At 42.6% G+C, this 57,671-nt stretch carries 54 protein-coding genes, 2 tRNA genes and 1 other RNA gene (1 of these 57 running past the window's edge); 21 read left to right on the top strand and 36 right to left on the bottom strand.

The window, feature by feature from the left end:
* Nucleotides 1-331: 331 nt before the first annotated feature.
* Together serA and DBT_RS03000 are read right to left on the bottom strand one after the other, a co-directional pair.
* Complete coding sequence (gene serA / locus DBT_RS02990) at nucleotides 332-1,912, bottom strand: phosphoglycerate dehydrogenase (RefSeq protein ID WP_067616327.1); 1,581 nt, start codon at nucleotides 1,910-1,912, stop codon at nucleotides 332-334.
* A gap of 293 nt (nucleotides 1,913-2,205) precedes the next feature.
* A complete protein-coding gene (locus DBT_RS03000; RefSeq protein WP_067616331.1) occupies nucleotides 2,206-3,777 on the bottom strand; it encodes a hydantoinase B/oxoprolinase family protein in 1,572 nt (523 codons plus the stop codon).
* Nucleotides 3,778-3,982: 205 nt separating this feature from the next.
* Between DBT_RS03000 and fusA the strand changes: the two genes are divergently transcribed.
* Genes fusA through DBT_RS03015 form a run of 3 tightly spaced genes read left to right on the top strand, consistent with a single transcriptional unit; the run spans nucleotide 3,983 to nucleotide 7,811 of the window.
* Nucleotides 3,983-6,067 (top strand): elongation factor G, encoded by a 2,085-nt coding sequence (gene fusA / locus DBT_RS03005; RefSeq protein ID WP_067616332.1) that lies wholly within the window; start codon nucleotides 3,983-3,985, stop codon nucleotides 6,065-6,067.
* 15 nt (nucleotides 6,068-6,082) lie between these two features.
* Nucleotides 6,083-6,829, top strand: coding sequence for a P-loop NTPase family protein (locus DBT_RS03010; RefSeq protein WP_141674197.1), 747 nt, complete (start codon nucleotides 6,083-6,085; stop codon nucleotides 6,827-6,829).
* A complete protein-coding gene (locus tag DBT_RS03015) occupies nucleotides 6,822-7,811 on the top strand; it encodes an ABC transporter ATP-binding protein (RefSeq protein ID WP_244155301.1) in 990 nt (329 codons plus the stop codon). The genes DBT_RS03010 and DBT_RS03015 overlap by 8 nt, the downstream gene beginning before the upstream one ends.
* A gap of 498 nt (nucleotides 7,812-8,309) precedes the next feature.
* Here the strand turns inward: DBT_RS03015 and DBT_RS03020 are convergent, their stop codons facing one another.
* From DBT_RS03020 to trxA, 3 genes are read right to left on the bottom strand one after another with little or no spacing between them, the layout of a single operon-like run.
* Complete coding sequence (locus tag DBT_RS03020; RefSeq protein WP_067616335.1) at nucleotides 8,310-9,074, bottom strand: outer membrane protein assembly factor BamD; 765 nt, start codon at nucleotides 9,072-9,074, stop codon at nucleotides 8,310-8,312.
* Nucleotides 9,075-9,087: 13 nt separating this feature from the next.
* Complete coding sequence (trxB, locus tag DBT_RS03025; protein ID WP_244155302.1) at nucleotides 9,088-10,017, bottom strand: thioredoxin-disulfide reductase; 930 nt, start codon at nucleotides 10,015-10,017, stop codon at nucleotides 9,088-9,090.
* Between the two features lie 23 nt (nucleotides 10,018-10,040).
* A complete protein-coding gene (gene trxA, locus DBT_RS03030; protein ID WP_067616337.1) occupies nucleotides 10,041-10,370 on the bottom strand; it encodes a thioredoxin in 330 nt (109 codons plus the stop codon).
* 380 nt (nucleotides 10,371-10,750) lie between these two features.
* On the opposite strand from trxA, the gene DBT_RS03035 reads away from it, so the two are divergent.
* From DBT_RS03035 to DBT_RS03045, 3 genes are all read left to right on the top strand, one after another.
* A complete protein-coding gene (locus tag DBT_RS03035; protein ID WP_067616339.1) occupies nucleotides 10,751-11,038 on the top strand; it encodes an integration host factor subunit alpha in 288 nt (95 codons plus the stop codon).
* A 239-nt stretch (nucleotides 11,039-11,277) separates the two neighbouring features.
* A complete protein-coding gene (gene crcB, locus DBT_RS03040) occupies nucleotides 11,278-11,661 on the top strand; it encodes a fluoride efflux transporter CrcB (RefSeq protein WP_067616341.1) in 384 nt (127 codons plus the stop codon).
* 10 nt (nucleotides 11,662-11,671) lie between these two features.
* Complete coding sequence (locus DBT_RS03045; RefSeq protein WP_067616699.1) at nucleotides 11,672-12,061, top strand: DUF190 domain-containing protein; 390 nt, start codon at nucleotides 11,672-11,674, stop codon at nucleotides 12,059-12,061.
* A gap of 64 nt (nucleotides 12,062-12,125) precedes the next feature.
* Here the strand turns inward: DBT_RS03045 and DBT_RS03050 are convergent.
* The 11 genes from DBT_RS03050 to pilM form a co-directional block, all read right to left on the bottom strand.
* Nucleotides 12,126-12,202, bottom strand: a tRNA-Met gene (locus tag DBT_RS03050).
* Between the two features lie 56 nt (nucleotides 12,203-12,258).
* Complete coding sequence (locus DBT_RS03055) at nucleotides 12,259-12,984, bottom strand: UPF0280 family protein (RefSeq protein ID WP_067616343.1); 726 nt, start codon at nucleotides 12,982-12,984, stop codon at nucleotides 12,259-12,261.
* Nucleotides 12,981-14,006, bottom strand: a complete 1,026-nt coding sequence (locus DBT_RS03060; RefSeq protein WP_083186583.1) for an NAD(P)H-dependent glycerol-3-phosphate dehydrogenase — start codon at nucleotides 14,004-14,006, stop codon at nucleotides 12,981-12,983. The genes DBT_RS03055 and DBT_RS03060 overlap by 4 nt, the downstream gene beginning before the upstream one ends.
* Before the next feature lie 338 nt (nucleotides 14,007-14,344).
* Nucleotides 14,345-16,789: a DNA gyrase subunit A gene (gene gyrA, locus DBT_RS03065; RefSeq protein WP_067616347.1), complete on the bottom strand. Its 2,445-nt coding sequence runs from the start codon at nucleotides 16,787-16,789 to the stop codon at nucleotides 14,345-14,347.
* Nucleotides 16,790-16,805: 16 nt separating this feature from the next.
* Complete coding sequence (gene nikR, locus DBT_RS03070; RefSeq protein WP_067616348.1) at nucleotides 16,806-17,240, bottom strand: nickel-responsive transcriptional regulator NikR; 435 nt, start codon at nucleotides 17,238-17,240, stop codon at nucleotides 16,806-16,808.
* Between the two features lie 206 nt (nucleotides 17,241-17,446).
* The gene (locus DBT_RS03075) at nucleotides 17,447-19,225 is read right to left on the bottom strand and encodes a type II and III secretion system protein (RefSeq protein WP_161939894.1); all 1,779 of its coding nucleotides are present in this window, start codon (nucleotides 19,223-19,225) and stop codon (nucleotides 17,447-17,449) included.
* 19 nt (nucleotides 19,226-19,244) lie between these two features.
* Entirely contained in the window at nucleotides 19,245-20,435 is a 1,191-nt protein-coding gene (locus DBT_RS03080; RefSeq protein ID WP_067616352.1) for a tetratricopeptide repeat protein, read from the bottom strand.
* Complete coding sequence (locus DBT_RS03085; protein WP_067616354.1) at nucleotides 20,435-20,989, bottom strand: pilus assembly protein PilP; 555 nt, start codon at nucleotides 20,987-20,989, stop codon at nucleotides 20,435-20,437. The genes DBT_RS03080 and DBT_RS03085 overlap by 1 nt, the downstream gene beginning before the upstream one ends.
* Nucleotides 20,990-21,009: 20 nt before the next feature.
* Nucleotides 21,010-21,789, bottom strand: a complete 780-nt coding sequence (locus DBT_RS03090) for a type IV pilus inner membrane component PilO (RefSeq protein ID WP_161939895.1) — start codon at nucleotides 21,787-21,789, stop codon at nucleotides 21,010-21,012.
* A 376-nt stretch (nucleotides 21,790-22,165) separates the two neighbouring features.
* Nucleotides 22,166-22,717 carry a PilN domain-containing protein gene (locus DBT_RS03100; protein ID WP_067616360.1) on the bottom strand — a complete coding sequence of 184 codons (552 nt, stop codon included), beginning with the start codon at nucleotides 22,715-22,717 and terminating at the stop codon, nucleotides 22,166-22,168.
* A gap of 46 nt (nucleotides 22,718-22,763) precedes the next feature.
* A complete protein-coding gene (gene pilM / locus DBT_RS03105; RefSeq protein WP_067616362.1) occupies nucleotides 22,764-23,819 on the bottom strand; it encodes a type IV pilus assembly protein PilM in 1,056 nt (351 codons plus the stop codon).
* 228 nt (nucleotides 23,820-24,047) lie between these two features.
* On the opposite strand from pilM, the gene lepA reads away from it, so the two are divergent.
* On the top strand, nucleotides 24,048-25,847 hold the full coding sequence (gene lepA / locus DBT_RS03110) for a translation elongation factor 4 (RefSeq protein WP_067616364.1): 1,800 nt from the start codon (nucleotides 24,048-24,050) through the stop codon (nucleotides 25,845-25,847).
* A 19-nt stretch (nucleotides 25,848-25,866) separates the two neighbouring features.
* On the opposite strand, the gene DBT_RS03115 is transcribed toward lepA, so the two are convergent.
* Nucleotides 25,867-26,136, bottom strand: a complete 270-nt coding sequence (locus DBT_RS03115; RefSeq protein ID WP_067616365.1) for a hypothetical protein — start codon at nucleotides 26,134-26,136, stop codon at nucleotides 25,867-25,869.
* 26 nt (nucleotides 26,137-26,162) lie between these two features.
* Here DBT_RS03115 and lepB point away from each other — a divergent pair, with 26 nt between their 5' ends.
* From lepB to DBT_RS03165, 10 genes are all read left to right on the top strand, one after another.
* On the top strand, nucleotides 26,163-26,810 hold the full coding sequence (gene lepB, locus DBT_RS03120) for a signal peptidase I (RefSeq protein WP_067616367.1): 648 nt from the start codon (nucleotides 26,163-26,165) through the stop codon (nucleotides 26,808-26,810).
* Between the two features lies 1 nt (nucleotide 26,811).
* Nucleotides 26,812-27,150 carry an FtsB family cell division protein gene (locus DBT_RS03125; RefSeq protein ID WP_067616369.1) on the top strand — a complete coding sequence of 113 codons (339 nt, stop codon included), beginning with the start codon at nucleotides 26,812-26,814 and terminating at the stop codon, nucleotides 27,148-27,150.
* A gap of 33 nt (nucleotides 27,151-27,183) precedes the next feature.
* Nucleotides 27,184-27,378: a hypothetical protein gene (locus DBT_RS03130; RefSeq protein ID WP_067616371.1), complete on the top strand. Its 195-nt coding sequence runs from the start codon at nucleotides 27,184-27,186 to the stop codon at nucleotides 27,376-27,378.
* Between the two features lie 25 nt (nucleotides 27,379-27,403).
* On the top strand, nucleotides 27,404-27,784 hold the full coding sequence (locus tag DBT_RS03135; RefSeq protein ID WP_067616372.1) for a hypothetical protein: 381 nt from the start codon (nucleotides 27,404-27,406) through the stop codon (nucleotides 27,782-27,784).
* 37 nt (nucleotides 27,785-27,821) lie between these two features.
* Nucleotides 27,822-28,244 (top strand): DUF1178 family protein, encoded by a 423-nt coding sequence (locus DBT_RS03140; RefSeq protein WP_067616374.1) that lies wholly within the window; start codon nucleotides 27,822-27,824, stop codon nucleotides 28,242-28,244.
* 2 nt (nucleotides 28,245-28,246) lie between these two features.
* Nucleotides 28,247-28,774, top strand: coding sequence for an FKBP-type peptidyl-prolyl cis-trans isomerase (locus DBT_RS03145; RefSeq protein WP_067616376.1), 528 nt, complete (start codon nucleotides 28,247-28,249; stop codon nucleotides 28,772-28,774).
* Nucleotides 28,774-29,865 (top strand): aminofutalosine synthase MqnE, encoded by a 1,092-nt coding sequence (mqnE, locus tag DBT_RS03150; protein WP_067616378.1) that lies wholly within the window; start codon nucleotides 28,774-28,776, stop codon nucleotides 29,863-29,865. Before DBT_RS03145 ends, mqnE begins: the two co-directional genes overlap by 1 nt.
* Before the next feature lie 61 nt (nucleotides 29,866-29,926).
* Nucleotides 29,927-30,994 (top strand): cyclic dehypoxanthinyl futalosine synthase, encoded by a 1,068-nt coding sequence (mqnC, locus tag DBT_RS03155; RefSeq protein WP_067616380.1) that lies wholly within the window; start codon nucleotides 29,927-29,929, stop codon nucleotides 30,992-30,994.
* On the top strand, nucleotides 30,991-32,253 hold the full coding sequence (locus DBT_RS03160) for an amidohydrolase family protein (protein ID WP_067616382.1): 1,263 nt from the start codon (nucleotides 30,991-30,993) through the stop codon (nucleotides 32,251-32,253). Before mqnC ends, DBT_RS03160 begins: the two co-directional genes overlap by 4 nt.
* On the top strand, nucleotides 32,253-33,164 hold the full coding sequence (locus DBT_RS03165; protein ID WP_067616383.1) for a menaquinone biosynthetic enzyme MqnA/MqnD family protein: 912 nt from the start codon (nucleotides 32,253-32,255) through the stop codon (nucleotides 33,162-33,164). Before DBT_RS03160 ends, DBT_RS03165 begins: the two co-directional genes overlap by 1 nt.
* A 93-nt stretch (nucleotides 33,165-33,257) precedes the next feature.
* Here the strand turns inward: DBT_RS03165 and gltX are convergent, their stop codons facing one another.
* From gltX to nrfD, 5 genes are all read right to left on the bottom strand, one after another.
* The gene (gltX, locus tag DBT_RS03170) at nucleotides 33,258-34,745 is read right to left on the bottom strand and encodes a glutamate--tRNA ligase (RefSeq protein ID WP_067616386.1); all 1,488 of its coding nucleotides are present in this window, start codon (nucleotides 34,743-34,745) and stop codon (nucleotides 33,258-33,260) included.
* A gap of 279 nt (nucleotides 34,746-35,024) precedes the next feature.
* On the bottom strand, nucleotides 35,025-36,713 hold the full coding sequence (locus DBT_RS03175) for a glutamine--tRNA ligase/YqeY domain fusion protein (RefSeq protein WP_067616388.1): 1,689 nt from the start codon (nucleotides 36,711-36,713) through the stop codon (nucleotides 35,025-35,027).
* A 300-nt stretch (nucleotides 36,714-37,013) separates the two neighbouring features.
* Entirely contained in the window at nucleotides 37,014-37,370 is a 357-nt protein-coding gene (locus DBT_RS03180; RefSeq protein WP_067616390.1) for a DUF6955 family protein, read from the bottom strand.
* Nucleotides 37,371-37,398: 28 nt separating this feature from the next.
* Nucleotides 37,399-38,757, bottom strand: coding sequence for a sulfate adenylyltransferase (sat, locus tag DBT_RS03185; RefSeq protein ID WP_067616392.1), 1,359 nt, complete (start codon nucleotides 38,755-38,757; stop codon nucleotides 37,399-37,401).
* A 188-nt stretch (nucleotides 38,758-38,945) separates the two neighbouring features.
* Complete coding sequence (gene nrfD / locus DBT_RS03190) at nucleotides 38,946-40,142, bottom strand: NrfD/PsrC family molybdoenzyme membrane anchor subunit (RefSeq protein WP_067616393.1); 1,197 nt, start codon at nucleotides 40,140-40,142, stop codon at nucleotides 38,946-38,948.
* Nucleotides 40,143-40,304: 162 nt separating this feature from the next.
* Here nrfD and uvrB point away from each other — a divergent pair, with 162 nt between their 5' ends.
* Complete coding sequence (gene uvrB, locus DBT_RS03195; RefSeq protein ID WP_067616394.1) at nucleotides 40,305-42,320, top strand: excinuclease ABC subunit UvrB; 2,016 nt, start codon at nucleotides 40,305-40,307, stop codon at nucleotides 42,318-42,320.
* A gap of 76 nt (nucleotides 42,321-42,396) precedes the next feature.
* Here the strand turns inward: uvrB and DBT_RS03200 are convergent, their stop codons facing one another.
* Together DBT_RS03200 and DBT_RS03205 are read right to left on the bottom strand one after the other, a co-directional pair.
* The gene (locus tag DBT_RS03200) at nucleotides 42,397-42,867 is read right to left on the bottom strand and encodes a PilZ domain-containing protein (protein ID WP_067616396.1); all 471 of its coding nucleotides are present in this window, start codon (nucleotides 42,865-42,867) and stop codon (nucleotides 42,397-42,399) included.
* A 756-nt stretch (nucleotides 42,868-43,623) separates the two neighbouring features.
* Nucleotides 43,624-43,721 (bottom strand) — tRNA-Sec (locus DBT_RS03205).
* Between the two features lie 65 nt (nucleotides 43,722-43,786).
* Between DBT_RS03205 and DBT_RS03210 the strand changes: the two genes are divergently transcribed.
* Complete coding sequence (locus DBT_RS03210) at nucleotides 43,787-46,159, top strand: AAA family ATPase (protein ID WP_067616397.1); 2,373 nt, start codon at nucleotides 43,787-43,789, stop codon at nucleotides 46,157-46,159.
* A gap of 49 nt (nucleotides 46,160-46,208) precedes the next feature.
* Here the strand turns inward: DBT_RS03210 and DBT_RS03215 are convergent, their stop codons facing one another.
* From DBT_RS03215 to DBT_RS12665, 4 genes are all read right to left on the bottom strand, one after another.
* Nucleotides 46,209-46,580: an AtpZ/AtpI family protein gene (locus DBT_RS03215; protein ID WP_067616400.1), complete on the bottom strand. Its 372-nt coding sequence runs from the start codon at nucleotides 46,578-46,580 to the stop codon at nucleotides 46,209-46,211.
* Between the two features lie 170 nt (nucleotides 46,581-46,750).
* Entirely contained in the window at nucleotides 46,751-47,098 is a 348-nt protein-coding gene (gene atpE / locus DBT_RS03220; protein ID WP_067616402.1) for an ATP synthase F0 subunit C, read from the bottom strand.
* A gap of 37 nt (nucleotides 47,099-47,135) precedes the next feature.
* A complete protein-coding gene (atpB, locus tag DBT_RS03225) occupies nucleotides 47,136-47,852 on the bottom strand; it encodes a F0F1 ATP synthase subunit A (protein ID WP_067616404.1) in 717 nt (238 codons plus the stop codon).
* A gap of 2 nt (nucleotides 47,853-47,854) precedes the next feature.
* Nucleotides 47,855-47,989 (bottom strand): hypothetical protein, encoded by a 135-nt coding sequence (locus DBT_RS12665; protein ID WP_279614756.1) that lies wholly within the window; start codon nucleotides 47,987-47,989, stop codon nucleotides 47,855-47,857.
* A 251-nt stretch (nucleotides 47,990-48,240) separates the two neighbouring features.
* Between DBT_RS12665 and DBT_RS12670 the strand changes: the two genes are divergently transcribed.
* Entirely contained in the window at nucleotides 48,241-48,369 is a 129-nt protein-coding gene (locus DBT_RS12670; protein ID WP_279614757.1) for a hypothetical protein, read from the top strand.
* A gap of 23 nt (nucleotides 48,370-48,392) precedes the next feature.
* On the opposite strand, the gene DBT_RS03230 is transcribed toward DBT_RS12670, so the two are convergent.
* From DBT_RS03230 to DBT_RS03250, 5 genes are all read right to left on the bottom strand, one after another.
* Entirely contained in the window at nucleotides 48,393-48,788 is a 396-nt protein-coding gene (locus DBT_RS03230) for an ATP synthase subunit I (protein WP_067616406.1), read from the bottom strand.
* A gap of 115 nt (nucleotides 48,789-48,903) precedes the next feature.
* On the bottom strand, nucleotides 48,904-49,164 hold the full coding sequence (locus tag DBT_RS03235) for an AtpZ/AtpI family protein (RefSeq protein WP_067616408.1): 261 nt from the start codon (nucleotides 49,162-49,164) through the stop codon (nucleotides 48,904-48,906).
* 126 nt (nucleotides 49,165-49,290) lie between these two features.
* Nucleotides 49,291-49,638: an ATP synthase F0 subunit C gene (gene atpE / locus DBT_RS03240; protein WP_067616410.1), complete on the bottom strand. Its 348-nt coding sequence runs from the start codon at nucleotides 49,636-49,638 to the stop codon at nucleotides 49,291-49,293.
* Nucleotides 49,639-49,891: 253 nt separating this feature from the next.
* A complete protein-coding gene (gene hemL / locus DBT_RS03245) occupies nucleotides 49,892-51,181 on the bottom strand; it encodes a glutamate-1-semialdehyde 2,1-aminomutase (protein WP_067616411.1) in 1,290 nt (429 codons plus the stop codon).
* A 459-nt stretch (nucleotides 51,182-51,640) separates the two neighbouring features.
* Nucleotides 51,641-52,642, bottom strand: coding sequence for a 4Fe-4S binding protein (locus tag DBT_RS03250; protein WP_067616413.1), 1,002 nt, complete (start codon nucleotides 52,640-52,642; stop codon nucleotides 51,641-51,643).
* 395 nt (nucleotides 52,643-53,037) lie between these two features.
* Between DBT_RS03250 and DBT_RS03255 the strand changes: the two genes are divergently transcribed.
* Nucleotides 53,038-54,447: an MBL fold metallo-hydrolase RNA specificity domain-containing protein gene (locus tag DBT_RS03255; protein WP_067616415.1), complete on the top strand. Its 1,410-nt coding sequence runs from the start codon at nucleotides 53,038-53,040 to the stop codon at nucleotides 54,445-54,447.
* Here the strand turns inward: DBT_RS03255 and tyrS are convergent.
* The 3 genes from tyrS to ssrS form a co-directional block, all read right to left on the bottom strand.
* Nucleotides 54,425-55,642: a tyrosine--tRNA ligase gene (gene tyrS, locus DBT_RS03260; RefSeq protein WP_067616417.1), complete on the bottom strand. Its 1,218-nt coding sequence runs from the start codon at nucleotides 55,640-55,642 to the stop codon at nucleotides 54,425-54,427. The two genes, DBT_RS03255 and tyrS, sit on opposite strands and share 23 nt — an antisense overlap.
* 78 nt (nucleotides 55,643-55,720) lie before the next feature.
* Nucleotides 55,721-57,283 (bottom strand): ribonuclease Y, encoded by a 1,563-nt coding sequence (gene rny, locus DBT_RS03265; RefSeq protein WP_067616419.1) that lies wholly within the window; start codon nucleotides 57,281-57,283, stop codon nucleotides 55,721-55,723.
* Between the two features lie 310 nt (nucleotides 57,284-57,593).
* Nucleotides 57,594-57,671: non-coding RNA, 6S RNA (gene ssrS, locus DBT_RS12845), on the bottom strand (it continues 105 nt past the right edge of the window).

A 57,671-nucleotide genomic window follows, 5' to 3' on the forward strand; every position in this document is an offset into this window, starting at 1 on the left:
TTTTTAAGGATTTCATAATTAGACCCACACGGGGGCCTGTTTTATTTAAAATTCAATATGTTTTAAAATGAATTCTTTTTAACCCCATCCCTCTCCCCATGAACTTTTAAAAAATGATGTTTTTCAATGTGATATTATTCACAGGAAAGTTTAAAAAATTTAATTTTTGTTGTCAATAGTATTAGAAAACACAAAAAAATTATTCAAAAGAGGAAAAAACGAGACTATGTTCTGTTTGGGGACGACCCCGCCCATGAAAAAGATAGGATCTTAATTAGGACCAATTAGGGCGCAGACGTACAAGTCATACGTCTGCGCCCAATAAAAGTCTTTACAGCTCAAGGAGTCTTGCCTGAGTAACCCCTTCTTGAGCAAGCAAGTTGTCGAGTACTTCTTTAGAGACTACTTCGTTCGTAGTAAGAAGAATTACGTTTCTCTTATGACTTGGGTCCTGACCAACTTGCATCCTGGCAATATTTATACCAGCGCTTCCCAAGGTCATACCAATTCTACCTATTACCCCTGGCCGATCTTCATTATAGATCAATAACATATGCCCCTCTGGTACTGCCTCAAGTCTGAAGTCATTGAGTCGCACCAGCCTTGGCTCCTTTTTCCCAAAAATAGTGCCAGAGATAATATTTTCCTCACTACCACCCTTTACTTTAACTGTAATAAGATTGGTAAAATCTTCTGCAGTACTGCTCTTGGATTCTGTGACCTTGATTCCCCTTTCTTCAGCAATTATAGGAGCATTAACAGAATTGACGTCTTCCCTAACAGCAGGGGCTAGAAGTTCCTTCAGCATTGCTATGGTGACTGGTTTCGTATCGAGTTCTGCCACATCTCCCTGGTATATCACCTCAACCTCTTCAATTGGCCCTTCAAGTATCTGGGCCTGGAATGCACCTATCTTCTCTCCCAATCCAATGTAGGGAGCGAGCTGGGCAAGAGCTTCACCTGTAACAGATGGTACATTCACGGCATTGCGAACTTCTCCATTCAGGAGATAATCACGAATCTGCCGTGCAACTGCAACTGCCACATTTTCCTGAGCCTCTTTTGTAGAAGCACCAAGGTGTGGTGTACATATGAAATTTTCTAGAGAAAGAAGCTTATTCTCAAGAGTGGTTGGCTCTTTTTCAAAGACATCCAGGGCAGCAGCCTTCAGTTTGCCGCTCTTTAGTGCCTCATAGAGGTCCTCTTCATTGATAATACCTCCACGGGCACAGTTAACAACAATTGCGCCGTCCTTCATTTTATCAAAAAGATCTTTATTAAGAAGCCACTTTGTCTCTGGAGTAAGTGGAGTATGGACACTGATATAGTCTGCGCGGGCAAGCACACCATCAAGGTCCATTAGTTCCACCCCCATCCGTTCTGCCAGATCAGGTCTTATATGGGGGTCGAAGGCAACCACTTTCATCTTAAGCCCTTGGGCAAGTTGGGCTACAATACTCCCAATCCTTCCGATACCAATGATCCCAAGGGTCTTTCCAGCCACCTCCTGTCCTAAAAACTTCTTCTTCTCCCATTTTCCTTCCTTCATAGATGCAGTGGCCTGTGGAATGTGGCGGGATACAGCCAGTATCATGGCAATAGTATGCTCTGCAGCAGAATTAGTATTCCCACCCGGGGTGTTCATCACCACGATGCCATGTTTGTTACATGCAGGTATATCCACGTTATCAAGACCTGTACCTGCCCTTCCAACTACTTTTAACTCATCTGCTGCTTCCACAAGATCAGCAGTTACCTTGGTATTACTCCTAATGATCAGACCATGGACTCCTTTAATTGCCTGTCTTAACTCTTCTGGGCTAAGTCCAAGCTTTTCCTCTACCTCTATTCCTGCATCTCTTAGTATTTCTATACCTTCATTCGCTATTGGGTCTGTAACTAGTACCTTCATAGTCCGTACACCTATCCTTTCTTTATAGTGTAATAGCTATTCGAATATCGAATATTCGAACAAATTCTAAGTTTCTATCACTCTAAACCACAAAAACCTTATTTTTTAAACTTTTGTTCTATATTTCCCATTATTGTTCATTACTACCACGTAAAATGCCACAAGATAAAAAATTTGAAAAGTCCCCACATCCTCTAAGTGTAAGCACCTGCACAGCACAGCTGATGCTATGCGTATCAGGGAAAAGGGTAGTCTCTCCAATCTGAGCCACTTCCAACAAAAGTGATTGCTTACTATTTGGGCCCTTCCCCATAACCTCCTCCACCTGGTGTCCTTATCTCAATACAATCTCCTTCATTCACTTCCACATGACACTTTCCAGGTAGTATCTTCCATTTTATCTGTCCATTTTTTTTGATCCGGTTTATGCCACACCTTCCTGGCTCGCCTCCAAATAGACCATATGGAGGAATTGTCCGCCGTTCAGAAAGTATGCTGACATGTGCGGGCTTTAAGAACTTAATCCGTCTTATGATCCCATCGCCTCCCCGATATCTTCCTCTTCCCCCAGAATCAGCTCTTAAAGCATACTCCTCAACTAAAAATGGATATTGCTGCTCTAGGGCTTCAATAGGAGTATTCAGTGTATTGGTCATATGGGTCTGGATCCCTGACAATCCATCAAGGGTAGGCCTAGCCCCCATACCTCCACCAATAGTCTCGTAATACGCATATTCATTACCCCATTGATCTATACCACCAATTGCGAGGTTATTCATGGTCCCTGCACTTGCAGCTGGAATCTTATTTGGGCATGCCTTTGCCAATGCCCCAAACATTACATCCACAATACGCTGTGAGGTCTCAACATTTCCAGCTGCCACTGGGCTTGGATACTGGGCATCCACAATAGTGCCTGGCCGTGTAATTACTTGAATTGGTCTAAGCGCCCCTGAATTCACTGGATAGCCTTCTCCTATCAGACAAAATACGCAATAATAAACACAAGATCTCGTAACGCTTTTTACAGTGTTTAATCCAGTACCAACAGAAGGATTACTCCTTGAAAAATCTGCGATTAGTGCATCTTCTTTAATTGTCAAATCTACAACTATCTTGATAGCCTGTTTATCTAGGCCATCATCATCTAGAAAGTCTTCAAAAGAATAGGTCCCATTTGGAATTGCACCAATTACGGATCTCGTAACTCTTTCTCCGTAATTGAGTAATTCTTCAATGCATGCCTCTAAAAAGTCTGAGCAGTACCTTTGCAGTAGTTCCTTGATTCGCATATCGCCACGCCTGAGTGCTGCGACTTGGGCCCTGAGATCACCTTCTCGTTCCTTTGGATTTCTAACCTGGGAAAGGAAGGGATAAAGAAAATCCAACATGAGCTCATCTTCTTTATATAAATAGGTGGGGCGGATCAATTCGCCCTCTCTATGAATTGAATTCTCAAGAGGCATTGACCCTGGAGTTACCCCTCCTACATCAGCGTGATGGGCACGAGAGACCAGATAATAGCTCGGAGAGTCTGATTTTCCTATGAATACTCCCTTGATTAAGGTAATGTCTGGTAGATGTGTCCCCCCTGAATATGGATCATTGGTTATGATCACGTCCCCTGGCCTCAATTTAAAGGCCTTTGTAACCTCTTTTACAGTATCAGGCATGGCTCCGAGATGGACAGGTATATGGGCAGCCTGGGCAATTAGATTCCCGTTTGCGTCAAATATCGCGCAAGAAAAATCTCTCCTCTCCTTTATATTTGGAGAATAGGCAGCCCGCTCAAGGACTATGCCCATCTCTTCTGCTATTGAACAAAATGACTTGTTAATTATTTCAATATCTATTGGAGTAGGCATGAGCTTCTCTTACCACAACTTTTCCCCTTGACAACCCATTTTCTAATAGTTAAAAAAGTTGCGTTACCATTCCGGGAGCATATATATAGGCCACAATCTCGAAAATTTTCCCCCAGTTGTTACAATAGGAGAGGCAAAAGATTAGGGCTTAGCCCGGAAGGGTATATTATTTTGAAAGGATACTTTAAATTGAGAGGTTTTGACTATGAAACGAGACCCAGCAAAGATCAGAAACATTGGTATTAGCGCTCACATTGACGCAGGGAAAACGACCCTTACTGAACGCATTCTCTATTATACAAATCGTATACACGCTATTCACGACGTTAAAGGAAAAGACGGCGTAGGTGCCACAATGGACTTTATGGAGTTGGAAAAAGAACGTGGCATCACAATTACATCAGCCGCAACCTATTGTGAATGGCGTGGACACGAAATCAACATTATTGATACTCCAGGCCACGTAGACTTCACAATAGAAGTTGAAAGGGCACTTAGGGTCTTGGATGGCGGTATATTGGTGCTATGCTCGGTAGGTGGCGTGCAGTCACAGTCAATCACTGTGGATAGGCAGATGAGCCGTTACCACGTCCCCTGTCTTGCATTTGTAAACAAGTGTGACCGTACAGGGGCAAATCCCTATAAGGTAGTGGAACAGCTCAAGGAAAAACTTGGGCATAATGCAGTACTTATGCAGATTCCCATAGGGCTTGAGTCTGACTTTGATGGCGTTGTTGACCTAGTTACCATGAAGGCGGTTTATTTTGATGGTTCAAACGGTGAACATGTCCGCTACGAGGAAATCCCATCTGAGCTCGTTGCAGAGGCGGAAAAAAGACGTGAGGAACTAATCGATGCTGCCAGTATGTTTTCAGATGAGCTCATGGAAGCAGCCCTTGAAGGCGAAATACCAGAAGATCTTCTGAGAGATGCCATCAGAAAAGGTACTCTAAAACGCGAACTCACACCAGTATTTATGGGCTCAGCCTATAAAAATAAGGGCGTCCAACCACTCTTGGATGCTGTCACCTATTATTTGCCACACCCAGCTGAAGTTGAAAACAAGGCCCTTGACCTCGATCGCGACGAAGAAGAAGTGGTACTAGAGGCAGATCCTGAAAAGCCGTTAGTTGCCCTGGCATTTAAGCTAGAGGAAGGACGCTACGGACAGCTCACCTACATCAGGGTCTATCAAGGGACCTTGAGAAAAGGAGACATGATCTTCAACAACCGCAGTGGACAAAAGGTCAAGGTGGGTAGGGTCGTCCGCATGCATGCCAATCAGATGGAAGACATTGAATCCATCCCTGCTGGCTATATTGGTGCATTGTTCGGTATTGATTGCGTGTCCGGGGATACATTTACAACCCCAGGCTATAGGTACTCCATGACTTCCATGCATGTACCAGATCCAGTTATCAGCCTTGCAATTGTTCCTGCTGACAATAAGGCCCAGGTCAATATGAGCAAGGCACTGTCACGTTTCACTAAGGAGGATCCTACTTTCAGGGCCTATGTGAACCACGAAACAGGTGAAACCATCATCTCAGGTATGGGAGAGCTACATCTGGAAGTCTATATCGAAAGGATGAAACGTGAATACAATGCAGAGGTCTCAGTAGGAGCTCCTCAAGTGGCCTACAGGGAAACCATCACCAAGAGGGCTGAATTCAACTACACCCACAAAAAGCAGACTGGTGGTGCAGGTCAGTTTGGACGTGTGGCAGGTTGGATAGAGCCTCTACCAGACGGAGATTTTGAATTCGAAAGCCAGATCGTAGGAGGTGCAATCCCGACTGAATTTATCCCCTCTTGTGAAAAAGGATTTAGGGCAAGCATGGAAAAGGGTCTACTCTTGGGCTTTCCAATCACTGGAGTGAAAGTAGTAATTAATGATGGACAGGCCCACTCAGTTGACTCTTCAGATATGGCATTCCAGGCAGCAGCAAGGGGAGCTTTTAAAGAGGCCTACATGAAGGCAAAGCCAGCAATACTAGAGCCAATTATGAAGGTTGTAGTTGAGACCCCTGCAGAATTTCAGGGAGCTGTAATGGGCTCTCTAAATCAGAGAAGGGGTATGATTATCGGTACCCAAGATGAAGGCGACATGTGTGTTATCGAAGCTGAAGTACCACTGGCCGAGATGTTTGGTTATTCCACAGTACTCAGATCTGCTACTCAGGGTAAAGCCCAGTTCACCATGGAATTTGCAACCTACAAGCAAGTACCCAAGAATGTGGCTGAGGAGTTAATCAAAAAGGCTCAGGAAGAAAAGAAAAAGGCTGCATAAGCGCGTGCTGTTTAAATGGGTGATATTATATATTTAGTTGAGAGGTCACTAACCATGTTAAAACACGATCTTATTAAAAGAAATCCCTTGAGACTCCTAGATAGTGAGGGCTCAAGGATACTAGGCGAAGGAGAGTTTGGTGGAGTTGTAGCTCGCGCAGGTGTTGGAAAGACCGCATTCTTGGTCCAGGTTGCAATGGATAGCTTGCTCAATGGAAAAAATGTACTACACATCTCTCTTGATCAACCTGTTAAAAAGGTATGCCTGTGGTACGAAGAGGTATTCAATTCCATAACTGAGGAATACAATTTCAAAAACGGTAACACCCTGTGGGAAGAAATCCTCCTCCATAGATTTATTATGACCTTCAAGTCTGGGGACTTTAACATTGAGATCCTGGAAGAACGCCTGAACGATCTCATAGAGCAGGGGATCTTTTTCCCACAGGTCTGTCTTGTAGATGGTCTAAAATTTGATGAAACAGTTAGAGAAATATTGAATGAGCTAAAATTGTTGGCAAAAGACCAGGGTTTTCCCTGCTGGTTTTCAATTAAATCTCATAGAGACGAGCCAAAGGTAGAATCTGGATTTCCAGTCTCTTTAGCCCAGGTGGAAGACCTTTTTGATGTGGTCTTTGAGCTAGCTCCTTCGACAAACGAAATCGAGATAAGGGTACTAAAAGACAAGGCCGGAAGATTCAAAGATCCCGGTGATCGTGTTGTATTAGACCCTTCAACATTTTTAATGAAAAAAAGTGATTGAAAAAAAGGTATCCCTATTAAGGGTTGATAATTTTACCCTTTCCTTTAAAAAAGGATCTTCAAGAGTGCCCCTTTTAAAGGGGCTTTCTTTTTTTGTAAATCCAGGGGAATCCCTCTGCATTGTAGGGGAATCAGGGTGCGGGAAGACCCTTACATCTCGATCCATTCTCGGGCTCATAGACCAAAAGATATTTGAAATAGATAGCGGGGAGATCTTATTTAAAGGGCAAAATATCCTTAAATTAAATGAAAAAGACCTGATCAAGATAAGAGGCAAAGAAATTGCCATGATATTCCAAGAGCCTATGACTGCCCTTAATCCTGTATTTACAATAGGCCAACAAATAGAAGAGATGCTAACCATCCATCTTGGCTTAACAAAACAACATGCTCGCTCTAAAATTATTGAACTCTTGAAAGCAGTAGGGATTCCTGACCCAGAATATAGGATGCACAGCTATCCTCATGAGCTTTCTGGTGGCATGCGCCAAAGGGCCATGATTGCAATGGCCATCTCTTGTAATCCATCTCTTTTGATCGCAGATGAACCGACCACTGCATTGGATGTTACAGTACAAGCCCAAATCCTTTCTCTATTGAAACGTCTAAAACAGTCAAACAATATGGCTCTTATCCTAATAACCCATGACTTAGGGATAGTCTCTACTATAGCAAATAGAGTCATAATTATGTATGCTGGCTATATTGTTGAAGAGGCTAGTGTATCTGAATTGTTTTCTAATCCACTTCATCCATATACACAGGGGCTTTTAAAAGCTATTCCGTATGAAATCAATTGCGAAGTAACACAAAAAAGGCGCCTTGAATCAATACCAGGAAATGTTCCGTCAATGGATGAAATAGGCACGGGTTGCCCATTTCAACCAAGATGCAAAAAACAAATGCCTATGTGTTCAGAAAGGCTTCCACAATTAAAAACAATATCTAAAGGGCAAAGAGTCAGATGCCATTATTATAATTAAGCTTAAAGGACAGCTTGAGAGGTCCTCCAAAGACTAGCACCAGAACACTTTTTTCGCCTTCTGACAAGAAATATGCACTTTTTATGCCCTTTAATCCAAGCTTTCATGACGAACGAATTTGTCACCCCCGTATAAAAGTGTTGAGTTTTGAGTGTTGAGTTAAAGGAAGAGAACTTTCCACCTTAAACTTTTTATAACGTCTTCGCCCTCCAGCCTCTGGCTTTTTTTGTACAGGCAGGGCTTGCTTCTCCCTTCTACCTTCTGCCTTCTACCTGTTATACTAGACGAATTATCCCAACGGGGATTTTCACGGCAAATTATGCAGCTCGAAAGCCTTGCAGAATATGCAAGGCTGAGGGTATGCAAAGGACTTAGGTACTTCAAGTCCCCGACAAAGCAAGGCCATTCAGTAAAGTTGCGAGCCCATTGGGGCTTCAAATCCCTGAAATTTAATCGCCGTATCAAGCAGCACCTTTTGGGTAAAGGGACAAGACCGATCTAGTTAAAAGGCCATAGACTTTTCCAAATAGAACTTGCCTCACCTTCTATCTCCGCAATCTTTCCATCAGGTGATGACAAGAGCTGGCTTTGCAGATGTTGTGCATCTCTAGCTATAGTAGTATCGGGGTACCTTGCAAGGAGTGTTTTCAATCTAAAAAGTGCCTGTTTTTTCTGTCCTGTCCTAATGTACCACTTGGCAACTACAAATTCGTGTGCTGCAAGTCTCTCTCGGGCCACCTTAATTCGCCTTTTTGCTTCAAACGAATACGGCGAATTCGGATATCTCCTCAGCAGTCTCTCAAAGGTCTCAATCACCTTATGAGTAAAGGTCTGATCTCTATCTGGGGTTGCCATTAACCTGTAATAACAGGTTCCTATCTGAAAGATGGCATAAGGGATATATTGATGTGTTGGATGGAGCTTTTCAAATTCCTCATACAGGGGGATAGCCTCCTCATAAAGACCTTGAAAGAACTTACAGTCTGCAAGCCTTAATTCTGCTATTGCTGCATATGGACTGAATGGATAACGATCCTTGATTTTCTGAAATAACTCTTGAGCTAAAATGAATCTACCACGCCTGAAATGCTGGATAGCTTCTTTTTGAAGCTTTTCTTCAGTCTTTACAGGTTCAAGCTCTTGCCTTTTTTGTTGATTACTAGAAAATGGCCAAATTTTGCCTAAAGTGCTACATCCACTTAGATACGGCCCAATAAAGAGGATTAACATCAATGGTATCGACGTAGAAATTTTCTTTTTCATATATCTCAAGATTTCAGATCAGTTGAAATTTTACTCCATAAGCAGCAATTGCGCCATCAGAAACAGCCGTGATTATTTGCCTCAATGGCTTTGACCTGCAATCACCAGCAGCAAACATCCCTGGCAAACTCGTCTTCATCCAATCATCAGTAATGATGAAACCCTGCTCATCTGTATCTACAATATCTCTAACCAATTCTGTATTGGGGTGGATTCCAATAAAGACGAACACCCCTTGAACACTGAGATCAGCTACTTCCCCTGTCTTCACATTTTTTATCTTACAGCTCTGTACCTCGTCCTCTCCATGAATGGCTTCCACTATGGTATTCCATATGGGTTCAATCTTGGGATGGTTTAGGACCTTGTCCTGAAGGGTCTTTACAGCGCGGAGTTCGTCACGCCTATGTATGAGATAGATCTTTTCAGCAAATTTAGTTAGGAACAATGCCTCTTGACAGGCACTATCCCCACCTCCTACTACTGCAATAACTTGATCCTTAAAAAAAGGGCCGTCGCATGTTGCACAATAACTTACGCCGCGACCTATAAGTTCATTTTCGCCAGGAATTTCCAGATGCTTTGGTCGCGCACCAGTTGCCAGAATTATGGACTTTGAAACAATTTCGTCTCCAGAAGCCAATTGAGTGACAAATTGATCATAAGAAACCTTGTTTATCCTGACTACCTCGCCATTTCTAAAACAGGCCCCAAATCGTTCAGCGTGCATTCTCAAATTCTCAATGAGATCGTATCCACTAATCCCATCTTTAAAGCCGAGATAATTATCTACCCAATCTGTCTGAAGTACCTGTCCACCAGGGCTTAATTTTTCTACTAGGCAGGCGTCTAACCCCGAACGACATGCATAAAGGGCAGCACCAAGTCCAGCTGGTCCTGCCCCAACTATCACACAATCATATGTCTCTTTGGCCATTGCCATGAGTATTTATAGCATAGAATTCTCTAGAGCACCTTGTTCAAAGAAGCCTCTATCATGGCCTTCCCTACTGCACCAGTAATCTGATCCACCACCTGACCATCCTTGAAAAGGATAAGTGTTGGAATGGCCCTAATACCAAATTTCCCAGGAGTTACTGGGTTCTCATCAACATTCATCTTTGCGATTTTTACCTTTCCATCATAGTCCTCTGCCAACTCTTCAATGACAGGTGCAATAGCCCTGCACGGCCCGCACCATGCAGCCCAAAAATCGACCAACACAGGAATGTCTGAATTTAAAACCTGGGCTTCAAAGTTGCCATCGGTTACATGAATAACTTTTTCTCCTGCCATCTTTTTCTCCTTTATATAATTTAATTTTTAACCCAAAATCCGAGAAATAGTTCACAACAACGTAGAATAAACCTCGTACAGTGTCAAGGAGCTTCATTATTAAACAATTCCTAACATCTAAATTATTATAGAGGCATTAAGTTCATTCCTCTAAAAAATATAAATACAGAAAACAATCTGTGCCAGGCTAACATCCAGCAACTTTTATTATAACACGATTAAAAATCTTTTTCCTGCAAAGACCTTTCCTATTTTCCATCCAACATAGATTTTTTCCTGTCCAGTTTAAGCGGCCATCCTTTCCCTTGACAGTTCGTTTTTTTTTCCTTATAAATCAAATGATTGTAGTTGAAGTCCTAATTCGGGGAAAGGGGGTCCTAATGACGCTTACCAAGGCAGATCTAGTTAACAGGCTCTACAAGTCGGAAATGTTTAAAAAGACCGACGCTGTAAAATATGTGGAAACGCTGCTCGAAATTATTAAGAGTAGACTCGTAGATGGAGAAGATGTACTCATAAGTGGTTTTGGTAAATTTTGCGTAAAAGACAAACGTGCACGTCGTGGAAGAAACCCCCACACTGGAGAAGACCTGATACTTGAACCAAGACGCGTGATCACATTTAGACCCTCTGGTGTGCTAAGAAAAAAAGTCAACGAGAACAAATAGCATTTTAAATTGATTCACTCCCTCCTATATACTTGTTAACGAGGATTGCTGAAAAATCCCCTTTCCACTTAAAACTAGTTTAGTCCATTACCGTCTGAATTAACGGCCTTGCTTCCAGTTGGTGGTTTGTGCTAAACTAATAATCCAATTGACTACATTATAAGATTCCTGATAGAAATGGAGTCGATTTCAATCTACATTGAACTGATTACTTGTGACTAAATTTCAGGTAATAGATTATGTATGAAGCTATTTGGGTTGGCGCAGGTGGGTTCATTGGGGCAATACTAAGATACGTCATTAGTGGCTATATTCAAAATTTGTCGCAGAGTGTCTCCTTTCCATACGGAACTCTTGCAGTTAACGTCATAGGTTGCGTATTCATTGGTACATTATCTCATCTTGCAGAAATAAAAATGGGCATGACAACAGAGATGCGTTTATTGCTCATGATCGGCTTATTAGGTTCATTCACCACATTTTCTACATTTGGAAACGAGACAGTCAATCTACTTCAAGACCAAGGCATTTTTGCGGCCTTGATCAACCTCGGTGCTCACATTTTCCTGGGACTTTTAGGCGTATTTCTTGGCCGATTTTTAGGAATTTTATTGTGGAGATAATACAATGCAAATGAAACTTCCGGCAGAAGGCCAACTTCTCCGTATTTTTATAGGAGAGAGTGACAAATTTGAAGGAAAACCCCTATATGAATGGCTGGTAATTAAGGCCAAAGAACAAGGTTTAGCAGGTGCCACTGTAATTCGAGGCCTAATGGGCTTTGGAGCAAATAGCCAAATCCACACCTCTAAAATTTTACGTCTTTCTGTTGATTTGCCTATTATCATAGAAATCGTAGACACCCAGGAAAAAATAAAGGCTTTCCTTTCTAATATAAGAGATGTAATCAAGGAGGGATTGGTCACTCTAGAACGGGTAGAGGTTCAAATCTATAGAAGTAACCACCAGGATACTGAACCTCAAAAAGACAGTTGCCAGGCTTCCCAAGAAGAATTGGATTAAACAGGAATAGTATTGAAAAATTAAAAAGGGTTATGGTCGTTTTGTCCATAACCCCTGTGTGCCTTGGTAGCGGGGGCAGGATTTGAACCTGCGACCTTCGGGTTATGAGCCCGACGAGCTACCAGGCTGCTCCACCCCGCATCAGATGATGCATTATATATAATCAGCTTTGCGGACTATGTCAAGACAGCCCAATTTTATTCCGAAATGTTCACTAGTTCAATTTTCCCAACTACTCCCAACTTTTCACCTACAATAATGAGACCACCTGCAATTCCTGGGATTTTTTCCAAGCTATTCAATGCGTTTTTAAGCTTGGCACCACTCCTAACGATATTGCCGATAGAAGTTGCAACGGCATCCGACAGTGATGCTGATTTCGAAATGACAGTAATTGCATCTGCTGCACCATAGCTAAGAGAATGACCTATAGAACCAGAGGAAGTGCAAACTCCTCTCAGCTCTGACTCAGGAAGGAGCTTTATTCCAATCTTGCCACTAAAAGGAGAATTGCCAGCCCATATACCCACTGTGCACTCAGATCTGGTATTCACGTAACAATCTCCGCCATTTTCTACTATTACCTCTTGTACCCCTAGCTTGATCAGCCCTTTTCCAACATACTCGGCTATTGCACCAGCTACCGCGGCCATCGGCCCAACTGAGGCTACCTTGCCAGCCTCTAACATCTCGCGCACAATAGGTGGTGCCAACTCATCAAATGCTAATGGCGAACGTGAATGCAAAAATTCTGGCCTTTTCCGAATATATTCCTCGATTGCTAGCCTTGCTTCCATAACCAAGGCCTCTGCTTCTCTGACAAGAGGTAAGGTGGCCTGGATAAAAAGATCTGTCTCTTTGTGGCGAACTCTAAAACGTTCTAGTCCACCTCTAGCACTATGAGCCCTATAAAATCTCTTCATTCCCACTCAGGCCGAAGTGGTCGCTCTATTAGGGATGTGACAGCCTCATCAGGCTTGATACCCTCATATAGGACCTGATAAACTGCCATCGAAATAGGCATGTCGGTTTGCGTGCGAACCCCAAGATCATAAAGTGCCCTGGAAGTCTTCACACCTTCTGCTACCATATTCATTGATGATAAAATTGAATTTATATCTTCACCTTTACCCAGACGTAGGCCAACCTGGCGATTTCTACTAAGATCACCAGTACAAGTCAACACAAGATCTCCCAGGCCAGAGAGGCCTGCAAAGGTTAAAGGGCTAGCTCCAAGGTTCATGCCCAGCCTGACAATCTCTCGCAGTCCTCTAGTAATCAAAGCAGCCCTGGCATTTAGGCCTAGCCCCATGCCATCTGAAATTCCAACTGCTATTGCAAGGACATTCTTTACTGCCCCTCCAACCTCTACGCCCCTTACATCGTCTGTAGTATAGACCCTGAAAGTTCCATAAGAAAAAACATCCTGCAGTTGGGCTGCCAATGTGGAATCTTTAGAGGCGACTGTCACTGCCGTTGGGAGTCCCTGGGCCACCTCTTTAGCAAAGCTTGGCCCTGATAATACGGCAACTTTCTTTGAAACTTCTATTCCCAGTACATCCTCAATTACTTCAGTCATAAAATAAAGTGTGCCGTTCTCTACCCCTTTGGTGCAGGATACAAAAGCAGCGTTCTCCTTATCAGTCTTGCACATTAAGTTATTGAGCTCAGTTACAATTGATCTAAAACCATGGGATGGGACGACAATGAGTATTATGTCTCTTTTCGAGACTGCCTCTTTTAATGAACTTGTAAGTTGAACATTTTCTGGGATGCTGATACCAGGAAGATATTTTGGATTTTCCCTAAGCATACCAATCTGTTCTAAAAGTAGAGGATCTCTCCCCCACAGCACACAGTCCCTTCCAGCCCTGCCTAAATGTACCGCAAGGGCTGTCCCCCAGCTCCCTGCGCCCAATATTGCTATCTTTGGGGAATACATCATATTCAAACTACTTCTTTTCCACCTAAATCCTGCAATTGTCGAGTTTGCCCAAGATGCAAGGCGGACCGGAAGCAGACGCACTCAGGCACTTCACGCCCCTGACAACGCAGAAACCCGGGTAAAATCGCCAATCCCGCAGGGCAGCCAAATGGGGCAAAAACTTGAAGAACTTGCATTTCACTAAAAAAGTGAATCTAAGTAAATACTTTTCATAAAGTAACACCTTAATATAATATTGGAAATGCATTTTTGCCCCCTTTTGCCGTGCAGGATTTAGGTTCCAATCAAAGACTAATGCCCGTTCAGGCCTCCAAGACTAACCCTTTGTCCCACCTTGTTTAATCCTCTGCAAGTCGTGCCACTGCTGCCAGTCTGTCATTATTCTCTAGCTTGATTAAACGCACACCCTGTGTGGCCCTGCCAGTAGGCCTGACATCTTGGACCCGTAACCTTATAATCTGACCACTCCTTGCAACAAGCATTACCTCATCATGATTTTTTACATGCATTATAGCCACTACTTTGCCAGTCTTTTCTGTAATCTTTAAATTAATTATTCCCTTTCCGCCTCTAGACTGAACTCTGTACTCTGCAATCTCAGTACGTTTCCCATAACCTCCTTCAGATACGGTCAATAAGGTTCCTTCATCTCCATTAACCACCACCATACCAACTACTTCATCATCTCCTTCCAGCCTAATGCCTCTGACTCCTGCTGCAATTCTACCCATAGGTCTGACGTCCGATTCATGAAATCTGATACTCATTCCATTTTTTGTCCCTAAAAGGACATGCGAATCACCGCTTGTAATCTCAGCTGCAATCAGTTCATCTCCTTCATTTACATTTGCAGCTATTATTCCAGAGGGTCTAGGTCTGGAAAAGGCCTCAAGACTAGTCTTTTTAATGATACCATTCTTTGTGGCCATAACCACAAAACTGTCTTTATGAAACTCTCGGACAGGAATTACTGCTGTTATGCGCTCATCTTCCTTACTTTCCAAGGGGAGTAGATTCACCAATGCCTTACCCCTGCTCGCTCTCGATGCCTGAGGTATTTCGTGAACCCTGAGCCAATAGAGCCTTCCTCTATTACTAAAGCACAGGAAATAGTCATGGGTTGAGGCCACAAAAAGTCTTTCTATGAAGTCCTCATACTTTGTAGAGAGACCTGTCACCCCTTTTCCACCCCTTTTCTGACTCCTATATAGACTAAGGGGGTTTCTCTTGATATATCCCTTATGAGACAGGGTGACCACCATGTCTTCTTCTACTATGAGATCCTCAATACTGAAATCCTTGACCTCGTCTATGATATTTGTACGCCTTGGATCTGCGTATTCGTTTTTAATCTCAATTAATTCTTTTTCTATTATCTCCATTACCCGACTTTCGTTAGCGAGTATATCTTTATACTCAGCAATGGCCTTGAGGATCTCTTCATATTCTTGAATTATTTTGTCCCGTTCCAACCCAGTTAAACGTTGGAGTCTCATATCCAAGATGGCCTGGGCCTGGATAGCAGTAAGCTTAAAACGCTCAATCAGTCCAGTCTTGGCCTCTTGGGGAGTCTTGGAGGAACGAATCAATGCCACACACTCATCAAGATTTTCAATGGCAATCTTAAGACCTTCAAGGATATGCGCCCTTTCTTCTGCCTTCTTGAGATCATATGTGGTGCGCCTTATTACAATGGTCTTTCTGTGCTCGAGAAAGTGGGCCAATAATTCTTTTAGATTCAAAAGCTCAGGTCTACCATTTACTATGGCCAAGAGGATGATTCCAAAAGAGCTCTCCATCAAGGTGTGCTTGTAAAGGTGATTCAATACAACCTCTGCAACACCATCCTTCTTGAGCTCAATAACTATTCTTATGCCATCTCGGTCTGACTCATCTCTTACCTCGTGAATCCCCTCGATCTTTTTCTGCTGACTCAAAAGAACTATTTTCTCAATCAGTTTTGCCTTATTAACCTGATATGGGATCTCTGATATCACAATAAATTCACGGCCTTTTGCAGGCCTCTCTACTGATGCGCGAGCCCTGATTTTTATAATTCCCTTTCCTGTCTCATATGCCGATTTTATGCCAGATCGACCACAAATAAAGCCTGCAGTGGGGAAATCAGGCCCTGGAATATACTTCATTAACTGAGCAACACTTATGTTTGGATCGTGAATCATGGCCACAAGGGCATCTACTACCTCTCCCAGATTGTGAGGAGGTATATTTGTTGCCATGCCAACTGCAATACCGGCAGCGCCATTAATAAGGAGATTTGGTATCCTTGAGGGGAGTACTACTGGTTCTTTGAGGGAGTTATCATAATTGGGTACAAAATCCACTGTCTCCTTTTCAATATCTGCCATAAGTTCATGGGCAAGCTTTTTTAACCTCACCTCTGTGTACCTCATGGCAGCAGGAGCATCACCATCTATAGAACCAAAATTTCCCTGGCCATCCACAAGGGGATACCTCATGGCAAAATCTTGAGCCATTCTCACTATGGTATCATATACGGCTGCGTCACCGTGTGGATGATATTTACCTATTACGTCACCCACTATTCTCGCCGATTTTTTATATGGTTTGTTATAGTCATTTCTCAGTTCGTGCATTGCATAGAGGATGCGTCTATGCACTGGTTTTAAACCATCTCTAACATCCGGGAGGGCACGGCCGATAATTACGCTCATTGCGTAATCCAGGTATGACTTCTTGAGTTCAGCGGCAATGTCACAAGTGTCAGCGCGTTCTTTAAACAACTCTTCTTGTTCAGACATGAGCTTAAGCCTCCAATTAACTAAGTGTTGCCCCGGTAGTTGTCATTGTGAGGGTGCAATGTTTTACGCCTTTTAAGGCCTTTAATCTGTTAGACAAGTCTTTAAGCGTTTTTGGACGACCTTTTACAATTGCAACTTCTAGGCAATTGTGATGGTCCAGGTGGACGTGTTGAGAAACGATAACTGTATCAGGGAAGGCGTGCTGAATGTCGAGGATTGAGTCCACCAGTTCTCTCTTATGGTGATCATAAACATAAGTGATTGTGCCGACAACAATGCGTTCCCCGTGTTCCTCTTCCCATTCCTGGGCCACCAGCTTTTCCCTGATCAGATCTCTAATGGCTTCTGACCTATTTTTATATTGTCTTTTTCTTATATAAGAATCAAACGATTCTATAAGATCTGTGGGAATTGATACGCCAAAACGTGTTATTGATGAATTACCTGCCATTTGTCCGCCTTTTTACCACAAATATTTACTAAGTGTCAACAAACACAATCTAAATCTATCAGCATTTCAATTTTAGCTCTTTTAAAAAAAATTAGCCACCCTATTGCGGAAAATCACTCCACATACAGAAGATACAAATCACTATTTGGGCTTTCGCAGGGTCGCCAGAGAATAAAATGACTGTGGACTGATCTATTTAACCAGGATCATTTCCCGTCAATGATCTGGGGTCTCAGTAATATAATTAACTCCCTTTTGTTTGAAAAATCCCTTGTATTTTTAAAGGCATTACCAACTATGGGGATATCTCCCACAATAGGGACCTTGGTCTCTTTAGTATCATTGAGTTCGTCAATCAGTCCGCCAATAATTAGAAATTCGCCACTTCTCACCTTAGCCATGGTAGTCATTTCCCTTAATGTTACTCTCGGGAGTCCAACTTCGCTATTAACGGTATTTGAGCCAAAACTCCTGTACTCAATGGGCTCTTGCAGTTGAGATGTTACAGGAGTTATCTGGAGCACAACCTCATCATTGCCAGCAATTTGGGCCATTACTGAGAAGCCCAAACCAGACAAAATGCTCTGAGTTTCTACAGAATAGGTAATTATACCAGTTTCCGAATCTACTGTGGATTCTACCCTGTCTATATACCGCACACTTTCCCCCACAGTCAACATGGCTGCTTGCCCATTCATCAAGGTCAGCTTTGGATTTGACAGGACCCTTACGTGACCATACTCGTTTAAGGCATTTAGCAACAAATCAAAGGCCTTACTCTGAAGATTAACTTGGCTTATAAATTTGACTCCATCGGTAGGATAGATTCTTCCCCCATCGCCAAACAAGACGTTGAAGCCAAACCTCGAATCCTTTAAAAGGCTGCTCCAATCCACTCCAGCAGAATGGGTCTTTTCCAAACGAACTTCCAGGATCTTTGCCTCAATTACAACCTGCTTTGATAGCTCACTATTTAGCGTGGAAATGTATGACGCAACCTGTTCTAGAATAGACCGCGGGGCTGTTACTGTTATAATACCAAGGGGCTTATCAATGGTATAGAAAAATCCTTCACGACTTCTAGGAGACGATATCGTCTTTTGAATTTTAGTGGATTTATCCTGTGAACGGGTCAAGCCTTCGGCGGCAAGGGCTCTGTCTAAACAGAGGGCCTGTTGAGCTGGTCTTGATGGATATTGTCGCCTACAGGCCTCACGAATTTGTGCTTCTCTTTGTGCTGTTAAATCACTCTGGATTTCAGTAGACGCTTGAGTAGTGGCGAGGTCAAGTATCCTATCGAGATTAGATTTTATTGTCTCCCAAATATCTAATTGATCTCCACTGTGTTCAAGAGACACTGTACCTCGAACCATGCCCTGAGCAGTCTCTTGGCTCCCTAAAAGGTCACCACCTACGCTAGTTTTATACGTTCCAGTCAAAAAAGGGGCTGGGACATAAAATCGTTGAGTATCTTTATATTTAATTATGATGGTATTTTTTTTGAATTCATAAAAGTAATCGTGTTGTCTGAGAATATTCGTTAATGTCTCCCAAAAATCATCTTTAGATTTTATATTCACTTCAACAGGTGCACTTTGATCTACGTCGCTAGCCCAGCTTATGGAAAACCCCTTAAGTTCTGAGAGCCTTTTCATGACTTCTTTTAAAGGAACTGGGCCTCCTTGAGACGAAATATCTGCTCCTACTGGTAATTTAGGAAGCCCATTAGCAGTCTCCTTCAAAGATACATCTTTTACTTTAAAAGCTGGCTCCCACTGGATAGGAGGACGCACGATCTTATTTTTTACCACTTTCTTGTTAAGAGTATTGGAAATACTACCTTTAATTTCTTTATCTTCTGATACCCTAGTGGTGGGAGATTTAATATTAGTATTAGGAGCGCATCCGGTAAAAAAAAGCCCCAAGAAGATCACTAAGACTAGACAGCCGGCCCGCATGAGTCTAGCAAATGTAAAAAAAATCATTACACCCCCCACTTTTTTATTATCTAAATCTTGCATCGGTATCACTGGCTATTTCCTTGAGTCTTGAACGTGCAAATTCCTTGGCATAACTGGGGACATTATTGCCTCCATTTAGTATGGCTATATATTCAGAGACTGCCTTATCAAAACAATTTAAGCCTTCATATGCTTTAGCTCTGAGAAGAAGGCAATCCGGAGTAACTTTAAATTGAGCGTCAATGCGATTTAGAATTCGAAGGGTTTCTCTATAGAGACCGCTGGAAAATGTGAATACCGCATAGTTATAAAGAGACTCAAAAGATACGTCTGGCATTGAGGCTGCACGCTCAAAATAATTAATTGCCTCATCACCTCTACCCATTCTGGCCAAGGCCACTGCTGCAAGTGTGGCAGCCTCACTATCCTTTGGATTTATCTTTAAGGCCAACTTTGCAAAATTTAAAGCAGTGAGTTCCTCATTTGCCCTCCCCAAGGCCAAACTTGAAATCTTCTTTGCAAGAAGGGCATTATCAGGCCAGATCTCCGATGCCTTTTTATACAGGAGTAGGGCCCCGTGAATGTCACCTGATTGCTCCCTCTTCTCCCCTTCTTTGATTAGAGTCTGGGCCTCATCTATTGCTGAAATAGAGGTTTTAGGGATATTTCCTTTCTTAACTACCAGCCCTGCCCCTTGTCGAATATCAGGGATGAGTAGCTCAGAAGTTTTATTTACCTGGAGAGTCCCAGCAGTCCAACTACCTTGTAAACCATTGTCTCCAACCCATGTGATCTCCTTTCCTGCTGGGAAGATCATAATCGTATTGAACCGTTCAATACTGGAGAGCCCTTTTAAACTCTTTATTACGTCTAGGACAAACGGCCATGGTACATCCTTTAAAGCAAGGGTAATGGTCCCTGAGACTGATTCATCCACAACAATATTCTTTCCACTAATTTCCCCCAATAATCTAAATACATTGTGAAGATCCATTTTATAAAAGTCCACACTAATGCGTTGAACCGTTTGTTCTGCATTGAATTTTGACCGCTCTTTTTTAGCTTGAGGTTCGTATTTTTTATCCTTGAATCCTTTGCTATTTGTCCTATTTTCAAGTTCTGCAATCCACTGTTTAACATCAAATGTATCGTTAGCTGAACAAGAGCTCTCGAAATGAAAAACTATTATCCATAGTAGCAAAAAACACGGTACAATAATATTTAAACACTTCATTACTCTTCCTCCGGATGGAGTAAAAGGACTCTCTTTCTGGGGACTATGTTCCCTTGAATGTCTTCTATCTGTTCTGTTACTATGACCCTGTCATGTAGTATGGCTGTTACCCTGCCCTGATTAAATCCAATGTTATCGCCAACTCTGATTATATAACCAATGCCAGCAGAATCTTGGGCCATAGCAATCGAGCCCTTTCCATTTACCTCTACTATCCCGACGAGAGTCAATTGACCCACATCCATGCACTCAAGTGGGGAACCACAGGTCTTATTATTGACCCTTTGGTCAAGTGGATTTCGCTTTTGTCGCTTTATTTGTTTTTGTTTTAATGAGGTCTGAAGAAATGGCCTAAAAGGATCTGGCTTACCCCTCGCATCATAGCGATAATCTGTTTTGGCTAAAAGTCGTTGTAGACGAAGTTCTAGTTCCTTCAGGTGACTGAGCTGTTCAGTTGCTTTTTCTGCTGCCGCTAAAAAAGAAGGGGTAAAAAAGACAACGGACAGGGAAATTAGAAGTGCAATATAGAGATTATATTTTTTATTCTCATTCATAACGAGACTACCTAACTCTTTTACTTCTTTGTCTTCCTTCCTTTTTGTCTATGGGCCTTTTGTTCCTCCTCTGTAAGGAACCTGTAGGTCACTGCAGTGCACTTAGTGCTAATTATCCACACTGGGCCTCTATCTGGGGCGGTCTCTGTTTGCATATCAAGGGCCTGCCCCTTTAAGCCACTGGCTTGATTGAGAGGAGGGCCTGTTTTTGCTCCAGGGCTTTTTTCTGCGGTAGCTGTCTTACTCCATATTTCTCTTTCCTCTCTTGCACCTCCCATTGAAATATCACGGATATGAACTATCCTTGCCATTTTAGTAATCTTGTCAAAAAACCTCATAGTATTGTGAAATGGCCCTTGAATACTAAGACTTACAGGGATCTCTGCATAAAACTCCCTTTTGATCTCTGGCCCTGGCCTAAAGGATAGGAAATCAAGGTGCTCTTCATTTCCAAGAGAAGATATCTCCGTGAGAATTGCTGGTATATCTTTTGATTCAGGTAAGAGCTTCATGGCCTTTTTTAACACTTTGTCCATCTCCTTCAATTCAGCCTCTAATTCCGGGATCATTTTTGCCTTTTTCTGTAATATCAGAACCTCTTGTCTTAACATGGGGATTTTTCCAGAAATACCGTCAAGCTCTTGAAGCCTAGGGGCAAGGAACAAAAACCAAAATGCAATACATGGAATAGAAAAGGCGATGATACATATTAGGAGTTTTTGCCAAAAAGGCATAAGGTATACATACTGCTCTAGACCAACTGGGATCTTAAAAGTGGCCTTTTTTATTGAAATTTTCATCTGAACTCTTCCTTTATCAAGGTAAGATGCACCGTCAATAATCATCGGGACAAGTCAGATTACCCATCTCTTTGCCCCCAGATCTTTAAGCACCTAAATCCTGCAATTGACGAGTTTGCCCTTTGATATCGAGGAGCGAGGGGCGAAGACGTACTTAGGTACTTCGAGCCCCGAGCAACAAAGAAGATTGGGCAAAATCGCCAATCCCGAAGGGCGGCAAAAGGGAGCAAAAAATATGGAATATGGATTCACCCCAAAAGTGAATTTGAGGAAAAACCAAATATTGGCTAATCCCTTATATAATCGTTTACAATCCATTTTTGCCCCCTTTTGCCGTGCAGGATTTTGGGACGAAATTTGTACCCCCAAATAACGCTTACGATGCACCCTCCGCTAACTCAATTATTAGGCCGAATTCCATAAGTTCATTGCCCTTAATATTCTTTTTCCTTGTGTTACTTAAGGTAACTGAAGCGACCATTGAAGATCCCTGTAGCCTACGCATGAATAGAGCCACTGTATGATTGTCCAACGCAACACCTGAAACAGTTATTTTAGATCCAGACAGATTCACTCGTTTGAGCCATACCCTATCAATAGGTACGGCAGTTACCACCTCATCAAGTGCCCGTACTGCAAAATTGCGCCCATGTTGTAGTTTTTCAATGGAAGAAAATTTATTCTCAATTTCTTTACGTTTCTTATTAACCAGGGCTATCTTTTTATTGACGTAGGAAAGTTGTTTTTTCTGTTGCTCGAGTCGGGCTATCTCTTCCCTTTTAGTCGTAAGTTTCCCTTGAACAGTAATCCCTACGGCAAGAAAAATTGTTAATAATAGCAATAAGGTAAGAAAGAATACGGAAATTTGCTTGCGTACTGCTTCTTTTCTCTTCCACTGTCTAACTGGTAACAAATTTACCTTAATCACCTTGACCCGTCCTCACTCTCTATATTTAACCTTCGACACAGAATTCCTAATCCTCAACTCGAATTGCAAGTCCAGTGGCTATAGCAAATTGGGGCGCCACACTAGAAAGATAATCCCTATCAATCTTATCATCTTTATCCATATTACAAAATGGATCAAAGCGTTTTGTCTCAATGCCAATTACATCCTCAAAAACGTCGCATATGCCCCTAAGTAGTGAACTTCCACCAGTCAAATAGAGCGACTTTGGTGCGTCTAAGGGCTCTGAATTGCTCTTAAAAAATTCAATTGCTTTTCTCACCTCATGAGCCCAGTCCTCAACATAATCCTTGACAATTTTACTCACGTCTCTTGCAATTATAGGATCATCAATTCCCTTGATTTTTATGACCTCTGCCTCAGAAAATTCTATCCCCAATGCCTCTCCAATAGTCTTGGTTATTTGTCCTCCCCCTATGGACATATCCCTTGTAAAGAGGGGCATGCCAGCTTTGATAATACTAAAGGTACTCTTACTTGCGCCAATATCCATCAGCACCACGCTGTCATTAATTACACCCTTTGCCCCCTCGAAGGCATTTCCTATGGCAAATCCGTCTACATCTATTACAGCTGGCCTGATCCCAGAATTTTGCAACAGGTCCGCATATGAATCCACGACCTCCTTTTTGGCTGCCACAAGAAATATCTCGCTTCCCTGCTCGCCTTTAGGTGTTTTTGACGGACCTATCAAATTAAAATCTAAATATACCTCCTCTATCTCAAAGGGTACGTAATTTTCTGCTTCGAAAATGAGATTTTCCTCAATGTCACGTTCATTGTCATAGGGGACATTTATCTTTTTTACTATTACAGAATACCCTGAAACAGAACTAGCTCCTCTTCGTAGCTTTGGTTGGCAATTCTGTATCAAGGCCTTAAGGGTATTCTCAAGGGTCTCAGGTTCTCGCACGGCTCCATCAACAATTGCCTCTTTAGGGACAAGTGCACGACCAAGCCTTCTTAAACGTCTATTCTGTCCACTTCCAGTCAGTTCTACAAGCTTAATTGTATGTGAACCGATGTCTATTCCAACGAGAGGCCTAGGCCTTTTCTTAAACATCGCATAAGTCCCAATCTTCATATTTTTAAAACCTTATTCCGAATATCATTGACCCAAATAAAAAAAAAGCTTATAAAACTGGTCCAACTATTGGACTCAACATGTTAAATTTACACCTGAAAACATTATCGGCAATTTATAACTTTTTCATTATAATTAAAAAAATTTTTACATATTTATACCTTCAATACCTGTTATCGACATTTTTAGATTTTAAGGACATGCCATATGTATAACATAAATAAAATCAGAAATTTTTCCATTATAGCCCACATTGACCACGGCAAAAGCACCCTTGCTGACAGGATTCTTGAATTTACTGGTGCGGTCACGGACCGAGAAATGAAGCAGCAATTTTTAGACCAAATGGACATAGAAAGGGAAAGGGGGATCACAATAAAGGCCCAGACCGTAAGATTAAAATACAAGGCCTTAAATGGCGAAGAATATATTTTAAACCTCATCGATACCCCCGGCCACGTGGATTTTTCCTATGAAGTCTCCAGAAGTTTGGCAGCCTGTGAAGGGGCGTTATTGGTAGTGGATGCCAGCCAAGGAGTAGAGGCACAAACCCTGGCAAACTGCTATCTTGCCATTGAAAACGACCTGGAGATCATCCCAGTATTGAACAAAATAGACCTTCCAAGTGCAGACCCAGAGAGGGTCAAACAGGAAATTGAAGAGGTAATAGGTTTAGATGCCCAAGATGCGATTCTCGCCAGCGCAAAAGAAGGTATAGGCACCCAAGAAATACTTGAGGCAGTAGTTCATCAAATTCCTGCTCCAACAGGTGACCCAGAGGCCCCTCTTCAGGCCCTCATCTTTGATTCATGGTTTGATCCATATCAGGGTGTAGTGGTGCTAGTGAGGATTGTAAATGGAACCCTTAAGCCTGATATGAAGATTCGTATGATGGCCAGCGGCAATACCTATGAGGTGGGCTCAGTGGGTATATTTACTCCTACTTTAAAAAAGACAGACTCCCTCCAAGCAGGCGAAGTTGGATTCATTACAGCGGCCATTAAGCAGGTTAGAGACGTACAGATTGGAGATACCATTACTGAGGAAAAAAGACCTGCCTTAAAGCCACTTCCTGGCTTTAAGCCTGTTAAATCAATGGTCTTTTGTGGTCTTTATCCAGTAGATTCCGGCCAGTATGAACAGCTAAAAGAGGCGGTTGAAAAACTATGGTTGAATGATCCAGCCTTCTCCTATGAACCCGAGCAGTCAGCAGCACTTGGTTTTGGATTTAGATGTGGCTTTTTGGGCCTCCTTCACATGGAAATAGTAAAAGAACGTCTGGAACGGGAATTTGAGCTCACACTTTTGAGTACCGCCCCAAGCGTTTCATATAAAGTCTTGCTCAAAGATGGATCAACGATATACGTCCAAAACCCAGCCCAAATGCCACCACAGGAAAAGATAGAGTGCATTATGGAGCCACGGGTTAGGATGGAGATCTATGTGCCGAGGGCCTATGTAGGCCCAGTTATGGGCCTATGTGATGAAAAAAGAGGCAAACAACTAGACATGAAATATTTGAGTCAAGACAGAGTGCTATTAACCTACGAACTCCCCTTTAATGAAATAGTTTTAGATTTCTACGATAAATTAAAGTCAGTAACGCGAGGTTATGCATCAATTGACTATGAATTGACTGATTATAAACCAGCTGAAATGGTAAAGATGGATATCCTCATTAACAAAGTGCCTGTAGACGCCCTTTCAATAATCGTACATAAGGACAAGGCCTACTATAGAGGACGCGAACTAGTAAGTAAGCTCCGTTCGGTCATACCAAGGCAGCTTTTCGAGGTAGTTATCCAGGCGGCTATTGGAAGCAGAGTAATTGCAAGAGAACGAGTAGCTCCTCTAAGAAAAGATGTTACAGCCAAGTGTTACGGCGGAGATATAACGAGAAAACGAAAGCTCCTGGAAAAACAAAAAGAGGGGAAAAAGAGGATGAAACAAGTAGGCAGAGTGGAGATCCCTCAAGAGGCATTTTTAAGTGTGCTCAAAACGGACTGAATAACTCCTCATTTTTCCTTTATCCCGGATTATGCACTTCAAATGCCTGAAGAAAGTAATTTCTATGAATTATTGCATAGTTAGCATGCATCTTTTCCCGTTGTGCCTTCACCCAAAAGGTGAAGTTCAATCCGTAATAAATCCTCAGGCATTTGAAGCCGCAAGGGGCTCGCAATCTTACCGAGGTCTCTTTGTTGTCGGGCACTTGAAGTACCAAAGTACGTCTGCGTGCCCTCCGCCTCGCATCTTCGGCAAACTTGCGAGCTGCATAATCCGGGTTGATTTCCATCTAAAAGAGAGATAGACTCCCGTAAAATGTTGTCAAAGAAGATGGAAGCAGAAAAATTTCAACGATCATGGCAGGCAGTCTTATGGGAATATGCCCAGGCAATACTAATTGCCCTTATTCTCGCACTGTTTATCAGGACATTTTTTGTTCAGGCATTCAAGATACCCTCAGGCTCCATGATAAAAACTCTGCTTATTGGTGACCATATACTGGTTAACAAAATGGCATATGGGGTCCGAAATCCCATCACCAGAAATTCCTGGATCGAATTTTCCAAACCCAAAAGGGGTGATGTAATCGTTTTCATTTATCCAGTTGACCGTTCTAAGGACTTCATAAAAAGGGTGATAGGAGTTGCTGGTGACACGATTGAAATCAGAGACAAAAAGGTCTATGTGAACGGAACACTCTTCCCTGATCCACCCGGAGTACAACATACTGATCCCAGGATTCTCCCAGCATCAGTACAACCGAGAGACAATTTTGGGCCAGTGGTCGTACCTGCAGGTCATCTCTTCGTCATGGGAGACAATAGAGACCAAAGTTATGACAGCAGATTTTGGGGCTTTGTCCCGGTTAAAGATGTGAAGGGAAAAGCCTTTATAATATACTGGTCATGGGATTCACAACATTTTAGGCCTAGACTTAATAGAATTGGCCATCTAATTAAATAATATGCACCATTCCTCAATAAGGACACCTAGAGGCTCTAGAGCCAAGAGAAAAAAGACACAAGGACTTAATCTTAGAGAAAAGCTCTTAATGTGTTTTGTGTTTTTTTTATTCGTATGGGTAACAATTGGGCCATTTGGACTATGGAGACTGCATAGGCTCAAGACAGAACGTGACAATTTAATTGCCCAACAGGTCCAATTTGCCAAACACAACCAGTTGTTGCAGGAAAAAATTAAAATATTAAAAGAAGATAAAAAGGCCCAGGAAGAACTAGTAAGAAGCGAGCTCGGTTGGGTTAGAGACAACGAATTACTTTATTTATTCCATAACGAGAAATAAAATAGATTTAACATTCTTTTCGAGACGGGACAAATGTTAAGACAAAGAGATGTAACGGCTTTCAAAGAATATTTAAAAAGCGGACAATGGGAAGAGGACTTTGACTACCGCACCCCTGACGGACAGGCGGAAATGCTAGATCTCATAGAGGAAATTTTTGAATTGTGTGAAATAGCGGATGAAATCCTCACTAAAAAACTTTATAAAAATATGAGAGGCGAAGAATAAATACTAATTTCGTAAATTAGACACCATGATCAGGACAAAAATGTTTTTAAAATATGCAAGGATGAATCTCCAAGAGGCCGAGACCGCCATTGAGGAGAAAGACTTTTCAAAGGGAAAATTAAAGTGTAAAGACTGTGCAATCTCACTTGTTAAGGCAGTGCGGGAGGCGTTTCCAAGAAAAGACCTGAATTTAGAACCAGTTGATCTAAATAAATTGCAGTCGCTCATTTTCGACCTCACAGACTCCAAAGATATTGCTACCAAAGCTTCTGAACTCCTAAAACAAATTCTAGATGAAGCCGACCCTAAATCTTCTTCCAAAATTGAGGCAGATAAATTACTTTCACTGACCAGATCTCTCTTTCAAATCATACACGACATCTTCACTCCAACACCCCCTATATAGAATTGCGAATCTTTAACAAAAGTGTTATTTCTTGTCTATGATTGCATACGACCTAGCATGTGAAAACGACCATATTTTTGAGGCATGGTTTAAGGATTCTGCATCCTTCGAAGATCAGAAGGAAAAAGGGTTAATTGTATGCCCAATCTGCGGAAGTTCCAATATTCGAAAACATCCCTCTTCGTTTGCAATCCTCAAAGGCAGCCAGAGGAATTCAGAAGGGAATAAACAGACTGATATCGCACTTGAGATACTGAAAAAAGTTCAAGACTATGTAATAAATAATACTGAAGATGTAGGCATCAAGTTTACTGAGACCGCCTTAAAGATGCATTATGGTCTCATGGAGCCCAAAAATATAAGAGGTATCGCAACAGAAGAACAGGAAAAAATATTGAAGGATGAAGGGATCGATTTTTTTAAGATCCCCGTCCCTAAAAAAAGGGCACAAGGTACATAACTATGGAAGAACGTATAGAGATAAAGATTGAAAAAGGCCATTGGGTAGTAATGGATTATGTAGTCAAATTAAAAACTGGTAAAGTAATCGATTCATCTGAAAAGGCTGGAGGACCTGTGGCATTCGTATGTGGAGAGGGCGATTTTCCAGAACCAGTAGAAAATGGAATTATTGGATTAGCTCCAGGCGATACCAGTTTAATACCTGTCCCCCCTCAATACACATACGGTCTCTATGACCCTAAAAAGGTCTGTTTAGTAGCCACTGAAAGGATTACAGAACCAGTAGAAATAGGAAAAGTAGTTAAGGCTCCTGATGAATTCGGAATTAAGCGCCCAGCTGTTGTCCGTGCAGTGTGGGATGGTGCCATAATGCTCGACTTTAACCATCCTCTAGCAGGACAAGTCCTCCATTTTGAGGTCTATATTAAGGAAGTCAGATCTTCTCAACCTGAGATTAAACAGATACCAGCCCAAGAAGTACCAGAAAATGGAGCACATACAACTACTGAGTTAGGTGGAATGTCGTGATGGAGGCTCTCATTGAAAAAGAAGGCCTTTCTCAAATTTACGAAAAGGTCATTCAAGGCAAACGTCTTAGCAGAGAAGATGGAATTAGACTCTTCAAAACACAGAATCTTCCTGTAATTGCTTTCCTTGCCAATATTATAAGAGAAAGGCTAAATGGAGACAAAACCTTTTATATCTATAATCAGCACATAAACTATTCGAATGTTTGTAAAAATCTCTGTAAATTTTGTGCCTTTGGTAAAGAAAAAAGTTCTCCTCATGCCTTTGAAATGACCCTGGATGACATTGAAGATGAAGTAAAAAAGAGATTAAACGAACCAATTAGAGAGATTCACATTGTAGGAGGATGTCATCCAGACCTTCCATACGAATTTTATCTGGAAATGTTGAAAAGGATAAAAAAAATCAGGCCAGAGTGTCACATCCAGGCCTTTACATGTGTCGAAATCGCGCATATTGCACAAATCGCAGATAAATCCATAGAGGACACTCTGAAAGATTTAGTGGATTCAGGCCTAGGCTCCATTCCAGGTGGTGGTGCTGAAGTCTTTAGCCCTAGGATTAGAGAACGGCTTTGCCCAGAAAAATTGAGTGGTCAAGGGTGGCTGGAGGTGGCAAAGGCAGCTCATAGAATGGGCATTAAATCTAATGCAACCATGCTTTATGGTCACATAGAATCCATTGAAGAACGTCTGGATCACCTAATAGCATTGAGGGAAGCTCAGGATGAAACTGGAGGTTTTTTATGCTTCATTCCTCTTGCATTTCATCCCAAAAATACTGAGTTAGAATCCATATCGCCTACAGGTGGAGTAGATGATCTAAAAACCATTGCCATTAGTCGTCTAATGCTCGACAACTTCCCTCACATTAAGGCCTACTGGATAATGCTAGGGACCAAGGTAGCCCAGATAGCTCTTTCCTTTGGTGCTGATGACCTGGATGGGACAGTACTTGAAGAGAAGATCACCCACATGGCAGGGGCAGAGACGGAAAAGGCCTTGTCCAGAGATGAAATTGAGAGGATTATAAAAGCGGCAGGTAGGATTCCTATTGAAAGAGACACGTTGTACAATGAGATTCCAACTTAAAAAATTTGTTGTTTCAAATAAATACCGTATAGTATCAGGGCATTAAGTTAAACGGGTTTTCATGAAACATATATACAAAAAGCTTATCCAGGGAAAAAGAATCACAGAACAAGAGGCATTGACTCTACTTAATTCAGCGCCATTGACTGATCTGGGTGCCATTTCATATGATATCAGATACAGGATCAATCCAGAGCCAATAGTAACCTATGTCATTGATAGAAACATAAACTATACAAATATATGTCTGTCTGGCTGTAAATTTTGTGCGTATTTTCGGGCCCCAGGAGACCCAGAAGGTTACATTCTGAGCGATGAAGAACTCAAAAAAAAGATTGAAGAGACCCTAGCCTTAGGGGGGACACAGATCTTACTTCAAGGGGGGCTACATCCCGAACTATCAATTGAATATTATGAGAGGCTGTTTAGCTTTATAAAGGAAAACTTTTCTATTCACATCCATGCGCTCAGTCCTCCTGAGGTAATCCACATCTCTAAACTTTCAGGCCTTTCCATTGAAGACGTATTAAGGCGTCTTAAGGCAAGTGGCCTTGATTCCATACCTGGTGGTGGCGCTGAAATCCTCGTAGATAGCGTAAGGGCTATTATATCGCCTAATAAGGCCAGTTCTCATGAATGGCTTTTAGTCATGGAAAAGGCCCATGAGCTCGGTATGCGTACCACAGCGACTATGATGTTTGGCCATGTAGAGACCAAGGCTCAACGTATTGAGCACCTGTCTAAACTCCGGGCCCTCCAGGACAGGACTCAGGGTTTTACAGCCTTTATTCCATGGCCTTTCCAACCCCGAAATACAGCGCTTTCTGTTCCGCCCTCAACTGGGGATGACTATCTAAGGACCCTTGCTGTTTCCAGAATATTTCTTGATAACTTTCAAAATATCCAGGCCTCATGGGTTACCCAAGGCCCTAAGGTTGCTCAAATCGCATTGTTTTTTGGTGCAAACGACTTTGGCAGCACCATGATAGAAGAAAATGTGGTGGCAGCAACCGGCGTATCTCATAGACTATCTGAAAGAGAAATAAGAAGACTCATAAATGAAGCTGGATTTACCCCCAAACAGAGGCTCATGGACTATACCTTAGTGAAAAAGGACCTTTTAGAATGAAAACTACTCCTGTTGTCCTACATAGTGCTCCATGGATAATTCCCATCAGTCAAAAGCCCATTAGGGATGGGGCAGTAGCTATATTTGAAGGCAAGATAATAGACGTCGGCCCTGCAAAGGACTTAAGAATTCGGTTTCCAGGCCATAAGGAAGTACCTCATCCCGAGGCCGTCCTCATGCCAGCATTAGTAAATGCTCACTGCCATTTAGAACTCTCCCCTCTAAAATGGAGATTGACACCCTCTGGATCCTTTTCTGCCTGGATCAATGCCCTCATAAAGGCAAGAGAAAATATCTCTCCAGAGGAATGGATTCCAGCCATAGAAAAGGCAATAGATGAATTAGTTAGTGGGGGGGCAATCATTATTGGAGACGTTGGCAACACTGGACTGGTCCCGTCCATGATGCATGAAGCCCAAAATAACTGGCCTGTTAGGGGAATACATTTCTTGGAAATAATACAACCAGAAGAAGCCACTGGTGAACAGAATCCCCAATTTAATATTGATTTTCACAAAGAAGCGGAATCAATTTTTGCAGTTAATTGTCCCATGCCTGTGACACTTTCTGCTCATGCAGTACACACAGTAGAAGAAAAGACACTTATGGAGATAAAACATAGAAATAATTTGAGTGGTCTTCCCTTTACTCTGCATGTTGCAGAATCACCAGAGGAAATGGAATATCTCCAAAACGGAAGCGGCCCCATGATTGATTTACTCAAATCCCGTGGCCGCGACTTAAAAAGGCTACGTATTCCTGGCAAAGGCCCCATCAGTTATTTACACGAATTAGGGTTACTTGACAAAAATTCTCTACTTGTCCACTGCGTTCATGTAACCGATGGAGATCTCGATGTAATTCAGGCTACAGGAGCAAACGTGTGCCTATGCCCCAGAAGCAATACTTTTTTAGGGGTGGGGACGCCCCCTGCAAGTAAAATGTTTGAAAAGGGAATCAACTGCGCCCTTGGCACTGACAGCCTTGCAAGTAATGACAAGCTAGATCTTTTTGCAGAAATGACTGCACTTTCCCGACTTGCCCCTAATTGCCCACCATCTCAAATCATCAGAACCGCCACTTTGGGAGGGGCCATGGCCCTTGGTCTGGAATCTCAATTTGGTTCTATTGAGTCTGGGAAAAATTCTCCTATACTTGCCCTTTCTGGCTCTAACATCCCATCCTCCCCTCAGGAAGTCGAAGAGAGCATCATATGGGGAGGATCGAAAGAGGCCTTTGAGATCGAGGTCCTCTGGTAATGTTATTAAAGGTTGGAATCGTAAATTTCATAAACACTGCTCCCTTCTACCTACCATGGAGGGGAATTGGTGATCCCCCACAATGGAAAGTGGTTGAAGGCCCACCTTCCCTCTTAAATCAGTTATTAAACCAAGGAAAGATCCAGGCAGGTCTTGTATCTTCCTTTGAATATGGCCAAAATTACAGAAAATATCTTCTGTTGAGGGATATTTCAATCAGCGCCACTGGTACTGTAAAAAGCGTCCTATTATTGAGTCCAGTCCCCATTGAAGATATAAGAAACATTAGCATTACCATTACCCCTAAAACGGCTACTTCTGTAATGCTACTAAGGATTATTCTCTCAAGCTTTTATGGGCTCAAATTCAACAAAGACTTTTCATTTTCAAGGGGAACTATAGAAGATGCAAAGAGGAAAAATAGCCCCTACCTAGCGATTGGCGACGAGGCCCTTAGACTATTGACGCAGCAATTTTCAAACGATATCACCACGTCATCCACAAGTGATTGTGCTATTCCATCCGTAGAACCAGAAGGGCCACTAGACAATTGCTTACCAAACTTCAAATATGTCTATGACCTTGCAGAGATCTGGATGAGGGAAACAGGCCTACCCTTTGTATTTGCCGTCCTTGCCTTAGATAGACATGCGGTCCTTGAAAATCCAGAGGCATATAAAGAACTCTATAATCACATCCAGGCATGCCTCAATATTGGGGAAAAAGATATAGAGACCATAAGTAAAAAAGTGGCTCCCAGGATCCCAATGACCCCAGGACATTGCCTTTCTTACCTAAGAGGGATCGAATTCGATTTTGACAACCGAAAGAGAGAGGGGCTCCTCCTATATTTCAAATTTTTAAAGGATCTTAACGTGTTAGATAAAATGCCTGAATTGAATTTTCTTTAGGACTCTAACCCTCAATAAATGGCGAAATAAATCCTGCATGCCGAACCTCAACCATTCGACATGCAGGATAAATAGACCAAAACAAATTAGGGGCTAATTTATATTCTCGATTGATTCCAAGCGCTCAATGACCTTATCTTTTCCAATTGCCACCATACAATCAAAAATGCCTGGTCCTTTGAGTTGCCCAGTTATCAATGTCCTGATTCCATTGATAATTATACCCGGTTTCACTCCTTTGGACTCACAAAAATCCCTAACTACCTCTTCAGTACTCTCCAGGGTCCACTGTTCCAGAGTTTTCAGTTTTTGGGCGAGTTCAGGAAGTAGTTCCTTAAGTTCAGGGTGTTTTACAATGTTCTTTTTCCAGGCCTTTTCATCTATCTCAAATTCATCGGAAAAATATGCTCGGCCAGCTCCAACAAAGTCCTTTAATGTATGAAACCTTGACCTGATGAGATCAATAGTTCCAAGGAACCACTCTCTCCGATCGCCTGCATATGATTCATCCCAGAGCCCTTCGTTTCTCAATTCCCTCTCTACATATTCAGCAAGTTCCTCCACGGGGATTGTCCTTAAATAATGAGCATTTATGGAAAGGGCCTTGGGATCAGTAAAAAACTTCTTCTGTTTCTCCTTATCCTCAGGATTAAAGTTGAATACGGAGTTAGCCTTGCTTATGCCCTCTAATGAAAATGCCTCGATTAATTCTTCCCTAGAAAAAATCTCTCTGTTATCAGGGGTATGCCATCCAAGTAACACCAAAAAATTTACCAGTGCCCAAGGCAGAAACCCCTTTTCTCTATAAAATTGAACGCTGACTACCTCTCCGTGGGTACGCTTCGAGATCTTTCTCTTCTTTGGATCCAAGGTAAGGGGCATATGAGCAAAGACTGGAGGCTGTTTTCCAAGGGCCTCATAAATAAGAATTTGACGAATAGTATTGGCCATATGGTCTTGGCCACGAATTATATGCGTAATCCCGTCCCTGATATCGTCAACAACATTACAAAGCAAATATAGAGGCCTACCATTGGATCGTACAATGACAAAATCCTCAATTTCAGAGTAATCCTTTTCAATCCGACCCAGGACCTGATCATCATAGCCTATACGACCACTACGCTTCGGGACCTTAAAGCGAATAACATAAGGGAGCCCCATGGCCTCCTTTTCTCTTATTTCCGCCTCTGTTAGATTCCGACACGTCCCGTCATAACCGATACTTCTCTTTTCCTGTAATGCCTGTTTCCTCTTTCTTTCTAACTCCTCTTTAGTACAAAAGCACTTATAGGCCTTCCCTTCATTCAGGAGTCTTTTAGCGGTCTCGATGTGCTCTTCCTGAAAATCGCTTTGGAAATATGGCCCCTCATCCCAGTCTAATCCAAGCCACTTGAGTCCATCGAGGATTCCTTCCACAGACTCTTTTGTCGAACGCTCAACATCGGTATCCTCTATCCTCAAAATGAACTTTCCATTGTGTTTCTTTGCGTATAGCCAATTAAAAATAGCGGTTCTAGCCCCACCAATGTGTAAATAGCCTGTGGGACTCGGCGGAAATCTTACAATTACTTCAGACATCTCTTAACATCCTCTCCTTTTCATCAACTACCTAAATCCTGCAATTGGCGAGTTTGCCCAAGATACGAGGAGCGAGGGGCGAAGACGTACTTAGGTACTTCGAGCCCCGAGCGACAAAGTAGATTGGGCAAAATCGCCAATCCCAAAGGGCGGCAAAAGGGAGCAAAAACACAAAATATAGATTCACCCAAAAAGTGAATTTCGTGAAAAGCCAGATGTTAGCTAATACTCTATAAAATCGTAAATAATTCATTTTTGCCCCCTTTTGCCGTGCAGGATTTAGGAACTATTTTTTCGGCGCCTTAACTTTTCCCATGTATCCTTTAGCGTCACAATTCTATTAAATACCAATTGATCTTGCCGTGAATCTTTCGAGTCAAGGCAGAAATATCCCTGACGTTCAAACTGATAACGTTCGCCAACTTTGGCATTGGCAAGCCCTGGCTCAAGCTTACAGCCTTTTAAAACCACCAGTGATTCAGGATTTAAGAACTCTGTAAAGTGTGGCCCACCTTTCCCCCTGTCTGGATTTGGATCTTTAAACAGCCTGTCATATAGCCTTACTTCTGCGTCAACAGCATGGGCCTGGGAGACCCAGTGGAGCGTTGCCTTTACCTTTCTGCCATCTGGGGCATTACCACCTTTAGTCTCTGGGTCATAAATACATCTCAGCTCTACAACCTTACCTGATGAATCTTTGATGACGTCAACACACTTTATAAAATATGCATATCTAAGTCTAACTTCCCTACCTGGAGCAAGCCTATAAAATTTCTTGGGTGGATCTTCCATAAAATCTGTCTCTTCGATGTAGATAACCTTAGAAAATGGCACTAGCCTGGTGCCCTGATCAGGGTCTTCTGGATTGTTTATACATTCAAGTTCTTCTGTCTTTCCATCTGGATAATTTTCAATAACCACCTTTAGTGGTCTTAGGACTCCCATTACCCTAGGTGCAGTCTTGTTAAGTTCCTCTCTAATGCAGTGTTCGAGAAGGGCTATGTCAACGACACTATCCCTTTTGGCCACCCCTATCCTCTTACAAAATTCTCTGATGGCAGATGGGGGAATGCCTCTTCTCCTGAGTCCTGAAATCGTGGGCATCCTTGGATCATCCCAGCCATCCACAAAGCCTTTCTCCACGAGCTCCTTGAGCTTTCTTTTACTCATTACTGTGTAGCTTAGATTTAATCTCGCAAACTCAATCTGTTGAGGATGGCAAGGGACCTCGAGTTCATCCAGTATCCAATCATAAAGGGGTCTATGGTCCTCAAATTCCAGAGTACATATTGAGTGAGTTATTCCCTCTATTGAATCTGAAAGGCAATGGGCAAAATCATAAGTAGGATAAATACACCACTTGTCACCTGTCCTGTGATGTGGGACGTGCAGTATTCTATAAAGTACTGGATCCCTCATGTTGATATTTCCTGAGGCCATATCGATCTTGGCCCTAAGCACCCTTTCTCCTTCCTTAAATTCGCCTTTTCTCATCCTTTCAAAGAGATCTAAATTCTCTTCTACACTCCTGTTTCTATATGGACTTTCTTTTCCTGGTTCAGTGAGGGTGCCTCTATATTGTCTGATCTCCTCTGGACTAAGATCACATACATATGCTTTTCCACGTTTTATGAGTTCTACTGCATATTCATAGAGTCTTTCAAAATAGTCAGATGCAAAATAAAGATGCTCTCCCCAATCATAGCCGAGCCAGCGCACATCTTCTTTTATTGATTCAACAAATTCCTCTTCCTCTTTAGTAGGATTTGTATCATCAAATCTTAGGTGGCACCTACCGCCAAATTCCTCGGCTAGGCCAAAGTTGAGCACGATACTCTTGGCATGGCCAATATGTAAATAACCATTTGGCTCAGGAGGAAATCTTGTAATGACTGTCTTGTGTTTACCAGTTGAGAGATCATGCTCAATTATATCTTTTATAAAATTAGGTGGCACCTTATCTTTCATGGCTTGAGAACTCCATTATTTATTAATTATTGAATAGTTATTAAGTTATTATTAAGTAGTTGTTATATTCGCTATTCATTGCACAGTGTCATTTCCTACTTAGCCAACTATCTGAAGTTTAAAACACCTTGTTGCACTTCTATAATGACCAAATATTTTTCTCCCTTCACAGAGAGTCAAGGAGGTAATAGTGCACACAATAACAAAACAACTACCTAATAACAACTTAATAACTTTAAAAAGCCGCTCTAAGATAATAGAGCGGCTTTTTCCTCAAAAAGCTATGTTCTTTTTAATGGATTAATCAATTTCAGGAGCTGGCAGGAACTCTGATTCCTTTGCAGCAAGCTCTTTAATTTCATCAGATTTTGCAAGAACTGCTTCGACTACGTCATCACCAAGGGACTTTTTCTCTGCCACCTGGTTGAAGAGCTCACGCAAAAAGGCAACAGGAACATCGGTGATAGCGTTCCTTGAGTCGGTTCTTGCTGTATCAAATGTTTCGAGAACTTTGTTCTTGGTCTCTTCAGAGACGTGTACCTCCACGAGCTTGAGCTCGCCAGCAAACCTGTATTTGATATTATCTTCAAGGCCAGTGCCCTTTAGCTTGGCCATACGATTTTCATCCAGAAGGACATCTATGAAATAATCTGCCATTTTCTTACCTCCTTACAAACATTCTATTTTAAAGGTCCTTTAAGTCCACTTCCAACTCTTTCTCTTTGTTAATCACGTACTTCTCGTTGCAGAATGGATAACCAAAGTGCTTCCACCACTTCACAACTACCTTGAATACCTCAGGACGCATAATGATGCTTGGGGGTTGGACACCCTGTGCAACCATACCGCGGAGGAAGCTTCCGCTGAGCTTCTCACGCTCGTGACCACAGGTCTCGCTGTATGCCATCTCCTTACAGGTTGGGCAGAAGGAGAATTCTCTCATGTTCTGTGGTCTGATCTCGAGTCCATATGGGACGTCAGTTGGTGGTGCATCAAACCCAAAACTTGGAATCCCTTCATTCCAGAGGATCTGGGTTGACCACTTATCATAGTATTCACCTACTGCTGCATGGTCACGTCCGAACATGTGGTGTGTACATCCCATGTTCTGACGAATGATTCCATGGAGGAGGCTCTCCAAGGGGTTACCATAACGCATATCCCAGAGACAGATTGTTGGAAGGTGTCTTGAATTCTTGATGTAGCCACCGGTGTTGACAGCCTCATGACCTTCGCAGATAGCCTCATCTGGATAGTCACCACGGCGTTTCACACCAATGATAGCATTTACAAGAATACCATGGCAGGGTTCAAGGTCACCTGTAAAGGCGGCATTTTTCATTAGGAATTCATGGCCAACGTGTGGCACATTACGGGTCTGGTGGTTAATGACTGTCCTCCAGCCCCTCTTGTCAAACTCTTCCCTTGCCTTTCTTGGTGGATACCAGAAACGGTCAAAGGGTGGGCGAAATACTGGCTCATTAATGATGGTGTACTTACCTGCAAGGACTATTGGATTGAGGCTCTTATAAATAACCCAACCAGGATGTTTTTTATTGAACCTTTCTCTTACAACCTCTGGATTATCTTCGGGAGTTCCAAAAGTCTTGTGTGCAAGCTCTTCTGTATCTGAGATCTCCCAGACCTCCTCGATATCAAGGATTGCAAAAGGCTTACCTTTGAGATTGAGGACAAGCCTGTCACCAGAGCCTACACCAAGCTTCTTGTAATCTTCTTTGCTGATGTCGAAAACAAGTGGATATGGGAAGATCCACTCGTTCAATAGCCTCCTCTCCTTTAAGATCCTCTCTACTTCGGCCTGGCACATGGAGCCTTCTACGGGACTGAAAAATCCATAGCAGATACTCATAATCTCGCGATAGACATTTCTAACTGGAACACCTGTTTCATAATGAAGTGTTGGCTGGATGTCATAGGTGGGGCACCCCTTGATCATCTTCTTCGCACGCTCAGGGTCCCTAACAACGCGCTCCACGAGTCTGCCTCCATGAGGCAATGGCCTTTTAATTAAGAAACGTGACATTCGGACACCTCCTTGGTTTTTTAATAAGAATTTCCGCTTAGGAATTCGAAAGATAGCACAACAAATCAGCCATTACAAGGGAACAAATTTCGTATATTTTTTATTTTTAATTAAGGAAATAATGTGAAACAAAAAACAAAAGGCCCCAACAAATGGGGCCTTTATAAGACTATTAAATGTGAGAAAATTTACTGCTGTTCAGACGAATCAGAAGGAGTATTGAAAACTATTTCACCAAAAAGGAATAAGGTAAAAGCTAAAGCAATTCCACCAATTAACATCATATTTTCATGAAGAGATGGTACATAACTATAGTATTGTGGAATATTGACTATATTATATTCATGAAAGTGAGGAATTAGTTGACCAACTATGACAAGATCGTAATATTTAAAGAAGATTCCAACAAGAGTAATCAATCCAGCTGCTGAAAGTGCAGTAATATTTTTGGCCCTTGTACTAACCAAGATCAGCAGTGGTATTACAATGGCAAGAGCAACTTCTCCAAACCAAAAGTTGGTAGAATAGTCACCCTGAACCAAATATATCAGGGCCTCAGGATTATGACTTAGAGCGGGATTATAACCCAAATATGCCTTCCAACCTGTAAATACTGCGGCAATACATAAGAGCACCATCATGAGCTTGCCCACTGCACTAAGCGCCCTTGATTCTCCGCTAGTTGGTTCCTCGCCCTTGACCTTAAAGGCGAACCAATTAAAAAAAAGGATCCCAGCACAACCGAGAAGGGTGGCATAGGTGAAAAAGTAAAGAGGCATGTACTGTTCCACCCAAAACTGCCTTGAACCAACTAACGACATATCAGCCTTCATGTTAAGATTTGCTGCACTCACAGCAATTAGCGCAAGCGCTCCAAAGATTCTGGCTGCCTTATAATTTTCCCTGTGGAGCATGAGGAAATTAATCACCATTAAGAGCAAATAACTACTATAAATAGTACTCTTCCACCAAATATTTGACTCTGGATGTGGACTCAATACTGCATATATTGGGACTCGCCATGGATTTTCCAGCTCTAGGGAGATGCTCATTAGGGCACAACTTATGGCAACTATTGCCAAAAGCACTGTCCTTTTTACTATTGGCTTAAAACTCTCAATACCAAAAACCTGGCCTAAAGAAGCAACTATACAGAGCCCAGTTGATAAACATGCAAAAAATGCGTATCCAGATATAAGGATACCCCATGGTACTTCTCTAGTAGTACCAAATACGTGATCATGACCAACAATCATTGCATGAAGAGCAAAGGAAATGCCCACTACAGTTAGAGACGCAAATGCCAACATTAAATATATAGGCAACGGAGAAGTTATATGCCCTGCAACCCTCGGTTCAATAGGGACAGATGTTGATTTTGACATGGCTGACCTCCTTGATTCTTGTGAATTTTTATTTAAACGATAGCACCTTATTTGTAGACATGCAATAAAAAGGAAGCTATTTTTTTGCTGGTTAACTAATTGTAAAAAAAAGCAAAAATTATAATTTTCAATCACTAACACGAAAGGATTTTTTTCAAAAAAATGGAAAACAATACTTTTAAATTGAAAGCGCCCTTCAGCCCCAGTGGTGATCAACCCAAGGCAATAGAAAAACTATCTCAAGGAGTACTTGCTGGCAAACGCCACCAGGTACTTTTGGGTGTCACAGGATCTGGTAAGACCTTTACTATGGCCAATATTATAAACAGGTGTGGGAAACCCACCCTAGTCATTGCGCCAAACAAGACCCTGGCAGCCCAGCTATTTGGAGAACTTAAGGCCCTATTTCCCGAGAATGCAGTGGAATATTTTGTGAGCTACTATGATTACTATCAACCAGAGGCCTACATTCCCCAATCGGATACCTACATCGAAAAAGATGCTTCTATAAATGAATTTATTGACCGATTAAGACATAGTGCCACAAGGGCAGTACTGACTAGACGCGACGTAATCATTGTCGCAAGCGTTTCCTGCATATATGGCCTAGGATCTCCGGAAGAATACGAAGAAATGAACCTTTTTCTAAAAAAAGGGGACATTCGTTCAAGGGAAGAGATTATCGATCACCTCGTTTCCATGCTTTACGAAAGGGTGGATCACGACCTTAGAAGGGGTAGCTTTAGGGTTAGGGGAGACATTATCGACATTTTCCCCTCCCATGAAGAAAACCGAGTTGTTCGAGTAGAACTATTTGGTGATGAGATAGAAGAAATATTCATAATTGATCCAGTTACTGGAAAAAGGACCGGGGCCATTCAAAGTGTACTTATTTATCCTACCAGCCACTATGTAACTACAAGGGACAGACTAAAACGCGCCATTAAGACCATAAAGGCAGAACTCGAAGAACGCCTTCGAGAGCTTAGGAATGAAAAAAAACTCGTAGAGGCCCAGCGTTTGGAAGAAAGGACAAATCTTGATTTGGAGATGCTGGAAGAATTGGGATACTGTCCCGGCATTGAAAATTATTCAAGGCATTTGTCCGGGAGAAAACCTGGTGACCCACCTCCTACTCTACTTGACTATTTCCCAAAAGACTTTCTCGTCTTCATTGACGAAAGCCACATTACTGTTCCCCAGATTAGAGGCATGTTTAGAGGCGACAGATCAAGAAAACAGACCCTAGTAGACTACGGATTCAGGCTACCTTCTGCGCTAGATAACCGTCCTCTAACATTTGAGGAATTCGAAAGCATGGTACCTCAGGTAATATATGTGTCAGCAACCCCAGGCCCGTATGAACTCCAACAGGCTAGAGGAGAAGTTGTGGAACAAATTATTAGACCCACAGGCCTTTTGGATCCTGAGATGGTGGTAAGGCCAGCTACTAATCAAGTTGACGATCTTATTGGTGAAATTCAGAAACGACTCAAAAAAAATCACAGGGTCCTTGTCACCACCCTCACTAAACGCATGGCAGAAGAACTTACAGATTATTTAAATGACTTGGGTATAAAGGCCAAGTACCTCCATTCAGACATCTCTACCATTGAACGGAGCAAAATTATCCAGGGACTTAGGAGGGGGGATTTTCATGTCCTTGTAGGCATAAACCTCTTGAGAGAGGGGCTCGACATGCCCGAGGTATCCCTTGTGGCAGTACTCGATGCAGATAAAGAAGGCTTTTTGAGATCAGAGCGTTCTCTCATTCAAACAGCAGGACGTGCTGCCAGAAATTCAGAGGGGCTTGTCATACTCTATGGTGATACCATTACTGAATCAATGAAAAAGGCCTTGGAAGAGACAAAAAGGAGGAGGGCTATTCAAGAACAGTATAATTTAGACCATGGCCTTGTACCCAAAACTATCATGAAATCCCCAAAAGAGGCCCTTGCAGCCCTTTATGAGACAGAAGAACAGATTACTTCAGAGACTCTGGGCGAAAAGGATACCCTTTATCACGGAACAGATCTGAGTGAAGGAGATTTAAAGAAGCTTCTGAAGAAAATCGAAAGAGAAATGAAAGAGGCTGCAAAGCAATTGGATTTTGAACGCGCCGCAATTTTAAGGGATCAATTTTTGGAATTAAGAGTCCGTCTGGAATCAAAAAAATAGCATATTCCAGAAAAATGGAATTTTATTCCAACAATCTGGAAACTTAGGGGAATTTTGCCTTTAATCCTGAACTGCTTTAGCTACTCAATATTTGAACCAGCCTCTCCCTATATTCCTCATGGACTGATGGTGTAAAAGCCAGACCTGCCTCATACCAACCGTCTAAAAAACTTGGCTTTGTCCACCTGACGCATGCAGTTATATCCATTAATGGCCTTCTATTTTCACCATATAGCCAGAAGTCATAGCATTCCCCCTGTTTCAATGGTTCTGCTAGCATAATCCGCATTCCACCAAGACTCATGTCAATTGTAAAACTATTTGGCTGATCTGGTGCCGTCTGCGTTGCACAGGGTATAATTTTCCTTATCCTGTTATACTTTCTCCTATCATCTTCTTTTTCTCTGCCAGAATTTTCATACTGCTTATACCTTACACATTCTGAATATCTGCCCAGACAATAAAAATCTTTGTGGATAGTTAGTGGGATATACATACCGCTATCCGGGATTAGACAAATGTCATCTGCAAAAAATGGGCAATCCATAATCTTTCCCTCTAATAAAATCTACAATTAAAGATATAAAGACCATGCATAAGTTAGTTTATCCTTTTATTTAAAGCTAAAACCGTGCCAAACTATGTTATTATCGACCAATAAAACTGCTGCAGGTTCTCCCCATAATAGCAGTACCTAGGTGATCCTTTTGGCACGAATGCTTTATAACAATTTTCGCATACCAAACCCTCCATGAAGATTTAGCACTCTATTTCATGTGCCCCCTATTCTACGGTCCTCACCCACCAGTACTTCGAAGTCACCCATAGAATCAAAAAGTGCTTGAGTATTTTCCCTTATTCGCTGGACATTTGAGTCGAAGACCTTAATATTTTTTTTGTTGGACGCTGCTCTAAAGCCTCTGACCTCATTACTATCTCCAAAAAGACGACTGACAATTTATCGAACTTTTAAAATTTGTCCAGTAATATATTAAATCTTAAATGTCTTAGCTTTGCAACACCTATAGGCAGTTAATTCTAATATTAACTACCATGAAACATAACTAGCATTTTTCTATTAAATTTATCTATATTTTCAATACAAACAAAATAAAAGCGGACTGCAATAAAGTTTAGAAGGATACTTTCATAAATACCATTAATTTATTTTTTATGTAGTTTGAGATATGTCCTCACCAATTATTAGATCACAAAGAAGGCACTAAAGAAAATTGAAAAGGAATTGAGATAGTGAATTCAAAGATTTTGTTTGTGAGCATGCAGGCAAGACAGGTAAAAAAAATGGCGGAAGCGCATGGGAATCGAACCCACCCACGAGGCTCCTCACCCCGTGCACCGGATTTGAAGTCCGGGAGGGCCACCAGCGCCCTTTCCGCTTCCAAATAAAATTTTTATATATATTTTGAAAGGCTGTCAAGATATAGCATATGGAGAAAACTTAAAACATGGAGATTGTAATCCGAGGAGTATTTGAAAACAATTTAAAAATAGATGAACTCAGACTCCCTTTGTGGAAGGTTATTTGTTTAATAGGGCCCTCTGGCTCGGGGAAATCTACTCTGGCCAGAGAGGTCTTATATAAGGAAGGCAAGCGCCTCTATCTAGAGGGTTTAGGCCTAAAGGCTGAACAGTGGTCGTTCAATGATTTTCATAGACCCAAAGCAGAATTTATTAAGGGCCTGCCTCCAACAATATATCTGGATCAAATCCCAGAAAGGTTCACAAGCCGTTCCAGTCTTGCCTCTTACGCAGACCTTTCTACCCCATTAAGACTCCTATTCTCAATATTGGGGCAGGCTTTCTGCCCTTCATGTAATATCCCAATAAAAAAGACATCCATATCCTCAATTAAAACCCATCTACTGGGATTGTCTCCAGGAACGCCTTTTGCCATCATGACCCCAATACCCAAACCAATCACCACTATTCCCCTAAAAGAGGCGTTGGAATGGATCATAAAACAGGGTTTTGTCCGTATAGAGATAAATGACGAATTCATTTTAGTAGAAGACATCTCAGACCTTGACAAAGTTAAAGACCTCAAAAAGGTAAACATCGTAATTGACAGGCTCATCTTAAAAGAAGGAGTCGATGCTAGAATCGAAGACGCTATTAGAGTCGCAGAATCCCTGGGCTCAAGAGTCATTAGGTGCCTTATATTGCCTAAAAAAGGTGTTTCCCAAAAGGAATCTCTAGAATTCTCTCTTGACATGACCTGCCCTAGATGCCTGACGAATTTTCCGGAATTGGGCCCTCACCTTCTATCTCGTAGGCACCCTCTGGGACAGTGTCCAGACTGTAAAGGCAGTGGCTGCAATTCGTGTGACAATACTGGTTTGAGTCCGTTTAGTAGAACACTAAAACTTCATGGGCTATCATACACCCAAGTCCTGGAAAAAAATGTTTTGGAAGTTTCTAGCTTTTTAAATAGTTTCTCCTCCTCTTCTATAGAGCACGAAATAGCAGGTCCTATTTACACTTCTCTCAAGGATAAATTGGCAACCTTACAAAAAGCTAATCTTTCTTATCTCGAATTATCAAGGCCCCTTACTTCAATATCGCGAGGAGAACTGCAAAGACTCAGAATCTGTGTCCAAATACATAGGGCCCTTAGCGGCACACTAGTGATTCTAGACGAGCCCACCATCGGGCTTCATCCAAAGGAATTTGGCCTCCTCAAAAAGCTTGTTGATGAGCTAAAAGCAACAGGGAACACAGTACTTATAATAGAACACGATGAATCAATCTTAAAATATTCCGATTGGGTATGCGAATTGGGGCCAGGCAGCGGAGAACGAGGAGGAAAAGTTGTATTCAATGGTCCTGTAAGAGAATATTTAAAAACACAGGGCAAAAATAACGGGATAAATTCTTCTAGATCAGTCAAAAAGGATACAACCCATAACCGGATCAAACCCCATAGAGCCCCTTCAACTCACCTTACAGTTAGGATTCATAATGAGGCCTCCATAAAAATTCCATTAAATGCCATCACAGTAATTACTGGGGTTTCAGGTTCAGGTAAGACTACATTTGCCATGAAGACCCTGGTACCGAAGCTAAAAGATAGGAGGCTGACTTGCCATATTCTTGACCAATCTCCTTTAAGGGGGGGAAAGACGTCTTTAATATCCACGTACCTAGGGATATTCACTGAAATTAGAGAACTTTTTTCAAAGACCAAAGAAGCTAGGCTCAGAGGGTTCATGAGTTCTTTTTTCAGTCTATCAAAAGATGGTGGGCGATGTGCAGAATGTAAAGGAACCGGTTACACAAACCTTGATCTCAAATACCTTCCACCTATAGATGTCAAATGTCCTATATGTGATGGAAGGCGTTACAGAGAGGACGTGATGAAATGTTACTACAAGGGAAAAAATATTCATGAAGTGTTGTCTATGACTGTTGGTGAAGCGGTCAATTTTTTTTCAAGAATTCCAGCAATTCGTTCCCCCCTACAATCCCTTGTTAGTTCTGGATTGCACTATCTTGTCTTAGGGCAACCCATTTCTACCCTTTCTGGAGGCGAACGCATGAGACTCCGCCTAAGCCTCATATTGTCTAAGAAAATAAGGGCAAAAAAATCCCTTACTAACCATGCGCTTATATTAGATGAACCTAGTGCTGGGCTTTATATAGATGATCTACGGTCACTAGTAAACCAGATCAAAACTCTTGTGAATAATGGTATGACTGTGATTATAATTGACCACGAAGAATTGATATTAGATGCAGCAAACATGATCATAGAGTTTGAACCTGGGGGCGGTCCATCTGGTGGGAGAATCATTAATGCTACAAATTCACTAGGTGGCTGAGTTACTTTCCAAGACCTTCATCGGACCCGCCTGCCCCCATCAACAGAGCCTAATCATCGTCGTCCCAGTCCTCTGGAAGGTCTTGAGACTTTTGGGTCTGTGGCTTGGGCTCTGTCTTTATTTCTGCCTGTTTTTTCGCATTATTAAGGCTTTTTTCACGTTCTTCCTTACTCCACTGTTCTGTCTTTTTCTTCAGCCGATTACTCAATAAAAGCAGGTTTTTTATACCTCCTGCCAATCCAAATAGAAAAAAGATTATAGTAAACCATGGATGGGTTCTTCCCTCAAAGACGTCCGTATCCAGCCAGTAACCGAACCAGACCCCGGCAAAGGTTGAAAAGACCATGGCAGCACCCATGGTGGAAGCATGGGCTAGAATACGAAAGATCTCATTTAGGTATTTCTTAGTCTCAGGTCTCATAAATCAGCATGAAGGGAACCCCGGTCCCGATCCTCGAGTGTTTACTACATCTCTGTCGGCTAGGGCCCCTCTCAAAAAAACAAAAAAGCGGTGAAAGTTACTTTCACCGCTATACTTCATTGGGGTCCCCTCTGGGAATTCTGTCTGACCTGTGTCGTAAATCTCTTCCCTTATCCCAAGAAAGGATTGGCATAAAGGGCAATCAGACCGATAACCAAGGCGTAAATAGTAAATGTTTCAATAAGAGCAAAGGTAATGAACATGGACACAGTCAGCTTACCAGCCATTTCAGGGTTCCTGGCAGTTCCCTCAAGAAGGCCTCGAGCACAGTTACCCATTCCAGCACCACATCCGCCACCTGCGCCGCCGACAGCCAGACCTGCTGCTATAAGTGAGGCAGCCATGATCAGCCCTGTATCTGCAGTTCCGGCTCCTTCACCTGCGGCCATGGCCAGTGCACTGAAGGCCAGGACAAACATAAAACTCAGACCGGAAATCAATAAACTCTTCCTTTTCATCAAACTCCTCCTTTTTATAATTTTTTCTATTTTATTCCTAATGTGCTTCAGCCATTGCCTCTGCACAGTATGTAACAGGCAGAACTACGAAAATAAATGCCTGCAACAAACAGACCAGGGTGCCCAACAACATGATTGGAAGTGGTGCCAAATATGGTCCAGCCATGGTGAAGAGCAGCCCCAGCAGCATCTCCTTTGACATCATATTCCCAAAGAGACGAATGGAGAGCGAGGCGATTCTTCCGATATGGCTGAAGGTTTCAACTACCAGGAAGAAGGGTGCCATGACCGGAATAGGTCCCATGAAATGCTTGATGTACTTGAAGCCGTGAAACCGGATACCCAGGGCATGATAGGCAACGATCGCTATAACTGTATAACCAAGGGTTACGTTGATATTGGCAGTAGGCGACATAAAGCCTGGAATGAGCCCCATATAGTTGGAGATCAGAATCACATATCCAAAGGTAGCGACCATAGGGAAGATCATCCTAGCCTTCTGTCTGTCACCGACCTGTTCTGTAACAAAATCCTCTAGTCCGCCGACAAACATCTCCATCACATTCTGTAGTCCCCTAGGAATGATCTCCATGCGCCTGGTGGCCAATATTGCCAATACGACGCATATAATCATGGCCAAATAGTCATACTGCATGTGTGGCGCCAGTACCTGGGCAAGAACTGTGTCCCCCCCATGGGCAGGCAGGCCTAGAGCATCCAAGACAATGGACAAAAAAAGCAACGGATGTTCCATAGTTACAGGGCCTCCTTAAAGATTATGTATAGTGGTTCATTGCATTGATCAAAAAGGAGCGGCAAGATAACCCCTCTAATATCCTCCCCTTTTTGAAGTACTCCCAATCTATCGAAAACGATTGAATGAATCGCCATTCAGCGCAACAGTCAAAAAAATTTCTTTTCAAATCAACCTATTGCACTGAATATTGCCTCATTCATACATCAAAATATAGGGAGCTAGCAACAAATACGCTCCCTACTTGAACATACGTTATTAGCACAAACCCCATGGGGTGTCAATAGCAAAAGACCACTCAAAAACCCAGCAGTTTGAGTATTAATTCACTCAGTTTTCTGTTTCAATTCCAATATAACCATCATCTAGGACATAAACATCGTCAGCCATGAATTTATACCAGAAGGGACCACTCTACCCATGGATAGCCAGACCTTCGGCTGCGGCCATTAGTCTAATGGAAGAGGGAAAATCTCTAGCATTTTCCCAGACAATTCGTCATTTTAACCCCAAATAGTGTATCGTGATTAAGATGTCAGCCTAGTTTGGGTTTTTCTTCCTTACAAGCTTCATCTGGATCACCAGCAGAAAAAAGGTAATTGGAACTACTGAGACACCAACAAATATCCCTACCAAACTGAATTTACCAGGGAATTTCAGAACAAAGGTACCGATTACTATAATGGCAAGGAGCAGCCTGGTAAACATTCCTATAAAGTATACTATCTGGGAACGCCATTTTACGATGCGTTTCGTGTCTCTCAAGACGCCGACAGCATTCAAAGCGGCAACCACTCCACCAAGGGCAATTCCCCTTACACCTTCAGGGGTCCACCAGACATTGGCCCCTGCAAGCAACGCTACCAGGATAAACCAGATTCCGATTAAAAACCGCTTTGCAAGGCCTTCATCGAGCTCGCCTATCCACATCAACATGGCCCAATCCTCAACATCCCAGTCCTTTGGAAGATCTCGGAGTCTCCGATGCTCCTACATAGGCTCTTTTCTCTTCTCTCCCAACTCATCTTCATGGTTAAGGCTATTTTCATAGCTATTCCCTGCTCCATTGTTCCAGCTTTCTCTTGTTCCGATCATTCAACAAAAACAGGTTCCTTATACCTCCTGCAAGTCCGAATAGGAAGAAGACTATAGTAAACCATGGATGGGTCCTCCCATCAAAGACGTCTCTGTCCAGCCAGTAACCGAACCAGACCCCGGCAAAGGTTGAGAATACCATGGCTACGCCCATAGTAGATGCGTGGGATAGGCTACGCAGGATTTCGTTGAGGTGTTTCTTGGTCTCAGGTCTCATAATTCAACATGATGGGGCCCCAGTCCTTGTCCTGAGGAGGTGTTTTTACTGCTCAGTGGGCTGGAGCCATTTCCCTGAATCAAAAAATTCGGTAGATCTGCCTACCATTGCCGTAAGTCTCGTCCCTTATCCAAGGAAAGGATTGGCATAAAGGGCAATCAGACCAATAACCAAGGCGTAAATAGTAAATGTTTCAATAAGAGCAAAGGTAATGAACATGGACACAGTCAGCTTACCAGCCATTTCAGGGTTCCTGGCAGTTCCCTCAAGGAGGCCTCGAGCACAGTTACCCATTCCAGCACCACATCCGCCACCTGCGCCGCCGACAGCCAGACCTGCTGCTATAAGTGAGGCAGCCATGATTAGCCCTGTATCTGCAGTTCCAGCTCCTTCACCTGCGGCCATGGCCAGTGCGCTGAAGGCCAAGACAAACAAAAAACTCAGACTAGAAATCAATAAACTCTTCTTTCTCATAAAACCCCTCCTTTTTTAATTTACTTCTATTTTATTCCAAATATGCTTAAGCCACTTCCTCTCAAAAACCTATAATAGGCAGCTCTTAAAAAAAAATCTGCAGCTGACTCTTTAAGGCTTAGGCCCAGCAACTTCATCTGTCTTCCTGAGTCCTGTCTCCCAGAAGGTAGTTAAGGTATTTGCGCCCCTACCTTTCAGCCTGTTCAAGATTGAGTTAGCATAGGGATGTATTTCAGTCAATTTTAAAAAAAAATTACACAAGCTCGCGCATTGCTTCATAGGCCGAAGCAATCGTATTTTCAATGTCTTCCCAATCGTGCGCTAATGATACGAAGGCCGCCTCAAACTGGGATGGGGCAAGCCATATATTCTGTTCAAGCATTTCCCGGAAAAATGCACCATACATCTCAGTATTGGATGAAAGGGCATCGTCAAAATTGGTTACTGGCCCAGAGGTTCCAAAGAACGTGGTCATCATGGAGCCAATCCTTTGGGTGGCACAGGTTATCCCAAGATCAGCAGCCACACTACACAGCCCTTCCTCAAGTCTTTGAGCCTTCTCTTCCAGAGCTTCATACGTACCTGGCCTCATGAGCACATCCAAGGTTGCAATGCCTGCGGCAGTGGCAAGAGGATTCCCAGATAGGGTCCCTGCCTGGTAGACCGGTCCTTCAGGGGCTATCATATCCATTATATCTCTTCTTCCACCATATGCCCCAACAGGAAGGCCGCCTCCTATTATCTTGCCTAGACAAGTAAGATCCGGGATGACCCCAAAATACTCCTGTGCTCCTCCTAGCCCAAGCCTAAAGCCTGTAATGACCTCGTCGAAAATTAAAACAATGTCGAGTTCCTTAGTCCACTTCCTGAGAGTCTCCAAATACCCCTCTTTTGGCAGGATTACCCCCATATTGGCTGGCACAGGCTCGACTATGACAGCGGCAATCTCTTTGGCCTCTTTGTCAAAGACGGCCTTGAGGGCGTCTAAGTCGTTAAATGGAATTGCAATGGTATTGGCAACTATCTCTTCAGGCACACCAGGGCTTCCTGGTATACCGAGAGTGGCCACCCCTGAGCCTGCCTTCACAAGAAATGAATCTGCATGCCCATGATAGCATCCGTCGAACTTCACTATCTTCTTCCTGCCAGTAAACCCCCGGGCTAGCCTGATGGCGCTCATAGTAGCCTCAGTACCAGAATTTACGAGCCTCACCTTTTCAATGGAAGGCACGAGCTGCGTAATACGCTCAGCCAATTCTACCTCCCTCCATGTTGGAGCGCCAAAGCTTGTACCCTGCCTAAGCGCCTCCTCCACGGCGGATACAACATGGGGATGTAAATGCCCTAAGATCATGGGACCCCACGAACACACGTAATCTATATAAAAGTTACCGTCCTCATCATATATGTAACACCCTTGTGCCTCTTTTACGAATGGAGGATCGCATCCCACAGACTTACAAGCGCGCACAGGGCTATTTACGCCACCTGGAATCACTTCTTTTGCCTTTTCAAAATAGATCTTGGAAATGTTCTGCCCCATTACTGTCCTCCTAGGAATTAGTAATAAAAATTTTTTTCACTATATACATAAGCCCTATACAAGGCAAGAAGCCCTGAGTGATGGCCAGGACTCCGTCCAAATCACAATAGGGCCAGGCAAAAGACGCGAGGGTGGAGGCACCCCCCGCCTTTGCCTCCTCGATACTTGGTGGTTATCCTCGGAAAGCGCCTGGCCACAGATAGTCCCATTCAATCATCCTCCCTGCCCCTTGACTCACGGGCATGAACCAGAAGATTGCGGCCCTGCACAGCCCTTTCCACAGGCCACGGTCATTCCCACTGCCCCTTATACCTCGACACCGAGTTTGACGTGGCCCTGGAGTGATGACGAGATCCGATAAGAGCTATTTATCCCAGATTATGCAGCTCGAAAGCCTTGCCGAAGATGCAAGGCGGAGGATACACAGACGTACTTAGGTACTTCAACTGATCAAGCCCCCTAAAAAGATGGATGTCCAAATGAGTTCATCATTGAATAGAACTTCTTAAACATCAATGGAGAAACCACAGTATCCCAAAGCCCTGTAAGCTTAGCAACGACCCAAAAGGCAAGAAATAGGCCTACAATGCCTATGGGCAACAGAAATGGATTCATGCTTCTACCCATAAAAGAAGGGGTCAAACAGCCCTTTTTAGGACAACTAGCCACACATTCTTCACATCCGATGCAGTCTGGATCGAAAATTTCTAGTTTCTCAGATACTGCAATGCCCGATGGACATGCCTCTTTACACCTCTTACAGTTTATACAACTTTCTGGATCACGTTTTATACGAGTTGGACTCAAAATGGAAATTATCCCTAAAAAGGCACCATAAGGGCACAAATATCTACACCAAATATTTGCTACAAACAAAGAGGCAATTGCCAAGAATGTGATCACATAAATAGTAGTAGACGAAGGGTGCAAGAAAAACTTTAACATCTTTGCATCAACTGCGACATTATAGGGACTCTGGATAAATGCATCCACAGACTTTAAATCCATTTTAAAAAATATTACATATAGGAAAAAGGCTAGAAGCACATATTTAGGAAGCCCCAAAATGACACCAATCCCTCTCTTTATAGGGATCCTTACTTTTAAAAAGCGGCCTATTTTCTCCACAATACTCGACAAAAAGCCAACTGGACAGATCCACCCGCAAAATCCCTTTCTAAAAACAAATGCTATCGCTATGGCCGCTATTAAAATAGTTAGCCCAGCTGGATGAATCATATCGTATTGCCCCGTTTGAATAAGCCTCCTTAGGCCAAGTAGGGCACTTATTGGGAGAAAGGCCTCTACAGACGGGGGCCTGGGAACAAATTGTTCACTGTTTCCAATGGCCCATTCATAGAAGCAAAAAAACCTATAACCAATGTAAAGACAAAAAAGTGCAAACGATCCCTGTACAGCGATTCTTACTAACTTTATGACCTTATAGTTCTTCAGATCCATAGTATAACCCTTTACCTCGCTCAAAATATTTGATTGTCAATATAATATAATATCTATTTCCACAAAAGACCTTGATTAAAATCAAGTCCAATCCTCCGCTTTTAATCTTCTCCTGTAAGGCTTTTTATGCTAACCTAAATTATGCAATTGGCGATTTTGCCCAAGATGTGAGGCGCGAGGAGTGAAGGCATACTTAGGTATTCCGAACCCCGAGCAACAAAGTAGATTGGGTAAAAGCGCCAATCCCGAAGGGCGCCAAAAGGGGACAAAAAATAGAGATTGGGATTCACCGAAAAAGTGAATTTGGCGATGTGGTTGATATTGGCTGACAAGCTATAAAATCTTGAAAAATCATTTTTGTCCTCTTTTGCCGTGCAGGATTTAGGGGAAAAAATATGCCTACTATCACCTTCCTTGGTGCCGCACAAACCGTAACCGGTTCATGTCATTTACTCACCTTTAAAAACAGGCGTTATCTTTTAGACTGTGGGCAATTTCAAGGGCCCTGGCACATAGAAAAGAGAAACTACGAGCCTATAGGCCTAGTCCCTTCGGCATTACATGGGGTGATCTTAAGCCATGGGCATCTAGATCACTGTGGTAGACTGCCACTTATTTGCAGTGCAGGCTTTGCTGGGAAGATTTATTGCACTCATCCCACAAAGGATATTGCCATGCTCATACTCCTGGATTCGGCCCATCTTCTAAAAGAGGAGTTTTTATGGAAAAGAAGAAAACTGGAAAGGATAGGCATCAAGGCAAAGGCTCCCTTGTATTCGGTTGAAGACGTATGGTATTGCCATGAAAACTTCGCTACCCCCGTGTCTTTTGGGCAACGAATAAAATTGAGCCGCGAGCTTGAATTGATATTACATCTTAATGACGCAGGGCATGTCCTAGGATCTGCTCAGATTTACTTGGATTACAGGCCCAAGAAGGGGAAGCCATTAAAAATCTTGTATAGTGGAGATCTCGGAGATGGAGGGAGACCTCTGGTTAATGATCCAACGCCACCAGAGTCCCCAGTTGATGTACTCATCATGGAATCTACCTATGGAGACAGAGAACACAGGAGCTACAAAGACTCAATAGAAGAATTCCGAGAAGAGGTATTAAGGACCATAAAAAATAAAGGTACAGTACTTATTCCTACCTTTGCATTGGAACGGGCACAGGAAATCCTTTATCATATAGGACAAATGAAAAGAGAACGTCTTATTTCTAAAAACGTACCTGTCTTTCTTAATAGTCCCCTTGCCATAAATATTACTAGGGTATTTTTAAAACACCGTTCCTTTTGTCAAAAGGCACTTGTTGACGATATGCAAAAGAGGATTCCACCATTCGCTTTTCCCGGCCTAAAATTTACTGAAACAGCCGAGGAATCGAGGATGATTCATAGTGTTCCTTCTCCCAAGATCGTCATAGCTGGTTCAGGAATGATCACAGGGGGAAGGATCAAACACCATTTAAAACATGACCTTTGGAAAGAAAATACTACTGTTATTATAGTAGGATATCAGGCCCGAGACACACTTGGGCGCAAACTTATTGACGGTGCCAAGACTGTAAAAATCTTTGGAGAAGAGATTACAGTAAAGGCCAGGATTGTAACCATAAATGGTTTCTCAGCACATGCTGGCAAGAGCCAGCTCATTAAATATGCCCAATTGGCCAGGCCCAAAAAGGTATTTTTAGTACACGGCGAGCCTGACCCCCTTCAACACTTAAAACGGTCTCTCAAAGGGGTGCTCCCCAGATCCGAAATTATCATCCCGGAGTTCAAGGGGCAGTATCGTTTATGACCCGTAAAAATCTCCTCTTGCCTAGCTTGATAACGGATTCAGGCGCGTCAAAGACGACCTCTTCACTGGTTACTCTTTCGCCATCTATTTTTAAAGCACCTTGTTTTATTAAACGCCTTGCTTCTGAGGTGCTTTGGGCAAGGCCATTATCCTTTAAAAATGTAGGAAGATATATCTTTTCCCCAGCAATTATCTTCACTGCAGGTATATCGTCTGGTACCTTTTTTTTGGAAAAGGTTTCGATAAAGGCCTCCTTAGCATTGCTGGCCTCATTTTTCCCGTGAAATCTCTCAACAATTTCAAAAGCCAACTCCATCTTTACGTCTCTGGGATTTACACTGCCGTTTTCTATCTTTGTTTTAAACTCCTCTATCTCCTCTAAGGATTTTCTACTCAAGAGTTCAAAATATCTAAACATTAGATCATCAGAAATGGACATCAACTTTCCGAACATGTCTTTGGCCGGTTCAGTAATACCTACGTAATTGCCCAGGGATTTACTCATCTTATTTACGCCATCGAGACCCTCCAAAAGAGGCATCGTTATCACCACTTGGGGCTCTTGGCCATATTCTCGCTGAAGATCCCTTCCTACGAGGAGATTAAACTTTTGGTCTGTACCTCCCAACTCAACGTCAGCCTTGAGTGCTACAGAGTCATAGCCCTGTATCAATGGATAGATAAATTCATGAATTGCGATTGGACGTCCGTCGTGAAAGCGTTTCTTAAAATCATCTCTCTCGAGCATTCTCGCAACCGTATGTTTGGCTGCTAAACGAATTAAATCTATGGCCTTTAACTCATTCATCCAGGAACTGTTAAAGCAAACCTTGGTCTTTTCTGGGTCTAGTATCTTAAATATTTGTTCTTTATAGGTCTTTGCGTTTTCTTGGACCTCTTCGGGGGTAAGGGCAGGGCGCGTTTCATTCTTTCCAGTAGGATCGCCAATTAGCCCTGTAAAGTCTCCTATCAAAAAATAAATTTCGTGCCCAAGATCCTGAAAATGCTTTAATTTTTGAATCAACACCGTATGGCCTAAATGTAGGTCAGGTGCAGTAGGATCAAATCCGGCTTTGACCCTAAGGCCCCTTCCTTCTTTATGGGCCTTTTTCAATTTTTCTACCAGTTCGTTTTCATCAATAATCTCAACTGCACCTCTACGAATCAGCTCAAGTTGTCTTTGTATGTCGTCCATTTATGCCCCCTACTTGTAACTAATCACGGAGTAAAGCACAGTCTATATTCTGTCACTCCTCAAACTGTCAATACGAGCCTATTTTGCGTACTCCACAGCTCTTGTCTCTCTAATTACAGTCACTTTAATCTGGCCAGGATAACTTAACTCACTTTCAATCTTTTTGGCAACTTCACGGCTAAGCAGTAGTGCCTCTTCATCCGACACCTTGGTACTTTCAACAAGTATCCTGATTTCACGACCTGCCTGTATGGCGTATGATTTTTGTACCCCAGGAAAGGATTTTGCAATATTTTCCAAATCCTGCAAGCGTTTCACATAAGTTTCAAGCATCTCTTTTCTTGCCCCAGGACGCGCTCCTGAAAGGGCGTCAGCAGCCTGGACCAGTACTGCAATCTCCGTCTCAGGCTTTACATCTTCGTGATGAGCTGCTATGGCGTGAATTACATCTTCGCTTTCTCCATATTTTCTAGCAATATCTGCTCCAATTATTGCGTGAGGGCCCTCAATTTCATGGTCAACAGCCTTACCTATATCATGGAGTAGTCCTGCACGCTTTGCCTTCTTCTCATCAAGTCCTAGTTCCGCCGCCATAATTCCAGCTAAGAACGCTACTTCAACAGAGTGCTGAAGCACGTTTTGTGCAAAACTGGTCCTATATTTTAATTTTCCCAACAACTTCACTAACTCTGGATGTATACCATAGACACCCACATCAAATGTCGCCTGCTCGCCTGCCTCTCTTATGGTTACATCCAACTCTTTTTCTACCTTTTGGACTACCTCTTCTATCCTAGCTGGATGAATCCTGCCGTCTGCCACTAAACGCTCTAAGGCAATACGAGCGACTTCTCGCCTTATTGGATTAAAGCCTGAAAGGAGTACAGCCTCTGGTGTGTCATCAATGATAAGGTCAACACCGGTTGCAGCTTCCAGTGCCCTAATATTCCTACCTTCCCGACCAATTATTCGGCCCTTCATCTCATCACTGGGCAAAGCTACAACCGAAACAGTCCTCTCTGCCACAAAGTCTCCAGCATACCTAGAAATCGCAAGAGATATAATTTCTCGGGCCTTCTTTTCAGCCTGTTCTTTAGTCTCTGATTCGACCTTTTTTAATAGACGGGCGGCATCCTGACGAATATCTGCCTCAACAAGCTTAAGGAGGTGCTCCTTTGCCTCCTGTTGAGTCATATTGGAAATCTTTTCAAGCTGTGCCTTTTCCTCTTCACGTATTTGTTCAATTTCTTTTTCTCTCTTTAAAAGCTTTGCCTCAGTGGCCTTGATTTCAGTCTCCTTCTCAAGTATCTCGATCTCTTTTTTATCAATAAGCTCTTGTTTTTTGTCCAGTTGGGCCTCTTTTTGCTGTAGGCGTCTTTCTAGGGAATTGATCTCCCTTTTCTTTTCCCGAATTTCCTCTTCTGATTCTTTACGAAGACGATAGGCCTCTTCCTTGCCATGGACCAAGGCATCTTTTTTAATACGTTCTGCCTCTTCCTTGGCCTTGGCAATGATGAGTTCTGCCTCTTGACGCCTTTTTTCTAGATCGTCTTTGACGCCTCGTTTACCAATAATAATGCCAATGGCCATTCCAGCGCAGAGGCACAATATACCTATTATGAGACCATAGACAAAATTCATCCCGGGTGTCACCTCCTAATGATTTCAGGATGGCCACACCCCATACCCACACAGGGCTTAACACTGAGCTCCAGAACGGACCAGGTGGAAATAAAAGTGGCAAATTTTATTTGAAGGAAAACAATTTAGGTTTGTCTAAATCTTACATCCCACATTGTCTTTTTGAGGTCTGATATATTCAACTACTCCATTTGCCAAAATTCATTTAATGAAAAACACAAAACAAAGTCATATATGGCAACTGGCTAAAATCCTTTTATTTCCAACCCAGTACCGCAATATATATGAACCCAGATGGGGTTATAGCCAAAATACCCCCGCTTGTGCCGTGTCTACAGGGTTCATTGAACCTGACCTAGTCAGGTGGGCGTCTCATCCGCAAGGCGTC

This window comes from Dissulfuribacter thermophilus (genome assembly GCF_001687335.1).
Classification (GTDB): domain Bacteria; phylum Desulfobacterota; class Dissulfuribacteria; order Dissulfuribacterales; family Dissulfuribacteraceae; genus Dissulfuribacter; species Dissulfuribacter thermophilus.

Coding starts and splice junctions, on each gene's coding strand:
- DBT_RS03135 (WP_067616372.1), top strand. CDS start 27,404: ATGATCAGGACAAAAATGTTTTTAAAATATGCAAGGATGAATCTCCAA.
- rny (WP_067616419.1), bottom strand. CDS start 57,283: ATGAATTTTGTCTATGGTCTCATAATAGGTATATTGTGCCTCTGCGCT.
- lepB (WP_067616367.1), top strand. CDS start 26,163: ATGTTGTCAAAGAAGATGGAAGCAGAAAAATTTCAACGATCATGGCAG.
- DBT_RS03255 (WP_067616415.1), top strand. CDS start 53,038: ATGCCTACTATCACCTTCCTTGGTGCCGCACAAACCGTAACCGGTTCA.
- hemL (WP_067616411.1), bottom strand. CDS start 51,181: ATGGGGCAGAACATTTCCAAGATCTATTTTGAAAAGGCAAAAGAAGTG.
- DBT_RS03250 (WP_067616413.1), bottom strand. CDS start 52,642: ATGGATCTGAAGAACTATAAGGTCATAAAGTTAGTAAGAATCGCTGTA.
- DBT_RS03060 (WP_083186583.1), bottom strand. CDS start 14,006: ATGATGTATTCCCCAAAGATAGCAATATTGGGCGCAGGGAGCTGGGGG.
- DBT_RS03215 (WP_067616400.1), bottom strand. CDS start 46,580: ATGAGACCTGAGACTAAGAAATACCTAAATGAGATCTTTCGTATTCTA.
- DBT_RS03000 (WP_067616331.1), bottom strand. CDS start 3,777: ATGCCTACTCCAATAGATATTGAAATAATTAACAAGTCATTTTGTTCA.
- trxA (WP_067616337.1), bottom strand. CDS start 10,370: ATGGCAGGAGAAAAAGTTATTCATGTAACCGATGGCAACTTTGAAGCC.
- mqnC (WP_067616380.1), top strand. CDS start 29,927: ATGAAACATATATACAAAAAGCTTATCCAGGGAAAAAGAATCACAGAA.
- fusA (WP_067616332.1), top strand. CDS start 3,983: ATGAAACGAGACCCAGCAAAGATCAGAAACATTGGTATTAGCGCTCAC.
- atpB (WP_067616404.1), bottom strand. CDS start 47,852: ATGGAACATCCGTTGCTTTTTTTGTCCATTGTCTTGGATGCTCTAGGC.
- DBT_RS03045 (WP_067616699.1), top strand. CDS start 11,672: ATGAAACTTCCGGCAGAAGGCCAACTTCTCCGTATTTTTATAGGAGAG.
- tyrS (WP_067616417.1), bottom strand. CDS start 55,642: ATGGACGACATACAAAGACAACTTGAGCTGATTCGTAGAGGTGCAGTT.
- DBT_RS03180 (WP_067616390.1), bottom strand. CDS start 37,370: ATGGCAGATTATTTCATAGATGTCCTTCTGGATGAAAATCGTATGGCC.
- DBT_RS03210 (WP_067616397.1), top strand. CDS start 43,787: ATGGAGATTGTAATCCGAGGAGTATTTGAAAACAATTTAAAAATAGAT.
- DBT_RS03080 (WP_067616352.1), bottom strand. CDS start 20,435: ATGAAGTGTTTAAATATTATTGTACCGTGTTTTTTGCTACTATGGATA.
- DBT_RS03090 (WP_161939895.1), bottom strand. CDS start 21,789: ATGAAAATTTCAATAAAAAAGGCCACTTTTAAGATCCCAGTTGGTCTA.
- DBT_RS12670 (WP_279614757.1), top strand. CDS start 48,241: ATGAATTTATACCAGAAGGGACCACTCTACCCATGGATAGCCAGACCT.
- pilM (WP_067616362.1), bottom strand. CDS start 23,819: ATGTTTAAGAAAAGGCCTAGGCCTCTCGTTGGAATAGACATCGGTTCA.
- DBT_RS03020 (WP_067616335.1), bottom strand. CDS start 9,074: ATGAAAAAGAAAATTTCTACGTCGATACCATTGATGTTAATCCTCTTT.
- DBT_RS03200 (WP_067616396.1), bottom strand. CDS start 42,867: ATGGATTGCCCATTTTTTGCAGATGACATTTGTCTAATCCCGGATAGC.
- DBT_RS03165 (WP_067616383.1), top strand. CDS start 32,253: ATGTTATTAAAGGTTGGAATCGTAAATTTCATAAACACTGCTCCCTTC.
- DBT_RS03145 (WP_067616376.1), top strand. CDS start 28,247: ATGGAAGAACGTATAGAGATAAAGATTGAAAAAGGCCATTGGGTAGTA.
- sat (WP_067616392.1), bottom strand. CDS start 38,757: ATGTCACGTTTCTTAATTAAAAGGCCATTGCCTCATGGAGGCAGACTC.
- DBT_RS03075 (WP_161939894.1), bottom strand. CDS start 19,225: ATGATTTTTTTTACATTTGCTAGACTCATGCGGGCCGGCTGTCTAGTC.
- DBT_RS03130 (WP_067616371.1), top strand. CDS start 27,184: ATGTTAAGACAAAGAGATGTAACGGCTTTCAAAGAATATTTAAAAAGC.
- gyrA (WP_067616347.1), bottom strand. CDS start 16,789: ATGTCTGAACAAGAAGAGTTGTTTAAAGAACGCGCTGACACTTGTGAC.
- atpE (WP_067616402.1), bottom strand. CDS start 47,098: ATGAAAAGGAAGAGTTTATTGATTTCCGGTCTGAGTTTTATGTTTGTC.
- uvrB (WP_067616394.1), top strand. CDS start 40,305: ATGGAAAACAATACTTTTAAATTGAAAGCGCCCTTCAGCCCCAGTGGT.
- DBT_RS03125 (WP_067616369.1), top strand. CDS start 26,812: ATGCACCATTCCTCAATAAGGACACCTAGAGGCTCTAGAGCCAAGAGA.
- DBT_RS03140 (WP_067616374.1), top strand. CDS start 27,822: ATGATTGCATACGACCTAGCATGTGAAAACGACCATATTTTTGAGGCA.
- DBT_RS03010 (WP_141674197.1), top strand. CDS start 6,083: ATGGGTGATATTATATATTTAGTTGAGAGGTCACTAACCATGTTAAAA.
- DBT_RS03175 (WP_067616388.1), bottom strand. CDS start 36,713: ATGAAAGATAAGGTGCCACCTAATTTTATAAAAGATATAATTGAGCAT.
- nikR (WP_067616348.1), bottom strand. CDS start 17,240: ATGGCAGGTAATTCATCAATAACACGTTTTGGCGTATCAATTCCCACA.
- trxB (WP_244155302.1), bottom strand. CDS start 10,017: ATGGCAATGGCCAAAGAGACATATGATTGTGTGATAGTTGGGGCAGGA.
- DBT_RS03035 (WP_067616339.1), top strand. CDS start 10,751: ATGACGCTTACCAAGGCAGATCTAGTTAACAGGCTCTACAAGTCGGAA.
- DBT_RS03230 (WP_067616406.1), bottom strand. CDS start 48,788: ATGTTGATGTGGATAGGCGAGCTCGATGAAGGCCTTGCAAAGCGGTTT.
- crcB (WP_067616341.1), top strand. CDS start 11,278: ATGTATGAAGCTATTTGGGTTGGCGCAGGTGGGTTCATTGGGGCAATA.
- nrfD (WP_067616393.1), bottom strand. CDS start 40,142: ATGTCAAAATCAACATCTGTCCCTATTGAACCGAGGGTTGCAGGGCAT.
- lepA (WP_067616364.1), top strand. CDS start 24,048: ATGTATAACATAAATAAAATCAGAAATTTTTCCATTATAGCCCACATT.
- atpE (WP_067616410.1), bottom strand. CDS start 49,638: ATGAGAAAGAAGAGTTTATTGATTTCTAGTCTGAGTTTTTTGTTTGTC.
- DBT_RS12665 (WP_279614756.1), bottom strand. CDS start 47,989: ATGGCGATTCATTCAATCGTTTTCGATAGATTGGGAGTACTTCAAAAA.
- DBT_RS03160 (WP_067616382.1), top strand. CDS start 30,991: ATGAAAACTACTCCTGTTGTCCTACATAGTGCTCCATGGATAATTCCC.
- mqnE (WP_067616378.1), top strand. CDS start 28,774: ATGGAGGCTCTCATTGAAAAAGAAGGCCTTTCTCAAATTTACGAAAAG.
- DBT_RS03085 (WP_067616354.1), bottom strand. CDS start 20,989: ATGAATGAGAATAAAAAATATAATCTCTATATTGCACTTCTAATTTCC.
- DBT_RS03055 (WP_067616343.1), bottom strand. CDS start 12,984: ATGAAGAGATTTTATAGGGCTCATAGTGCTAGAGGTGGACTAGAACGT.
- serA (WP_067616327.1), bottom strand. CDS start 1,912: ATGAAGGTACTAGTTACAGACCCAATAGCGAATGAAGGTATAGAAATA.
- DBT_RS03235 (WP_067616408.1), bottom strand. CDS start 49,164: ATGAGACCTGAGACCAAGAAACACCTCAACGAAATCCTGCGTAGCCTA.
- DBT_RS03115 (WP_067616365.1), bottom strand. CDS start 26,136: ATGGAAATCAACCCGGATTATGCAGCTCGCAAGTTTGCCGAAGATGCG.
- gltX (WP_067616386.1), bottom strand. CDS start 34,745: ATGTCTGAAGTAATTGTAAGATTTCCGCCGAGTCCCACAGGCTATTTA.